The organism is Limimaricola cinnabarinus (assembly GCF_002723615.1).
Classification (GTDB): Bacteria; Pseudomonadota; Alphaproteobacteria; order Rhodobacterales; family Rhodobacteraceae; genus Limimaricola; species Limimaricola cinnabarinus_B.
In genome coordinates this window covers 1-52,387 of record NZ_KZ304971.1, presented here as the reverse complement: position 1 = coordinate 52,387, position 52,387 = coordinate 1, and the positions used below count along the sequence as shown (strand labels likewise).

The following is a 52,387-nucleotide window of genomic DNA, read 5'->3' as shown; positions in this document are numbered from 1 at the left end:
GGGCGCCCCGGTGGTTGCGCCGCGAGATATTGCCCGCAGGCGCGGATCGCGGGCGAGGTTTCGGCTGCCGCGCGCAAGGTGGAGAGCGCCACGAAGAACGCGCCGATGAAGGCCGCCGCGCCCAACCCGGCCATGACCCGCGCGCCCCAGCCCTCGCCCTGCATCCAGAGCGCCAGCGTGACGAGCAGCGCCACCACCACGAAGCCGAGCCGCCGCCCCCGCAGGCGAAGCGCCAGAAGCGCCACCACGAAGGGCACGCACCACGCGGCCCAGAGCCCCGCCCGCGTGCCCGGCGCCCAGTCCTCGAGCGTGACCAGAACCGTCAGCGTCACCAGCGCGGCGCCCAGGAGCGGCTCGGCGGGCGCGGCGGACTTCTCCGCGGGCGCCGGCCCGCGGCGCGACAGGGATCGAAACGGGAATGTCATGAGTCGAGGCCCGGAGGTTGCGTGGCGACCATGCCCGCCCCGGCGGGGGGCCGCAAGCGGGGGTGCCTTGCGGCTGCCACAGGGACATGCGCCACCTTTCCGCCGGGTCAGAGGAACGGGGGGTCTTGCCTGACGCGCCGCGCTGGGACAACCTGCCGGCACAACGCATCGGCCGACCTGCACCTCGCGTGTCGGAAAATGGCCGGGCTGACAGGGAGAACGACATGAAGATGAAGACATGGCTCGCCGCCGGTGCGGCCACCCTCGCGCTCGCGGGCGCCGCTCAGGCGCAGAACCTCGTCTATTGCTCGGAAGGCAGCCCCGAGGGCTTCGACCCGGCGCTCTACACCTCCGGCACCACCTTCGACGCCTCGTCGCACACGGTCTACAACCAGCTCGTCGAGTTCAAGACCGGCACCACCGAGGTGGTCCCCGGCCTCGCCGAGAGCTGGGAAGTGTCCGAGGACGGCACCGAGATCACCTTCAACCTGCGCCAGGGCGTGCAATTCCACTCGAACGACCAGTTCACGCCCTCGCGCGAGTTCAACGCCGATGACGTGCTCTTCAGCTTCGAGCGCCAGGGCAACGAGGATCACCCGTTCCACATGGCCTCGGGCGGCACCTGGGAATACTACCAGGGCATGTCGATGCCCGACCTGATCGAGAGCATCGAGAAGGTCGACGACTACACCGTCAAGTTCAAGCTGACCCGCCCCGAGGCGCCCTTCATCGCCAACATGGCGATGGACTTCGCCTCGATCCTCTCGGCCGAATACGCCGATGCCGTCGCCGACAACCCCGAGATGCTGAACCAGCAGCCGATCGGCACCGGCCCGTTCGAATTCGTGGCCTACCAGAAGGACGCGGTGATCCGCTACGAGCGCTTCGACGACTACTGGGGCGATCCGGCCAAGGTCGAGAACCTGATCTTCGCGATCACGCCCGACGCGAGCGTGCGTTACCAGAAGCTGCAGGCGGGCGAGTGCCACGTCATGCCCTACCCGAACCCGGCCGACATCTCCGCGATGAAGGAGGCCGACGGCATCGAGGTGATGGAGCAGGAGGGCCTCAATGTCGGCTATCTCGCCTACAACACCCAGCAGGCGCCGTTCGACCAGCCCGAGGTGCGTAAGGCACTGAACATGGCGATCGACAAGCAGGCGATCCTCGACGTGGTGTTCCAGGGCTCGGGCAAGATCGCCAAGAACCCGATCCCGCCGACCATGTGGTCCTACAACGAGGAGATCGAGGACGACAATTACGACCCCGAGGCCGCCAGGCAGATGCTCGCGGATGCCGGTGTCGAGGATCTGTCGATGAAGATCTGGGCGATGCCGGTGCAGCGCCCCTACAACCCCAACGCGCGGCGCATGGCCGAGCTGATCCAGGAAGACATGTCCGAGATCGGCGTCGACGTCGAGATCGTCTCCTACGAGTGGGGCGAGTATCTCGAACGCTCGAAGGACGAGGATCGCGACGGCGCGGTGCTTCTGGGCTGGACCGGCGACAATGGCGACCCGGACAACTTCCTCGCCGTGCTGCTGGGCTGTGACGGCGTCGGCGGCTCGAACCGCGCGCAGTGGTGCAACGAGGAGTTCGAGGGGCTGATCCAGGAGGCCAAGACCAAGTCGACCCAGGAAGAGCGGGCCGAGCTCTACAAGGAGGCCCAGAAGGTCTTCAAGGAGCAGGCGCCCTGGGCCACCATCGCCCATTCGGTCGTCTCCATGCCGATGCGCGAAGAGGTCGAGGGCTATGTCGTCCACCCGCTGGGCGGCCACCTCTTCGACAACGTCTCGATCGCCGAATAATCCGCGCGATCGTGAGATGAGGGTCCGGGGCCGTGCAGGCCCCGGACCCTTCGCCTATGAGGCCCGCGCCGCTTGACCGCGGCGCCACGGCGCGCGCAGTCTGGACGAGACCCCGCGTCACGCATCACGAATTGTCGACAGGATCTTGATCCGCGTGATACGAGGCGCGCTCAACGGGTGGCCCGTGCCGGGCCGCCGCCGACCGAGACCCCGACTGCCACCCGATTGCCCCGATTGCCCCGATAGCCAAGCAACAGGAGACCCGTACCGGCATGGTCATCCCCCATTTCACCGGACCCGCCGCGCCCAGGCGCGCGGCCCTCAGCAAGGCGGGCCGCTAGATGCTGCGCTACGTGCTGTCGCGCTTTGCGACCTTCGTGCCGACCTTCATCGGCGTGACCCTCATCTCCTTCGCCTTCATCCGCGTGCTGCCGGGCGATCCGATCATCGTCATGGCGGGCGAGCGCGGCATGACGCAGGAGCGCTATGACGAGCTCGTGGTGCAGTTCGGCTTCGACCGGCCGATCTATGCGCAGTTCTGGGATTACCTGACCGGCGTTCTGCAGGGCGATCTCGGCACCAGCTACGTCACCAAGCGGCCCGTCTGGGACGAGTTCTTCGCGCTCTTTCCCGCAACGCTGGAGCTGTCGATCAGCGCGATGATCTTCGCGGTGGCGCTCGGCCTGCCCGCGGGCGTGATCGCGGCGATGAACCGCGGCAAGTTCTTCGACCGGGCGCTGATGTCCACCGCGCTGGTCGGCTACTCGATGCCGATCTTCTGGTGGGCGCTGCTGCTGATCATCGTGTTTTCGGGCAATCTCGGCTGGACCCCGGTCTCGGGCCGGATCGATCTTCTCTATTTCTTCGACGACGTCACCGGCTTCATGCTGATCGACAGCCTGCTCTCGGGGCAGGACGGCGCCTTCACCTCCGCCGTGCGGCACCTGATCCTGCCGACCATCGTGCTTGGCACCATCCCGCTCGCGGTGATCGCGCGCCAGACCCGCTCGGCCATGCTGGAGGTTCTGGGCGAGGATTACATCCGCACCGCGCGCGCCAAGGGCCTGCCGCCGGGCCGGATCAACGGGCTGCACGCGCTCAGGAACGCGCTCATCCCCGTCATCACCGTGATCGGCCTGTCGGTCGGCACGCTGCTCGCCGGCGCGATCCTGACCGAGACGATCTTCTCTTGGCCGGGCATCGGCAAGTGGATGGTCGATTCGATCTTCCGCCGCGATTACCCGGTCGTGCAGGGCGGCCTGCTGCTCATCGCCGTGATGGTGATGGTGGTGAACCTGACCGTCGACCTGCTCTACGGCCTCATCAACCCCAAGATCAGGAAGCGCTGATGGACCACGCACTCTCAAAAGAGGTGGAAACCCAGGTCGAGAAGCGCCCCGGACGGCTGCGCGAGTTCTGGTTCTACTTCCGTGAAAACCGCGGCGCCGTGTTCGGCTTCTGGGTCTTCGTGGTCTTCGTGATCGTCGCGGCCACCGCGCCGTGGATCGCGCCGCATGATCCGACCCAGCAGTTCCGCGAATTCGCTCTGATCCCGCCCGTCTGGCAGGAGGGCGGCAACTGGACCTTCCCGCTGGGCACCGATCCGCTGGGGCGCGACATGCTCTCGCGGCTTCTGAACGGCGCGCGCTACTCCTTCTTCGTCGGCATCGTCGTGGTGGTGGTCGCGGCCTCGGGCGGCATCATGCTCGGGCTTCTGGCGGGCTTTTCGCCCAAATGGCTCGACGCGCTGATCATGCGGCTGATGGACATCATCCTCGCCTTCCCGTCGCTGCTGCTGGCGCTGGTGCTGGTGGCGATCCTCGGGCCGTCGCTGCTCAATGCGATGATCGCCATCGCGATCGTGCTGCAGCCGCATTACGTGCGGCTGACCCGCGCGAGCGTGATCGGCGAGCTGGGCAAGGACTACGTCACCTCGGCCCGCGTCGCGGGCGCCAGCCTGTGGCGGCTGATGTTCGTCACCGTGCTGCCCAACTGCCTCGCGCCGATTATCGTGCAGGCGGCGCTCAGCTTCTCGACCGCGATCCTCGACGCCGCCGCGCTGGGCTTCCTGGGCATGGGCGCGCAGCCGCCGACGCCGGAATGGGGCACCATGCTGGCCGAGGCGCGCGAATTCATCCTGCGCGCGTGGTGGGTGGTCACCCTGCCCGGCCTCGCGATCCTCGTCACCGTCCTGGCCATCAACCTGATGGGCGACGGGCTGCGCGACGCGCTCGATCCGAAACTGAAGCGGAGCTGATCTCATGAGCCTTCTGAGACTGCGCAACCTCTCGGTCGAATTCTCGACCACCGGCGGCCGCTTCCGCGCCGTCGACCAGGTCGATCTCGACGTGGACAAGGGCGACGTGCTCGCCATCGTCGGCGAAAGCGGATCGGGCAAGTCGGTGTCGATGCTGGCGCTGATGGGGCTTTTGCCCTGGACCGCCAAGGTGACGGCGGACGAGATGGTCTTCGACGGGCACGACCTGTCGAAGATGTCGGCCCGCGCCCGCCGCAGGATCGTCGGCAAGGACCTGGCGATGATCTTCCAGGAGCCGATGTCCTCGCTCAACCCCTGCTTCACCGTGGGCTTCCAGATCCGCGAGGCGCTGCGTATCCATCTCGGGATGGACCGCAAGGCGGCGCAGACGCGGGCGGTGGAGCTGTTCGACCTCGTCGGCATCCCCGACCCCGAGCAGCGGCTGAAAGCCTTTCCGCACCAGATGTCGGGCGGCATGAACCAGCGGGTGATGATCGCCATGGCGATCTCCTGCAACCCCAAGCTGCTGATCGCCGACGAGCCGACCACCGCGCTCGACGTGACGATTCAGGCGCAGATCCTCGACCTGCTGGTCAATCTGCGCGAGGAGACCGGCATGGGGCTCGTCCTGATCACGCATGACATGGGCGTGGTGGCCGAGACGGCGCAGCGCGTCTCGGTGCATTACGCGGGCCAGAAGGTCGAGGAGCAGCCGGTGCGCCCGCTGTTCCGTTCGCCGCACCACCCCTACACCGCCGCCCTGCTCGCCGCCCTGCCCGAGCGGGCGACCGACAAGCGGCTGCCGACCATTCCCGGCGTGGTGCCCGGCCAGTTCGACCGGCCCAAGGGCTGCCTCTTCTCGCCGCGCTGCAAATTCGCGGATGACCACTGCCGCAAGGTGCCGCCGGAACCGCGCGGGCCCGATCTCGGGCTTGCGCGCTGTCACTACCCGCTCAACACCGACGAAAGGCTCGCCTCGTGAGTGCCGTGACCACAGACGCCCCGACCACCACCACCGGCCCCGTCGTCACCGCGAAGGGCCTGACCCGCCACTACGAGGTGGGCGGCGGGCTGTTCGGCAAGCCCAAGACCGTGCGCGCGCTGTCGGATCTCGATTTCGAGCTGACGCCGGGCCGCACGCTGGCGGTGGTGGGCGAAAGCGGCTGCGGCAAGTCCACGCTGGCCCGCGTCGTGACGCTGATCGAGGAGCCGACCCGCGGCGAGCTGGAGATTTCGGGAACCAACGCCACGCCGGATGCGTGGAAGAGCCTGCGCTCCAAGGTGCAGATCGTGTTCCAGGACCCTTACGGCTCGCTCAACCCGCGTCAGCGGATCGGGCAGATCCTGATGGAGCCCTTGCTCATCAACCGCCCCAAGATGCCGCATTCCGAGCGCGAGGAGAAGGCGCGCGAGATGCTGCGTCTGGTGGGGCTCAGGCCAGAGCATTTCGACCGCTACCCGCACATGTTCTCGGGCGGGCAGCGCCAGCGCATCGCCATCGGACGCGCCCTGATGCTGGAGCCCGAGGTCTTGGTGCTCGACGAGCCGGTCTCGGCGCTCGACGTGTCGATCCAGTCCTCGGTGCTGAACCTGCTGATCGACCTGCAGGAGCGGATGCAGCTGGCCTATCTCTTCATCAGCCACGATCTGTCGGTGGTGCGCCACGTCGCCGACGAGGTGAAGGTGATGTATCTGGGCCGGGCGGTCGAGACGGGCCCGAAGGACATGATCTTCGAGAACCCGCAGCACCCCTATACCAAGGCGCTTCTTTCGGCGACGCCGCGCGCCGACCCGGAGGCCGCCAAGGAGCGGATCAAGCTCGAGGGCGAGCTGCCCTCGCCGCTCGCGGTGCCGCCCGGCTGCGCCTTCGCGCCGCGCTGCTGGAAGGCGCAGGAGAAGTGCCGCGCCGCGCGGCCCCTGCTTGATGGCGCTGTGCAGAAATCGGCCTGCTTCTTTCCCGAGGGCGAGGGCAAGCCCTCGGCCGAAGCGCCGGAGAGCTGACACGAAAAAGGGGGGCCTTGCGGCCCCCTTTGCCGTTCATGCGCGCCCCGCGTCACGCCCCGAGATAGGCCTCGCGAATGCGCGGATCGGCGATGAGATCCGAGGCCTTGCCCGCCAGCGTGATCTCGCCCTGCTCCATGACATAGCCGCGATCGGCGATCGACAGCGCGGCATAGGCGTTCTGCTCGACCATCAGAAGCGTCACGCCGCGATCGCGCAGGCTCTTCACCACCGCGAGCACCTGGTCGACCAGCACCGGGGCGAGGCCCATCGACGGCTCGTCGAGCAGCATGAGCTTCGGGCGGCCCATGATGGCGCGGCCGATGGCGAGCATCTGCTGCTGGCCGCCCGAAAGCCCGCCTGCGGGCAGCGCCGCCTTGTCGCGCAAAATGGGAAAGAGGCCGAAGACCTCCTCCATGTCGGGGCCGAGATCATCGCTGCGGTGATAGCCGCCGAGGCTCAGATTCTCGGCCACGCTCAGATCGCCGAAGATCTGCCGCCCTTCCGGCGAATGCGCGATGCCGAGCCCCGCGCGCGCATGGTCGGGGCGACGGGCGATGTCCTCGCCCCCGAAGCGGATGGCCCCCGCCTTCACCGGCTGCACGCCCGAGATGCAGCGCATCAGCGTCGTCTTGCCGGCGCCATTGGCCCCGACGAGCGAGACGATCTCGCCCTCCTGCACGGTGAGATCGACGCCATGCAGCACCTCGATCGGGCCATAGGCGGAGCGCAGGCCCTCGATGGAGAGAAGCGGTTCAGACATGGGCGGCGGCCTCGGCTTCGGCGGCGCCATGCGCGCCGAGATAGGCGGCGATGACGTGGGGGTTGTTGCGGATCTCTTCCGGGCCGCCCTCGGCGATCTTGCGGCCCTGGTCGAGCACCACGATATGCGAGGAGATGCGCATCACCATGCGCATGTCGTGCTCGATCAGCACGACGGTCTTGCCCTCGGCGGCGATGGCATGGATGAGATCGTCGACCTCGCGCGTCTCGACCGCGTTGCAGCCCGCCGCCGGCTCGTCGAGCAGAAGGATGGTGCAGCCGGTGACCAGCGCGCGGGCGATCTCCAGCCGCTTGAGCTGGCCATAGGACATCTCCGAGGCCGGGCGATGCGCCAGCTCGGCAAGGCCCGCGCGCTGCAACGCCGCCATGGCGGCGTCGCGGCTCCTGGCGGTCTCGCGATGCGCCGAAGCCAGGCCCAGCAGGTCGGCCAGAAGGTTCGACTTCTCCTGCATGTGGCAGCCGGTCATGACGTTGTCGAGCGCCGACATCTGCGGAAAGACCTGCAGGTTCTGGAAGGTCCGCGCCATGCCGCGCCGCGCCAGCGCGTGGCCCGGCAGGCCGGTCACGTCCTGCCCGTCGATCCGCACCCGGCCCGCGCTGGCGCGGTAGACGCCCGAGACGAGGTTGAACAGCGTCGTCTTGCCCGCACCGTTGGGGCCGATGATCGAGGTGACCTCGCCCGGCCGCGCGGTGAAGCTGACATCGTCCACCGCCTTGATGCCGCCGAAGGCGATGCCGATGCCGTCGATGTCGAGGCTCATGATTTCCTCCTGTTCCACAGATCGACGATGAAGGGCACGAGGCCGCGACGCATCGCGATCATGGTCAGCACCATGATGCCGCCCAGAACCATGTGCTCGTAATCGGCAAAGACGGTGAGCACCTGCGGCAGCGCGGTCAGGATCAGCGCGCCGACAAGCGCGCCGAACACCGAGGAGGCCCCGCCCAGCACCGCCATGGTCACCATCTCGACCGAATGCATGAAGCCGCCGGTCTCGGGCGTGATGTAGCCATTGGCCAGCGCCAGAAGCGCACCCGCCACGGCGGCATAGAGGGCCGAGATCACGAAGGCGCGCGACTTGGCCTTTGCCACGTCCACGCCGAGCGAGCGGGCCGCCACGTCGCTGTCATGGATCGCGCGCAGCGCCCGGCCCGAGGGGGAGCCTGCGAGGTTCACCGCGATCGCCGCGCCGATGGCGGCGGCAAAGCCCGCGACCCAGTACCACGCCTCGGCGGATTTGAGCTTCAGCCCGACCATCTTGAACAGGTTGCGCGCGTTCATGCCCGAGACGACCATGCCGTCCGGCCCGCCGGTCAGCCACGCTTCCTTGGACAGCACCATCCAGATCAGCATGCCGAGGCCCAGCGTGGCGATGGCGAGGTAGTAGCCCGAGAGCTTCAGGATCGGCCGACCGACCGCCAGCGCCAGCAGCCCCGCCAGCGCCACGCCCGCCAGCATCGCCAGCGGCGATGGAATGCCGTAATTCGGCAGGATCGCCGTGGCATAGGCGCCGATGGCGAAGAAGCCCGCATGGCCCAGGCTGACGAGGCCGACATAGCCCAGCAGTACCACGATGCCGGTGACGGCGAGCGTGTTGATCCACACCAGCGTGCCGACCCGGTAGAAGTAGCTCGACGGGAAGATGAGCGCGCCCAGGCCCACCAGCACGGCGAAGATCAGGAAGGTGCGCAGCCCCGGCCCGATGACGCGGCGCCGCGCGGGTTCGGTCCGTGCCTGCATCTCGCGCCCGCTCTCTTGCGGCGCGGTGGTCGTCCCCTGCCCGGCCATTACACCCGCTCCGTGATGCGCGCGCCGAACAGGCCCTGCGGGCGCAGGAACAGCACGAGAAGAATGACGATGAAGGCGCTGGCGTCCTTGTAGTCCGACGAGATGTAGCCCGCGGTCAGCGCCTCGATCAGCCCGATCAGAAGCCCGCCCGCCAGAGCGCCAAGGGGCGAGCCGACGCCGCCCAGCATGGTGGCCGAAAAGCCCTTGAGCGCCATCAGAACGCCGACATCGTAGCTGGTGAAGGTCACCGGCGTCGCCAGAACGCCCGCCAGCGCGCCGATCGCGGCGGAAAGCGCGAAGGACAGGTTCATCGCCCGGCCGGTGTTGATGCCGACGAGGGCGGCGGCCATGCGGTTCGAGGCGGTGGCCTTGATGCCGCGCCCGGCCCGCGTCCGGTTCAGGAACCAGGCGAGAAAGGCGAAGACCGCGATGCTGCCGCCGACGATCCAGAGGCTTTGGGGCAGGATGGTGGCCCCGCCGACGCGCAGGGGCGCGTCGCCGGAAAAGCCGTCATAACGATGGATCTGCTTGTCGAAGACCGCCTGCATGGCACCGCGCAAGAAGATGCTGGCGCCGATCGTGATGATGATCAGCGAGACCAGCGGCGCCTCGCGCGCGGGCTTGATCGCCAGCCGGTAGAGCAGGACGCCCACCAGCATGCCCGCGATCACCGCCAGCGGCGCGGCGATCCAGACCGGCACGCCCGCGCCGATCAGCGCCGCCGCCGTCATGCCGCCGATCACCACGAACTCGCCTTGCGCGAAGTTCACCACGCCGGAGGCGTTGTAGATCAGGGTGAAGCCCAGGGCGATGGCCGCGTAGATCGCGCCCACCGTGATCCCGGAGACAAGAAATTGCAGAAGCTCCGACAAGTTGCGTTCCTCTATTCTTCGACCGGCTTCCAGCCGCCATCCTCGATCTCGAGGATGCGGAAGGCCGACAGGTCGAGGCCCATGTGGTCCTCGGGCGAGAAGGTATAGACGCCGGTGACGCCCGCGAGCTCCTCGGTCGCCTCGAGCGCATCGCGGATCTCGACCGGGTCGGTGGAGCCCGCCCGCTCGATCGCGTCGACCAGCAGGTGGAAGGCGTCATAGGCATAGCCGCCGAAGGTCGAGGGCTTTTCGCCGTAAGCCTCTTCATAGGCGGCGATGTAGTCCTGCACCGGCTGGCGCTGCACGTCGTCCTCGGCCAGCTGGTCGGGGATCAGGAGCGGCGTCGCCGGCAGGCGGATGCCGTTGGCGGCGTCACCGGCAAGCTTGATGAACTCGTCGGAGGCGACACCGTGGCTCTGGTAGAGCGGCATGTCGAGGCCGAGCTGGGCGTAGTTGCGCGTCACCACCGCCGGGCCCTGGCCGAAGCCGGGATTGACGATCGCCTCGATCCCGTCGGTGGAGGCGATGTTGGTCAGCTGCGGGGTCATGTCGCTGTCGGAGCCGCCATAGCTCTCATCGGCGACGATCTCGACGCCCGAGGATTCGGCCACGTCGAGGCACTGCTCGCGCATCGAGGCGCCGAAGCCGCCGGTGCCCGAGATCAGCCCGACCTTGGTCATCCCGCGCGAGGTGATGTCGGCGAAGATCTTCTCGCAGGCCATGCGGTCGGTGTGCGGCGTCTTGAAGACGAATTCCTGCACCGGGTCGATGATCACCACCGCGCCCGCAAGCGAGATGAAGGGAATCTCGTAATCGGCGAAGAGCGGCGCCATCGCCATCGTGGTGCCGGTGGAGGAGCCGCCGATCACCGCGACCACCTCGTCCTCTTCGATCAGGCGGGTCGCGAAGGTGCGCGCCTTGTTGGGGTCGGCGCCGTCATCATAGAGGACCAGCTCGACCTCCTCGCCATTGATGCCGCCATTGGCGTTGAGCTCTTCGACCAGCATCTCCAGCGTCTTGGCCTCGGGGTCGCCGAGAAAGGCCGCGGGGCCGGTGACGGCGAGCGATGCGCCGATCTTGATCTCGGCCAGCGCGGGGGCGCCTGTCAGCAGGGCCAGCGCCGAGACACCGGCAGCAACGGCTTGTCTTGTCATGTCTTTCCTCCCTTTCGTCACATCTAGGCATATAATTTCGGCATTCCGTGACGCTTTATTCATTGACCAGTCGCCTCCATCATGCAACACATTTTTGCCGAAAGCGCCCCGATTTCGTGCTCCTTTGAGGGGAGGCGCAAGGATGCGGCGCATGATCCGTGGGAGGGACCATGACCGAGCCAGTTCTGCTTGAAGACCTGTCGGAGGGCGTGCTGCGGCTGACGCTGAACCGGCCCGACCGGCTCAACGCCTTCACGCCCGAGCTGCATGCGGGCCTGCGCGCCGCGATCACCCGCGCCGCCGAGGACGAGACGGTGCGGGTGGTGCTGCTGACCGGCGCCGGGCGCGGCTTTTGCGCCGGGCAGGACCTCGGCCAGCGGCACCCCGACGCCGAGGGCGGCGCGCCCGATCTGGGCGAGACCATCGGCACGCTCTGGAACCCGCTGGTGCGCGCCATCCGCGCCCTGCCCAAGCCGGTGATCTGCGCGGTCAACGGCGTCGCCGCCGGCGCGGGCGCGAATCTCGCCATCGCCTGCGACATCGTGATCGCGGGCGAGAGGGCGCGCTTCATCCAGTCCTTCGCCAAGCTCGGCCTGGTGCCGGATTCGGGCGGGACATGGACGCTGACCCGGGCGCTGGGCGAGGCGCGCGCCAAGGCGCTGGCGCTGACCGGCCAGCCGCTTTCCGCCCCGCAGGCGGCCGAATGGGGGCTGATCTGGCGCGCCGTGCCCGATGCGGCGCTCCTGGAAGAGGCCGGGGCGCTGGCCGCCTCGATGGCCAAGGGGCCGACCTATGGCTATGGTCTCACCAAGCAGGCGATCCAGGCCGCCGGCGGACAGGATCTCGACGCCAGCCTCGATCTCGAGCGCGACCTGCAGCGCAAGGCGGGCTTCTCGGCCGACTACGCCGAGGGCGTGCGCGCCTTCACCGAAAAGCGGGAGCCGGTCTTCACCGGGCGCGCGCAATGAGCGGCGCGGTGGAGACCGCGCTCGACCCGCAGGCGCAGGCCGAGAAGCGCACCGCCGAGATGTGGGCCGAGGACACCGCCAGCAAGGCGATGGGGATGGAGCTTCTGGACGTCGGCCCCGGCTTTGCCAGGATGCGGATGCCGGTGCGCGAGGACATGGTGAACGGCCATGGCACGCTGCATGGCGGGTTCACCTTCGCCTTCGCCGACAGCGTCTTCGCCTTTGCCGCCAACAGCTACGACTACCAGGCCGTCGGCGTGCAATGCGACATCACCTACCACGCGCCGGGCCGCCTGGGCGACGTGCTGATCGGCATTGGCCGGGAAGTGACGCGCGCCGGGCGCGCGGGCCTTTACGACGTGGCGGTGCAGCGCGAGGACGGCACGCTGATCGCCAGCTTTCGCGGCAATTCGCGGATCGTGACGCCGCGCGCCAAGTGAACACTTACCGGCGCCACGGACAGGCGCCCGAGGAGGACGACATGCTCACCAGACCCACCGGGGCCCGCGCGCCCCTCGATCCGATCGAAACCGCCTCGCGCGACGAGATCACGGCGCTGCAGCTCAAGCGGATGAAGCAGACCTTGCAGCGCGCCTATGAGGGCTCGCCCTTCTACCGCGCGAAGTTCGACGAATGCGGCGTCCATCCCGACGACCTGAAGTCCCTGTCGGACCTGAAGAAATTCCCCTTCACCGTGAAGCAGGACCTGCGCGACAACTACCCCTTCGGGATGTTCGCGGTGCCGCAGAGCCAGATCTCGCGGCTGCACGCCTCCTCGGGCACGACCGGCAAGCCGACCGTGGTGGCCTATACCAAAAACGACATCGACACATGGGCCGACGTCATGGCCCGCTCGATCCGCGCCGCGGGCGGCGCGCCGGGCGATATCTGCCACGTGGCTTACGGCTACGGCCTCTTCACCGGCGGGCTTGGCGCGCATTACGGGGCCGAGCGGCTGGGCTGCACCGTGGTGCCGATCTCGGGCGGCATGACCGAGCGGCAGATCACGCTGATCGAGGATTTCAAGCCTTCGATCATCATGGTCACGCCCTCCTACATGCTGTCGATCCTCGACGCCTACCGCGCCGCGGGGCTCGACCCGCGCGAAAGCTCGCTCAAGACCGGCATCTTCGGGGCCGAGCCCTGGACCAACGCCATGCGCGGCGAGATCGAGCAGGCCTTCGACATGGACGCGGTCGACATCTTCGGCCTGTCCGAGGTGATGGGCCCGGGCGTCGCGCAGGAATGCGTCGAAACCAAGGACGGGCTGCATATCTGGGAGGATCACTTCTACCCCGAGATCATCGACCCCGAGACCGGCGAGCCGGTCGAGGACGGGCAGGAAGGCGAGCTGGTGTTCACCTCGCTCACCAAGGAAGCCTTCCCGATCATCCGCTACCGCACCCGCGACCTGACGCGCCTTCTGCCCGGCACCGCGCGTTCGATGCGGCGGATGGAGAAGGTGACGGGGCGCAGCGACGACATGATCATCCTGCGCGGCGTCAATGTCTTCCCGACCCAGATCGAGGAGCAGATCCTGAAATGCGCGGCATTGGCCCCGCATTACCAGATTCACCTGTCGCGCAAGGGCCGGATGGACGAGATGTGCATCCATTGCGAATGCAAGGCCGAGATCGACGAGGCCACGCTGCAGGCCGCCGCGCGCGAGCTGATGGGCCATGTCAAGAGCGTGGTCGGCGTGTCGTGCAAGGTCGAGATCAAGCCCTGCGGCGCGATCCAGCGCTCCGAAGGCAAGGCGAAGCGCGTCGTCGACGCCCGGCCCAAGGGCTGAATTGCGCCCTTCGCGCGCGCATCATACACCGATGCGCGCGCACAACCCGGAGCCGACATGTCGCCTGACGCCCTCGATCACGCCCTCGCCGCCCATCAGGTCAGCGCCGGCGCCTTCATCGTGACGCTTTATGGCGACGTGGTGGCCCCGCGCGGCGGCGAGATCTGGATGGGCAACATCATCTCGGCCTGCGCCGCCGTGGGCCTGAGCGAAAGCCGGGTGCGCACCGCCGTGTCGCGGCTGGTGGCCTCCGAGCGGATCGAGGGGATGAAGGACGGGCGCAAGAGCTATTACCGGCTCACGCCCGCGGCGGAAAAGGAATTCCAGCGCGCCGCCCGGCTGATCTATCGCCGCCCGCGCGCCGCCCCGCTCAGGGGCTGGCACCTCGTGGCGCTGCCGCAGGGGCCGGGGCGCGAGGCGCTGGTGAACCGGCTGACGGCTCTGCGCTTCGGCATGGCCGAGCCCTATCTCGCGATCCTGCCCGACCGGGGCGACCCCCTGCCCCCCCTTGGCGCGCCGCATTTCCGCGCCACGACCGAGGACGACCTCACCCAGATGGCCCGCGCCGCCTGGCCGCTCGACGCGCTGGCCGAACGGATGGCGCGTTTCATGCAGGCCTTCGCGCCGCTCGACGGCGTCACCTGCAGCCCCGAGGAGGCGCTGGGCCTGCGGCTCCTGCTCGTGCATGTCTATCGCGACATCGCGCTGTCCGACCCGGCGCTGCCCTTGGGAATGCTGCCCGAGGACTGGCAGGGTCCGGCGGTGCGGGCGCTTTTCGCGCGGCTCTACCTGCATCTCACCCCCCGCGCCGATGCCGCCGTGGCGCGCGATTTCGTCGATCGCGACGGCCCGCTCAGGGCCGACCCGACCCGGATCGCCCGGCGCATCGCGGATCTCTCCTACGACTGACCGGCCGCGCGTGTCGCGGGCCGGAGCCGCGATGCAATACATCACACGCAATCCATCTTGTGACTTGAAATGTGCCGCGTCACGTGTCACATATTTTGCATGAGGCGCAGAATCCCGTGAGGGTATCGCGTCAGCGCCAGCCGCAGGAGATCCGACATGTATGCACAGCTCGTCGAGACCGGGGCCGCCGAGACCTCGGAGAAGGACCGGGAGTTCCAGGAAAAGATCGACCGCGGCGTGCGGATCGAGGCGAATGACTGGATGCCCGAAGGCTACCGCAAGACGCTGATCCGCCAGATCAGCCAGCACGCCCATTCCGAGATCGTGGGCCAGCTGCCCGAGGGCAACTGGATCACCCGCGCGCCCTCGCTGCAGCGCAAAGCGATCCTTCTCGCCAAGGTGCAGGACGAGGCCGGGCACGGGCTCTATCTCTACTGCGCCGCCGAAACACTGGGCATCAGCCGCGACGAGATGACCGAGCAGCTTCTCTCGGGCAAGGCCAAGTATTCCTCGATCTTCAACTACCCGACCCTGACATGGGCCGACATGGGCGCCGTGGGCTGGCTCGTGGATGGCGCGGCGATCATGAACCAGGTGCCGTTGCAGCGCTGCTCCTACGGCCCCTATTCCCGCGCGATGATCCGCGTCTGCAAGGAAGAGAGCTTCCACCAGCGGCAGGGCTTCGACGTGATGCGCCAGCTCTGCGAGGGCACCGAGGAGCAAAAGGCGATGGCGCAGGACGCGCTCAATCGCTGGTGGTGGCCGTCGCTGATGATGTTCGGCCCCTCGGACAAGGATTCGGTCCATTCCGAGCAGTCGATGCGCTGGGGCATCAAGCAGAACACCAATGACGAGCTTCGGCAGAAATTCGTCGACCAGACCGTGCCGCAGGCCGAATGGCTCGGCCTGACCGTCCCCGACCCGGAGCTGAAATGGAACGAGGAGACGGGCTGCTATGATTTCGGCGAGCCGGACTGGTCCGAGTTCTTCGAGGTCATCAAGGGCAACGGGCCCTGCAACAAGGACCGCCTCGCGGCCCGCAACAAGGCCTGGGACGACGGCGCGTGGTATCGCGACGGCCTGACCGCCCATGCCGACAAACAGAACCAACAGATCGCGGCGGAGTGAGCGAGATGAGCAAGGAATGGCCCCTTTGGGAGATCTTCATTCGCGGCCAGCACGGGCTGTCGCACCGGCATGTGGGCTCCCTGCACGCGCCCGACAGCGAGATGGCGCTGAAGAACGCGCGCGACGTCTATACCCGTCGCAATGAGGGCGTGAGCATCTGGGTGGTCGAATCCGCCAAGATCGCGGCCTTCGACCCCGACACCGCGGAGCACAATTTCGCGGCGCCCAAATCCAAGGTCTATCGCCACCCGACCTTCTTCGAGATCCCCGAAGACGTGGGGGCGATGTGATGGACCCGATCGTCACCTTCTGCTTGCGCATGGGCGACACGACGCTGATCCTCGGCCAGCAGACGGCGGCGTGGTGCGGCCACGCGCCGGTGCTGGAAGAGGACATCGCCTTCGCCAACATGGGTCTCGACCTGATCGGCCAGACCCAGCTGTGGTACGAGATCGCGGCAGAGGCCGAGGGCAAGGGCCGCACGCCCGACGACCTCGCCTTCTTTCGCACCGAGCGGCAGTTCCTCAACGCGCAGCTGGTCGAGCGGCCCAACACCGATTTCGCCCATGCGCTGATGCGGCAATATCTGTTCGACGCCTGGCACCTGCCGATGCAGGAGGCGCTGTGCGACAGCAGCCATGAGGCGATCCGCGACCTGGCGCAGAAATCCGTGAAGGAGGTGCGCTATCACATCGACCGCTCGCGCGACCTGATCGTGCGCCTGGGCGACGGCTCGGATGAAAGCCGCGCCAAGATGCAGGGCGCGCTCGATGCGCTGTGGCCCTATGCCGGCGATCTGATGGCGACCGACGAGGTGGAGGAGACGCTCGCGGGGCAAGGCGTTCTGCCGGGGCTCGACCGCGTGCGCCGCGCCTTCGACGCCGAGACCGCCGCGACGCTGAGCCGCGCGACGCTCACCATCCCCGAGAACGGCCACGCCCGCACCGGCGGCCGCACCGGCATCCACACCGAGACGATGGGCTACATCCTAGCCGAGATGCAGTCGGTCCCGCGTACCTTCCCCGACGCCCGCTGGTGAGCGCGATGCGGCCCGACACCGACACCGTGCGCGACTGGCTGGGCGAGGTGCCCGACCCCGAGATCCCGGCGATCTCGGTGGTCGATCTCGGCATCGTCCGCGACGTGGGCTGGGAGAACGACACGCTGGTGGTCGAGGTGACGCCCACCTATGCGGGCTGCCCCGCGACGCTGGTGATCGCGCTCGACATCGAGACGGCGCTGCACGCGCGCGGCATCGAGAAGGTCGACGTCCGCCGCAGGATGTCGCCCGCCTGGTCGACCGACTGGATCAGCCCCGAGGGGCGCCAGAAGCTGCTCGATTACGGCATCGCGCCGCCGCAGCTCAATGCCGCCAACTGCGCCGGCATGCTCTCGGCCCAGACCGCCGCCTGCCCGCAATGCGGCTCGGAGAACACCGAGATGCTGGCCGGGCGCGGCTCCACCCCCTGCAAGGCGCAATTCCGGTGCCGCGACTGCCGCGAGCCCTTCGATTACTTCAAGGCGATCTGATGCAAGAATTCTACCCGCTGACCGTCACCGGCATCGACCACGACACCCGCGACGCCGTGGTCGTCTCACTCGCGCCCGCCAAGGGCGATGGCGAGGCGTTCCGCTTCCGCCCCGGCCAATACCTCACCTTCCGCCGCGATTTCGACGGCGAGGAGCTGCGCCGTTCCTACTCGATCTGCGCCACGCCCGAGGAGGGGCTGCGCGTCGGCATCAAGAAGGTCGATGGCGGGGCGTTCTCCAGCTTTGCCAAGCATGATCTGAAGGTCGGCGACACGCTCGAGGCGCTGCCGCCACAGGGCCGCTTCGCCGCCCCCGAGGAGGCGGGCGAAAAGCATTATCTCGGCTTTGCCGCGGGCTCCGGCATCACGCCGGTCCTGTCGATCGCCAAGAGCATCCTGCAGGGATCAAAGCAGGCGCGCTTCACGCTGGTCTATGGCAACCGGCAGCTCTCCTCGGTGATGTTCAAGACCGAGCTGGGCGATCTCAAGGACCGCTATCTCGACCGGCTGAACGTCGTGCATGTCTTTTCCGGCGAGGCGCAGGAGATCGAGCTGTTCTCGGGCCGGATCGACGCCGAGAAGTGCCGCGCGCTGTTCGGCCCATGGGTCAGCCCCGAGGCCGAGATGGCCTTCATCTGCGGCCCCGAGGCGATGATGAAGGACGTGGCGGGCGCGCTCGAAGAGGCGGGCATGCCCAAGGACAAGATCAAGTTCGAGCTGTTCGGCGCCGCCCAGCCGGGCCGCGCCAAGATGCGCGAGGCCGCGAAGGCCGCGCGCGAGAGCGGCGACATGGTCCGCGCGACCGTGATCCTCGACGGCGTGTCGCGCAGCTTCAAGATGCCGCGCACCGGCCAGTCGGTGCTCGAGGCCGCCCGCGAACACGACATCGACGCGCCCTTCTCCTGCAAGGCGGGGGTCTGTTCGACCTGCATCGGCCGGGTGAAGTCGGGCGAGGTCGAGATGATGCAGAACTACGCTCTCGAGGACAACGAGGTGGCGGACGGGCTGGTGCTGACCTGCCAGTGTCTGCCGCTCTCCGACGAGATCACCATCGAATACGAAGGACACTGAGACATGCTGGACGCCATTCCCACCGAGCCGCGCCGCCTGGAGTCCTATGTTGCGGGCCGCTGGCAGGCCGGCACCGATGAGGGCCAAATCGTCGCCGATGCCGCGACCGGCGATCCGGTCGCCCGCGTCGACGCCACCGGCATCGACATGGGTGAGATGCTGCGCCATGGCCGCGAGGTCGGCGGCCCCGCCTTGCGCGAGATGACGACGCATCAGCGCGCCATGATGATGAAGCGCATCGGCCTTGCCCTGATGGAGCGCAAGGAAGAGCTCTACGCGATCTCCACCGCCACCGGCGCGACCCGCTCGGATGGCTGGATCGACATCGAGGGCGGCATCGGCACGATGCTCTCCTATGCCTCGAAGGGCCGCCGCGAGCTGCCCAACGCCCATGTCATCCCCGACGGCACACCCGAGATCCTGTCGAAGGATGGCAGCTTCATCGGCCAGCACGTGCTGATGCCGCTCGAAGGCGTGGCCATCCACATCAACGCCTTCAACTTCCCGGTCTGGGGGATGCTGGAAAAGCTGGCGCCAACCTGGCTCGCGGGCATGCCCGCCATCGTGAAGCCTGCCAGCCAGACCTCCTATCTCACCGAGGCCTGCGTGCGGCTGATCCTCGAAACCGGCGAGCTGCCCGAGGGCGCGCTGCAGCTGATCTGCGGCCGCACCGGCGACCTGCTGGACCGGGTGACCTGCCAGGACGTGGTGACCTTCACCGGCTCGGCGGCCACCGCGCGCAAGCTGCGCAATACGCCCGCCGTCATCGAGAACGCGGTGCGCTTCACCGCCGAGGCCGACAGCCTCAACGCCTGCATCCTCGGATCGGACGCCACGCCCGACAGCCCTGAATTCGAGCTGTTCGTCAAGGAAGTGCATCGCGAGATGACCGCCAAGGCGGGCCAGAAATGCACCGCGATCCGCCGCGCCATCCTGCCGCGCGCGCTTGTCGAACCGGCCGTCGAGGCGCTGCGCGCCCGCATCGCCAAGACCACCATCGGCCATCCGGGCAAGAAGGAGACCCGCATGGGCGCGCTGGCCTCGACCGATCAGGTCGAGGAAGTGCGTAAGGCCGTTGAGGCGATCGGTGCCGAGGCGCGCGTGGTGATCGAGCCGGGTGCCGTGCCCGAGAAAGGCGCCTTCGTCGCGCCCTGCGTGCTGGTCTGCGACGACCCGCTCAACGCGAAGGCCCCGCACGAGATCGAGGCCTTCGGCCCGGTCTGCACCTTGATGCCCTATGACAGCCTCGACGAGGCGATCGACATCGCCAATCGCGGCGCGGGCTCGCTGGTGGCGTCAGTCTTCACCGACGACACGGAGGTCGCGAAGACCTTGGGTCGCGGCATCGCCAAGCTGCATGGCCGCGTGCTCTTCGGCAACCGCCTCTCGGCCAAGACCTCGACCGGCCATGGCTCCCCCCTGCCCCAGATGGTGCATGGCGGGCCGGGCCGCGCGGGCGGCGGCGAGGAGCTGGGCGGCATGCGCGCCGTGAAGCATTTCATGCAGCGCACCGCGCTGCAGGGCACGCCCGACCAGCTGACCGCCGTCATCGGCCAGTGGATGCCCGGCGCGAGCCGCCGCGAGACCGAGGTGCATCCCTTCCGCAAGTCGCTCGCGGAGCTGGAGATCGGCGACACCATCGTCACCGAGGCGCGCAAGGTGACGCTCGAGGATATCGAGCATTTCGCCGAGTTCACCGGCGACACCTTCTACGCCCACATGGACGAGGACGCGGCGAAGCGGAACCCGTTCTTCGAGGGCCGCGTCGCGCATGGCTACCTGATCGTCTCCTTCGCCGCGGGTCTCTTCGTGCAGCCCGACGAAGGCCCGGTGCTCGCCAATTACGGCGTCGACAGCTTGCGCTTCATGACGCCCGTGAACGCGGGCGACAGCCTGCGCGTCCAGCTCACCGCCAAGCAGATCAACCCGCGCGAAACGGATGATTACGGCGAGGTGCGCTGGGACTGCACCGTGCTGCGCGACGATGCCGAGGTGGTGGCGCAATACGACGTGCTGACGCTGGTGGCCAAAGAGCAGCGCGATCTTTGATGGCCCGCGTCTATGCCTATGACGGCGTCGTGCCGGTGGTGGACCCTTCGGCCTTCGTCCACCCCGAGGCGGTGCTGATCGGCGACACCCATGTCGGCGCGGGGGCCTATATCGGCCCCGGCGCGATCCTGCGCGGCGATTTTGGGCGCGTGGTGGTGGGCGAGAACGCCAACCTGCAGGAAACCTGCGTCATGCACGCCTTTCCCAACAAGGACGCGGTGATCGAGCCGCGCGGCCATGTCGGCCATGGCGCGGTGCTGCATGGCTGCCGCGTCGGCGAGAACGCGATGGTCGGCATGAACGCGGTGATCATGGACGACGTGGTGATCGGGGCCGAGAGCATCGTCGCAGCACTCGCCTTCGTGAAGGCGGGCATGCAGATCCCGCCGCGCTCGATGGTCGTCGGCATGCCCGCCAAGGTGATCCGCGAGCTGACCGAGGACGAGGTCGCGTGGAAGAGCCAGGGCACCGCGATCTACACCCGGCTCGCGGCGGAAGCGGGCGAAAAGCTCGTGGCCTGCGACCCCCTGCCCCGCGCCGAGGAGGGCCGCAGGCGGATCGAGGCCCCGGCCTATGATCCGAAATACCTCGTCACGACAAAGCCCTAGAGCGGCAGCTTGCTGCGCGTCTTGACGGCGCGCAGCACCATGTTGGTCTGGGCGCTGGCCACCGCCGGCTGGCGAAACAGGAATTCCTCCAGAAACGCGTTATAGGCCGCGAGATCGCGGCAGAGCACCCGCAGGTGATAATCCGCCTGCCCGGTGGTGGCGTAGCATTCCTGCACCTCGGGCCGGGCCTGCACCGCGCGGATGAAATCCTCCACGGGCCGCATCTCGTGGCGCACGAGGCTGACATGCACGATCGCCTGAAACCCCAGCCCGCAGGCCTCGGGGTTGAGCCGCACGCCCGGCCGCTCGATCGCGCCCGCCTCCTCCAGCGCCCGCACCCGCCGCCAGCAGGACGAGGCCGACATGCCGACGCGCTCGGCCAGATCGGCATTGGAGAGGCGGCCATCCTCCTGCAGCGCGGTCAGGATGCGGATGTCGGCGGGATCGAGGGAGGTGACCATGGCATTCCGAAATTGGGCGCGCGCCTGAAACGGCATCCCGCAAACTACGGCTGATCGCGCGAAACTGAAAGCAATATCCAGCCTGCGTGGTCCACAGTGAGGCAAGCCAGAGTCGAGGGAGGACTCCGCCATGACAGACCAGTCGCACAGTTTCCGAAGCTACAAGCTGTCGGACCGCTACGAGCGGACCGAGGGCCGGGTGTTTCTCACCGGCACGCAGGCGCTGGTGCGCGTCATGCTCGATCAGGCCCGGCGCGACCGCGCGGCGGGGATGAACACCGCCGGTTTCGTCTCGGGCTATCGCGGCTCGCCCTTGGGCGCGCTCGACATGGAGATGTGGCGCGGCGAGAAACAGCTGAAAGAGCACAAGATCGAGTTTCTCCCCGCGGTGAACGAGGACCTCGGGGCGACGGCGGTGCTCGGTGCCCAGCAGGTCGCGCTCGACCCGCAGCGCGAGGTCGAGGGCGTGTTCTCGATGTGGTACGGCAAGGGGCCGGGCGTGGACCGCTCGGGCGATGCGCTGAAACACGGCAACGCCTATGGCTCTTCCGCGAAGGGCGGCGTGCTGGTGGTGGCGGGCGACGATCATGGCTGCGTCTCGTCGTCCATGTCGCACCAGTCCGACGTCGCCTTCATGTCGTGGTTCATGCCGGTGCTGAACCCGGCCTCGGTCGCCGAATACCTCCCCTTCGGCGAATGGGGCTTCGCGCTGTCGCGCTTTTCGGGCACATGGGTCGGCTTCAAGGCGGTGTCGGAGACGGTCGAGAGCGGCCAGTCGGTGGACCTCCTGCCGCCGCGCGAGTTCAATCAGCCCGACTACACCGCGCCGCAGGGCGGGCTGCATGTCCGCCTGTCAGACCTGCCCTCGCCCGAGATCGAGGCGCGGATGCAGCACAAGCTCGCCGCCGTGCAGGCCTTTGCCGAGGCCAACCCGATCGACCACGCGATCTACGGCATCGCGGAGGCCCGCTTCGGCATCGTCACCACCGGCAAGGGCCATCTCGACCTGATGGAGGCGCTGCGGCTTCTGGGGCTCGACGAGGCCGAATGCCGCCGCCTCGGCATCGACATCTACAAGGTGGGCATGGTCTGGCCGCTGGCCCGCCGCGCCGCGCTCGACTTCGTGCAGGAAAAGCAGGAGGTCTTCGTCGTCGAGGAAAAGCGCGGCATCATCGAGAGCCAGCTCAAGGAATATTTCTACGACTGGCCCGGCCACAAGCCCGAGCGCATGGTCGGCAAGTTCGACGGGCCGGGCAACGCGCTCCTGCCCTGGACCGGCGAGCTGTCGCCCAAGGTGCTGCTCCCCGTCCTGGCCCAGCGCCTCGACAAGCTGTTCCCGGGCGAGGGCTTCCCGGCCAAGGCGAAGGCGCTGACCGAGACCCCGCCGCCGATCCTCACCATCCCCGGCGCAACCCGCACCCCCTATTTCTGCTCGGGCTGCCCGCATAACAGCTCGACCAAGCTGCCCGAGGGCAGCCAGGCCAATTCCGGCATCGGCTGCCACGTCATGGCGTCCTGGATGGACCGCGAAACGCTGGGCTACGCGCAGATGGGCGGCGAAGGCGTGCCCTGGGCCGTGACCTCGAAGTTCAACGGCAACCGCCACATCTTCCAGAACTTGGGCGAAGGCACGTGGTACCACTCAGGCAGCCTCGCCATCCGGCAGGCGGTCGCGGCGAAGACCAACATCACCTACAAGATCCTCTACAACGACGCCGTCGCCATGACCGGTGGCCAGCCGGTCGACGGGCCGGTGAGCGTGCAGGCCATCGCCCAGTCCTGCCGGGCCGAAGGGGTCGAGCGGATCGCTCTGGTCTCTGATCACCCCGAAAAGTTCGACAAGGCCGACCTGCCGCGCGGCACCACCATCGACCACCGCCGCGAGCTCGACCGCATCCAGCGCGAGCTGCGCGAGATCCCCGGCGTCACCGTGCTGATCTACGAGCAGACCTGCGCCACCGAAAAGCGCCGCCGCCGCAAGCGCGGCACGATGGAGGACCCCAAGCGCTTCGCCTATATCAACGAGCTCGTCTGCGAGGGCTGCGGCGATTGCTCGGTCGCGTCGAACTGCCTCTCCGTCGAGCCCAAGGAGACCGAGTTCGGCCGCAAGCGGAAGATCAACCTGTCGAGCTGCAACAAGGATTTCTCCTGCCTCGAAGGCTTCTGCCCGAGCTTCGTCACCGTCGAGGGCGCGACCCGCAAGAAGCGCGAGGGCGCGGGCATCGACGCGCTGGCGCTGGCGCGCGACCTGCCCCTGCCCGACCTGCCCACGCTGTCGAAGCCCTACGAGCTTCTGGTCTCGGGCGTCGGCGGCACCGGCGTCGTCACCGTGGGTGCGCTGATCACCATGGCCGCGCATCTGGAGGGCAAGGGGTCGAGCGTGCTCGACTTCACCGGCTTCGCGCAGAAATTCGGCACGGTGCTGAGCTACATCCGCCTCGCCCGCAGCCCCGAGGAGATCCACCAAGTCCGCATCGAGGCCGGCACGGCGGATGCGGTGATCGCCTGCGACATCGTCGCGTCGTCCTCGCCCAAGGCGAGCGTCTGCTACCGGAAGGGCACGCGCGTGGTCCTCAACCGCGCCGAGATGCCGACGGGCGATCTGGTGCTGCACCGCGACGCCGATCTCAAGGTCGATGCCCGCGAGGCGGCGATCGCGCAGGCCGTGGGGGCGGAAAAGCTCGACGCCTTCGACGCCAATGCCGTGGCCGAGGCGCTTCTGGGCGACGCCGTGTTCTCCAACGTGATGATGCTCGGCCATGCCTGGCAAAGCGGCCTCGTGCCGGTGAGCCTCGCGGCGCTGGAGCAGGCGGTGGAGCTCAACGGCGTGGCGATCGAGAAGAATCGCATGGCGCTGGCTTACGGGCGGCTTCTGGCCGCGAATCCGGCAGCGCTCGACGCCGCGCTGGGCCGCGCGCCCGCCGCGCCGGAAACCATGCAAAGCGTGATCGAGCGGCGCGGCGATTTCCTCGCCGATTACCAGGACGGCGCCTGGGCCCAGCGCTACCACGACACCCTGACCGCGTTCCGCACCGGGCTCGACCTGCCGGCCGAGCAGGTCGAGGAGCTGACCATCCTCGCCGCGAAGTCGCTGTTCAAGCTGATGTCCTACAAGGACGAATACGAGGTCGCGCGGTTGCACGAGGAAACCGGCTTCGAGGAGACGCTGAAGGCCGAGTTCGAGGGCGATTTCACGGTGAAGCATCACCTTGCCCCGCCGCTCCTGCCGCTGGGCCGCGACAGCCGGGGCCGTCCGCGCAAGCGCGCCTTCGGGGCCTGGATCAAGCCGGGCTTCCGCGGGCTGGCCCGGCTCAAGCGCCTGAGGGGCACCGCGCTCGACCCCTTCGGCCATACCGAGGAGCGGCGCATGGAGCGCGCCCTGATCGGCTGGTTCGAGGCGGTCATGTCGGATTGCCGCAAGGCGGCCCAGGCGGGGGATCTCGACAGCTGCCGCGAGATGCTGGCGGCGCCGATGGAGATCCGCGGTTTCGGCCCGGTCAAGGCCGAGGCGGTGGCGCGGGTGAAGCCCCGCGTCGAAGAGCTGCGCGCGGCGCTGCGCTAGGCTTGGAGAGGCGCGGCGGAGCGGCCATTCGGGGCCGCCCCGCCGATCGCGATCAGGCCGCGGCCGAAGCCTTGCCGCCGACGGTCAGGCCGCGCAGCTTGCGGGCCACGGCGCGGAAGACGCCAGCGACATGAGCGGCACGCAACTGGCGGGCCTCGGACATGACGGCTTCGATTTCGGCTTGGGTCGGGCGGGCGTAGAGATCGTTCTGGGTCATCACAAGCTCATCTGGAACATCCGAGAGCTTCATCGCTCTCATGCCTGCCAAATGGGCGTCTTCGCGGCCGAATGCCAGTCAATCCCGCCATGCGGGGAGCGCATGACCCATCGTGGTAACGGCACGGGGCCTGCTTGCATCCCACGAGACGCGCCGGCCGCCCCCGAAGCGCGACGGAAGGAGCGCGACGGAAGATCTGCAAAAAATCCGGACGCGATGCTTGATGCGAAGGCAAGGCCCGGTCTAGACGATTGGGCTTCAACAATTCAGGTGGATTGCCGTGCTAGCCAAACTCTGGATGAACTTCATCGCGCCGCTGCTGAGACGGCCTCCGCGCTTTCAGGTGGCGGCCTTGTGCTACCGCGAGAGCGACCGGGGGCTCGAGGTGCTGCTGGTGACCTCTCTCGAGACCAAGCGCTGGATCCTGCCGAAGGGCTGGCCGAAGAAGGGCTTCGACGCCGAAGGCACCGCGCTCGACGAGGCCTGGGAAGAGGCCGGCATCCGCCCCGTGGGCAGCGGGCGGGGCCTCATCGGGCGCTACCGCTACACCAAGCGCCTGCGCGGCAACGTGCCGGTGGTGACGGATGTGGATGTCTACGCCTTCGAGGGCGCCGAGCTGCAATCCGATTTCCCCGAGGCCGACCGGCGCGAACGGCGCTGGATGACGCCCGAGGAGGCCGCCGAGAAGGTCGACGAGCCGCAGCTCAAGACGCTGCTGCGCGATCTGCCCGCCAGCCTTCGCAGCCTCGAGCGCGCCTGAGCCGATGCGCCCTGCCCGCCCTAGCCTCGCTTCGCCCCGTTCCTTCCCGCCCCGCTCTTTCCAGCTTCGCTCTTTCAAGCCCCGCCCCCGCCCGCAAGGAGCCGACCGTTGACCCAGAACGATCCCTCGCACCAGTGGAAGACGCTCGACCGGGACCTGAACCGGCTGTCGCGCTTCGAAGCCGCCTCGATGTATGCCTCGCGCCCGCTCGTCGGCGTCGGGGCCTCGCTCGTCTTCGTCACCCTCGCCGCGCTCGTCGCGGCGGTGCTGACCGGCGGTGAGCCGCAAAGCCTCGTCGTCGTCGTCGCCGCCGCCTTCGGCGCCTACATGGCGATCAATATCGGCGCCAACGACGTCGCCAACAACATGGGCCCCGCCGTCGGCGCCAAGGCGCTGTCGATGGCCGGCGCGATCGTCATCGCCGCCGTCTGCGAAAGCGCGGGCGCGCTTCTGGCGGGCGGCGACGTGGTCTCGACCATCTCCAAGGGAATCATCGACCCCGCCGGCCTCGCCAATGCGCAGATCTTCATCTGGGCGATGATGGCGGCGCTTTTGTCGGCCGCGATCTGGGTCAACATCGCCACATGGGTCGGCGCGCCGGTCTCGACCACCCATTCGGTGGTCGGCGGCGTGATGGGCGCGGGCATCGCGGCGGCGGGGCTGTCGACCGTCAGCTGGCCCACCATGGGCGCCATCGCGGCAAGCTGGGTCATCTCGCCGGTGCTGGGCGGCGTGATCGCGGCCATGATGCTCGCCTTCATCAAGTGGCGCATCATCTATGTCGAGGACAAGATCGCCGCGGCGCGCACATGGGTGCCGGTGCTGATCGGCCTGATGACCGCCGCCTTCGCCGCCTATCTCGCGCTCAAGGGCCTGAAACGGCTGGTCAAGATCGACATCCTCACCGCGCTGATGATCGGGGCGGCGGCGGGCGTGCTCTTCACCGCCCTGTCGCGGCCGCTGATCCGGCGGCAATCGATCGGGCTGGAGAACCGCAACAAGTCGCTCAAGGTGCTGTTCCGGGTGCCGCTGGTGGTCTCTGCGGCGCTCCTGTCCTTTGCGCATGGCGCCAATGACGTGGCCAACGCGGTCGGGCCGCTGGCGGCGGTGGTCTATGCCCAGCAGGCCTCGGGCGTGGCGGGCGAGGTCGCGATCCCGCTTTGGGTGATGGTGATCGGCGCGGTCGGCATCTCGGTCGGCCTGGTGCTGTTCGGGCCCAAGCTGATCGGCATGGTCGGCAGCCAGATCACCAAGCTCAACCCGATGCGCGCCTATTGCGTGGCGCTCTCGGCGGCGGTGACGGTGATCGCGGCCTCCTGGCTCGGCCTGCCGGTCAGCTCGACCCATATCGCGGTGGGCGGCGTCTTCGGCGTCGGCTTCTTCCGCGAATGGCACGCCGAGCGCCGCGCCCGCAAGATCAACGAGGGCCGCCCGCCCGCGGCGCGGATCGCCAAGCAGGAACGCGCCCGGCGCAAGCTGGTGCGCCGCTCGCATTTCCTGACCATCATCGCGGCCTGGGTCATCACCGTCCCCGCCGCGGCGCTGCTCTCGGCGCTGTGCTTCGTGCTGCTGCGCCAGATCGGCTTTTGAGGCTGAAGGACCGGCCCCCGCCCTTCGACTTTGCAGGTCGGGGGCGACGGCCGGTCGCCCCGGCATGTTCCGTTACCGGAGTTGCTTGAGGCCCCGTTCGCGCTTGCGATCGGGGCCTCATGCATTCGCTGATATGAGTTGGCACGTCCGAATGACGGCGCGCTCCTTCCGCAAGCTCGGCAAATGACAGGCTGCGACGCTGCATCACGAACAGACGGCAGATATTGCTGCGCCTGATCGGTTGCAGGATGAAATCTGGGGGAATGGTGGCGGAGACGAAGGGATTCGAACCCTCGAGACGGTTTCCCGCCTGCACCCTTAGCAGGGGTGTGCCTTCGACCACTCGGCCACGTCTCCGCCGGTGTGTCTATGCGGCGTGTGGGGTGAAAACAAGGGCGAAATCGGCCTTCTCGCAGAAAACTGCCACGTGTTTTCAAACAGCCTGCAGATGCTCCTCCATGAGCCGCGCCTCGCCCCGCCAGCGGTAGATGCAGGGCGTGCCGGGATAGTCGAGACAGGCGACGTTGCGGGCCTCGATGCAGGGCGCGCCGCGCATCTTGTAATGGCCGCAGAGCACGGGCGGCGCGCCTTTGGGGTAGAAGGTCAGGTCGCCGCGCGCGGGCAGCGCGGTGCGCGGCAGCTCCTCGGGGTCAGGCACCGACAGGGCGGCGTCGCGCCAGCTTTTCGCGCCGTGCCGCCACCAGGCCAGCCGGACGCGGCGGCGCAGGCTGCCATGGCTGTCGTGAAAGCCCATCCCCTCCGGCAGGCGCTGCTCCGGCCCCGTCACCAGCAGCTGCACCGCCCGGCCGAAGCGGGTCGAGCGGGCGGCGATCTCGGGCAGGTCCGCCTCGCGCAGTCGCCCGTCGGGCCGGCGCGCGGCCACCGTCTCGATCGCGGGCGCGCTCCAGCAGGCATGGACGAGGCGCAGGCCGTCCTCCTCGCGCCACAGCGGCAGGGTCAGGAACCAGTCCGTCCAGCCCAGCGCCTGCGGCGTCATGATCCCGAAATCGGCCACGAAGCTGCGATGCTGGGCCCGGTTGCGCGGGCTGTGGCGGCGCAGCGCCGCGCCGTCGATGCCGAGCCGGTGAAACAGGATCGCGTTCAGCTCGTGATTGCCCATCACCGCCACGGCGCGATCCGTCTCGACCAGATCGCGCACCCGCTCGAGCACGGCGCGGTCCGAGACCGCCGCCTGCCCCGGCAGCGCGTCGATGAAATCGCCCAGAAAGGCGATCCGCGCGCCGGGTTCGGCCGCATCGAGGCTGCGCGCGAGCCGGTCGGGATCGGCATGGATGTCGGGGATCGCGTGGATGGGCTGCATGCGCCCCGACCTAGCGGGATGGTGCCGCCGGACAAGCTGTCGCAGGCCCCCCCGCTTGTTCGGCAAGGGCAGGAACATTACCTGAATCTCATGACAACGCACAGCCTCGAGCGCAAGCTCGCCATCCTCTCGGACGCCGCTCGATACGACGCCTCCTGCGCGTCGTCGGGCACGTCGAAGCGCAACTCGAAGGACGGAAAGGGTCTCGGTTCGACCGAAGGCTCGGGCATCTGCCACGCCTATGCGCCCGACGGGCGCTGCATCAGCCTTCTGAAGATCCTGATGACGAATTTCTGCATCTTCGATTGCGCCTATTGCGTGAACCGGGTGTCGTCCAACACCGAGCGCGCGCGCTTCTCGGTGGACGAAGTCGTCAAGCTGACGCTGGAGTTCTACCGGCGCAACTACATCGAGGGGCTGTTTCTGTCTTCGGGGATCATCCAGAGCCCGGACAAGACGATGGAGGACATGGTCCGCATCGCCAAGAAGCTGCGGCTGGAGGAGAACTTCCGCGGCTACATCCATCTCAAGACCATTCCCGAGGCGAGCGAAGAGCTGATCGAGCAGGCCGGGCTCTATGCCGACAGGGTCTCGATCAATGTCGAAATGCCGACCGATGCCAGCGTGACGCAATACGCGCCCGAGAAGAAGCCCGACACGATCCGCCGCGCGATGGCCGGGGTGCGGATGCGCAAGGAGGCGGCGAAGGAGAAGAGCCATACCGGCAAGCGCCCGCCCCGCTTCGCGCCAGCCGGGCAATCGACGCAGATGATCATCGGCGCGGACGGCTCGAACGACGCGACGATCCTCGGCCAGTCCACCCGGCTCTATTCCTCCTATGGGCTCAAGCGCGTCTATTACTCGGCCTTCTCGCCCATTCCCGACGCCACGGCCAAGCTGCCGCTGATCAAGCCGCCGCTCATGCGCGAGCACCGGCTCTATCAGGCCGACTGGCTGATGCGGTTCTACGGCTTCGACGCCACCGAGATCACCGCGGGCACCGATGGCAATCTCGATCTTTCGATCGACCCCAAGCTGGCCTGGGCGCTCAGGAACCGCCATGCCTTCCCGGTCGATCCGATGCGGGCCGACCGCGAGACGCTGCTGCGGGTGCCGGGCTTTGGCGAGCGGACGGTGCAGCGGATCATCGCGGCGCGGCGGCACCGGCGGCTGCGCTGGGACGATCTGGCGCGGATGGGGGCCAACATGAAGAACGCCCGGCCCTTCGTGTCGCTGCTCGACTGGACGCCGGGCGCGCTGCTCGACAGCCCCGACCTCGCCGCGCGTTTCGCGCCCAAGCCGGAACAGCTGTCGCTGTTCTGAGGTTTGGTGCCCATGCCCCATGTCGCCCTGCCCCATATCGGAACCGACACCGCCTGGCGCGACGCCGCGCGCGGGCTGGTGTCGCGCGGGGTGCCGCCTTCGGAGGTGACCTGGAGCCGGGGTGCGGCGGAGGCCGATCTCTTCGCCACCCCGCCGGAGGAGATCGCGCCCGCGAGCAAGACCATCTCGGTGCCGCGCAGCTTCGTGGAGCTGGCCAATACCGTGATCTGGCACAGCGACCCCGAGCGTTTCGCCCGGCTCTACGCGCTGCTGTGGCGGCTCGGCTCCGAGAAGGGGCTTATGGAGGATCGCGGCGATGCGGATCTCGCCAAGCTCAGGGCGATGGAAAAGGCGGTGCGGCGCGACAGGCACAAGATGACCGCCTTCGTGCGGTTTCGCGAGATCGGCGCACCCGACCAGCCCCGCCGCCGCTTTGCCGCGTGGTTCGAGCCCACGCATCACACGCTGGAGCCGACCGCGCCCTTCTTTGCGCGCCGTTTCGCGGACATGGACTGGATGATCGCCACGCCGGACCTGACGGCGGTGTTCGAGGATGGCGCGCTCGGCTTTGCCGAGGGCCAGCCCAAGCCCGAGATTCCCGACGATGCGACCGAGGAGCTTTGGGGCACCTATTTCCGCAACATCTTCAACCCCGCGCGGCTCAAGGTCGGGGCGATGATGTCGGAGATGCCCAAGAAATACTGGAAGAACCTGCCCGAGGCGCGGCATATCCCCGAGATGATCGCAAGCGCCGAGAGCCGCGCCCGCGCCATGCAGGAGGCCGCGCCGACCCTGCCGCCGCTGCGCGCGGCCAAGATCACGGAACGGCTTGCCGCCCCGCGCGTTCTGCGCCCGATGGCCGATGATCTCGATCAGCTCAAGGCGGAAGAGAACGCCTGCACCCGCTGCCCGCTTTACGAGAACGCGACACAGGCGGTGCCCGGCGAGGGGCCGCGCGACGCCGATCTCATGGTGGTGGGCGAGCAGCCGGGCGATCAGGAGGATCTGGCGGGGCGGCCCTTCGTCGGCCCCGCGGGCCAGATGTTCGACCGCATCGCCAGGGAGGCCGGGATCGAGCGCGACCGCGCCTTCGTCACCAATGCGGTGAAGCATTTCAAGTTCACGCCGAAGGGCAAGCGGCGCATCCACCAGAACCCGAACACCTCCGAGATCAAGGCCTGCCGCTTCTGGGTGAAATCCGAGATCGAGCTGATCAGGCCGAAGCTGATCCTGTCGATGGGCGGCACGGCGGCCGAGAGCCTGACCGGATCGCGCAAGGGCATCCTGTCGCGGCGCGGTTCGATCGAGGCGACGGAGGGCGGCGTGCCGGTGTTCCTGACGGTGCACCCCTCCTACCTGCTGCGCCTGCCCGATCCGGCGCTCAGGGAGGACGAGACCGAGAAATTCCGCGCCGATCTGAAATCGGCGCAGGCGCATCTGGAAGAGCTGCGCGCCCAGTGATCCTGCCATGAAAAACGCGCCGCATCGGGGGATGCGGCGCGTTTTCGTCGGCATGGGGTCTCGAAGCCCCCTGCCCTCAGGTGTTGAACAGGAAGTGCATCACGTCGCCATCCTTGACGGTGTAGCCCTTGCCCTCGGCGCGCATCTTGCCCGCCTCCTTGGCGGCGCTCTCGCCGCCCAGCGCGACGAAATCATCATAGGCGATGGTCTCGGCGCGGATGAAGCCGCGCTCGAAATCGCCATGGATGACGCCCGCCGCCTGCGGCGCGAGCGTGCCCTGACGAATCGTCCAGGCGCGCGCCTCCTTGGGGCCGACGGTGAAATAGGTCTCAAGGTGCAGCAGGTCGTAGCCCGCGCGGATGAGCCGGTCGAGACCGGCCTCCTCGAGCCCCATCTCGGAGAGGAACATCTCGGCCTCGTCGGCGTCGAGCTGGCTGATCTCCTCCTCGATCTGGGCGGAGATCACGACATGGGCGTTGCCCTCGGCGGCGGCCATCTCGGCGACCTTGGCGGAATGCTCGTTGCCGGTGGAGGCCGAGGCCTCCTCGACGTTGCAGACATAGAGCACCGGCTTGGCGGTGATCAGCTGCAGCATCTTCCACGCCTTGGCGTCGTCGTCGGACACCTCGACCATGCGGGCGGGCTTGCCGTCCGACAGCATGGCATGGGCGGCCTTCAGCAGGCGCTCCTGATCGACCGCCTCCTTGTCGCCGCCGCGCACCTTGCGGCCGATGTTCTGCAGCCGCTTCTCGACCGATTCCAGATCGGCGAGCATCAGCTCGGTCTCGATCACCTGTGCGTCGGCCACCGGATCGACCCGGCCATCGACATGCACCACGTCGCCATCCTCGAAGCAGCGCAGCACATGGGCGATGGCGTCGGTCTCGCGGATGTTGGCGAGAAACTGGTTGCCCAGGCCCTCGCCCTTGGACGCGCCCTTCACGAGGCCCGCGATGTCGACGAAGGTCATCCGCGTGGGGATCACCTGCTTGGATTTGGCGATCTCGGCCAGCTTGTCGAGCCGGGGATCGGGCACGGCGACGTCGCCGACATTCGGCTCGATCGTGCAGAACGGGAAATTGGCGGCCTGGGCCGCGGCGGTGCGCGTCAGCGCGTTGAACAGGGTGGACTTGCCGACGTTCGGCAGCCCCACGATCCCCATGCGAAAGCCCATGTCACGCCTCCTAGCAGCACATCGCGGCGGTCCTATCCGCAGGCGCGCCCGCGCGCAAGCCAAGCTTGGCAACGGGCCTTGGCAACGGCTCTTGGTAACGGGCCTTGGTGCCTTGGGCGCCTGCATGCCATGCTCACCCCGAGCAACAAGGAGCGCGCGCGATGATCCCGATTCCCTATGTCACCTTCCATGGCAACTGCGCCGATGCGCTGGCCGAATATGCAAGGATCTTCGATGCGCCCCCCGCCAATGTCATGACCTTTTCCGAAGCGCCGCAGGAGATGCGCGACAGCATCCCCGAGGCCAGCCCGCAGGCGGTGATGCATGCCGCGCTGAAGATCGGCGAGGGCTGGATCTATGCCAGCGACGACATCATGGGCGGCAGCCCCGAGATGGCGGGCTGCTCGATCACCATCGACCTGCCCGATGTGCCGCGCGCCCGCGCGGTGTTCGACGCGCTGGCCGAGGGCGGGCAGATCCACATGGAGTTCACCAAGACCTTCTGGTCGGAGGGCTTCGGCACGCTGACCGACCGCTTCGGCACGCGCTGGATGATCGGGGTCGAGGCGCCCATTCCGGACTGAGGCCCCCATTGATTTCCGCCCCCCTTTGGCCCAAACCGCATGAGGATCGGGCCAGAGGGGACGGGCATGACACGGATCGACGACACTTTCGCGCGGCTGAAATCCGAAGGGCGCAAGGCCTTCGTGGCCTATGTCATGGCGGGCGACCCGGATTTCGAGACCTCCAAGGAGATCGTGCGCGGCCTGCCCGGCGCGGGCGTCGACATCATCGAGCTGGGCCTGCCCTTTACCGATCCGATGGCCGATGGCGCGACGATCCAGCTTGCGGGCCAGCGGGCGCTGGCGCAGGGCATGACGCTCGACCGCACGCTCGATATCGCGCGCGACCTGCGCAAGACCGACGACAAGACGCCGATCGTGATGATGGGCTATTACAACCCGATCCATTCGCGCGGCGTGAACCGGTTCCTCGAACAGGCGCGCGAGGCCGGAATCGACGGGCTGATCGTGGTCGACCTGCCGCCAGAGGAGGATGCCGAGCTGTGCATCCCCGCCCAGCAGGCCGGGCTGAACTTCATCCGCCTCGCCACGCCCACCACCGACGACGCACGCCTGCCCAAGGTGCTGCAGAACACCTCCGGCTTCGTCTATTACGTCTCGATCACCGGCATCACGGGTGCGGCCGAGGCGCAGGCCGACGCGGTGGCCCCCGAAGTCGCGCGGATCAAGTCGCAGACCGACCTGCCGATCATCGTGGGCTTCGGCGTGCGAACGCCCGAGACCGCGAAATCCATCGCCGGCATCGCCGACGGCACGGTGGTCGGCTCGGCCATCGTCAGCCAGATCGCCGAGGGCAAGCCGGTGGCGGAGGTGCTGTCCTTCGTGAAAACGCTGGCCGACGGCGCGCATTCGGCCTGACCCTCGTTCATCTTTCCGAAAATACGCAATTCCGACGGCGCCCCCTCGCGGGCGCCGTTTTCATTGCGGTGCCCGGCGGCGGCTGGTAAATCATCCTTACCAATCGGGGGGAATGCCATGCCAATCGTCACCTGCATCGAGGATCTCAAACGGCTGCACAAGCGCCGCGCGCCGAAGATGTTCTTCGACTATGCCGAATCCGGCAGCTGGACCGAGCAGACCTTCCGCGAGAACACCACCGATTTCGAGAAGATCCGCCTGCGCCAGAAGGTGGCGGTGGACATGTCCGACCGTTCGACCGCGGGCCGGATGCTGGGCGAAAAGGTGGCGATGCCGGTGGCGCTCGCCCCCGTCGGCATGACCGGCATGCAGAACGCCGATGGCGAGATCAAGGCGGCGCGGGCGGCGGAGAAGTTCGGCGTGCCCTTCACGCTGTCGACGATGTCGATCTGCTCGATCGAGGACGTGGCCGAGCATACCTCCGCCCCCTTCTGGTTCCAGCTCTACGTGATGCGCGACGAGGATTTCGTCGACCGGATCATCGAGCGGGCCAAGCGGGCGGGCTGCTCGGCGCTGGTGCTGACGCTGGATCTTCAGCTTCTGGGCCAGCGGCACAAGGATCTCAAGAACGGGCTCTCGGCCCCGCCCAAGCTCACCCCCGCCACGATGCTCGACCTTTCGACCAAGTGGACATGGGGGCTGGAGATGCTGCGCACGAAGCGGCGGCAGTTCGGCAATATCGTCGGCCATGCCTCGAATGTGGAGGACGCCCGCAGCCTGATGAAATGGACCGCCGAGCAGTTCGACCTCAAGCTCGACTGGGAAAAGGTGCGCAAGATCGCGGCCAAATGGGACGGCAAGCTGATCCTCAAGGGCATCTTCGACGCCGATGACGCGCGCAAGGCGGTCGAATGCGGCGCCGATGCGATCGTAGTGTCGAACCATGGTGGGCGGCAGCTCGACGGGGCGCTCTCCTCGATTCGCATCCTGCCGTCGATCGTGCGCGAGGTGAAGGGCGAGACGGAGATCTGGCTCGACAGCGGCATTCGCTCTGGCCAGGACGTGCTGAAGGCGCTGGCCTTGGGCGCGGATGCGACGATGATCGGCCGGGCCTGGCTCTACGGCCTCGGCGCGATGGGCGAAAAGGGCGTGACCGCGGCGCTGGAGGTGATCCGCAAGGAGCTCGACCTCACCATGGCGCTGTGCGGCGAGCGCGACGTGGCCGATCTCGGCCCGCACAACCTTCTGGTGCCGCGCGACTTCGAGGGCGAATGGCAGGAAAGCGGCGCGCGCTCTTCCGACCGGGCGACATCGCTGCCCGCCTGATATCGGCCGGGGGCGGCATGTCCGCCCCTGCCCGCTCGTCTATCTGGATGGGGATTGGAGCGGGCGGCGGGAATCGAACCCGCACGTTCAGCTTGGAAGGCTGACAGGCTACCACTACATCACGCCCGCTTCGGGGCCTTGATAGCGGCTCGCGCGGGGGGCTTCAAGACGGCTCAGGCGTCAATCGGCTCGATCAGTTCGGGGCCCCGCGCGCGGTTGGAGTTCACCTTCGGATCGACCCGGTGAAAGGCCAGCGGATCGGGGTTCGCGCGCATCAGAACCGCCGCGCCATGCCCCGCCTCGCCAAGCCAGAGCGGCCAGTCGTCGGCTTCGAGGATCACCGGCATCCGGCTGTGGATGTCGCGCATCGCGCCATCGGCGGCGGTGGTGACGACGGCGCAGGTGACGAGGCTTTCGCCGTCCCGCTCCCAATCCTGCCACAGCCCCGCGAAGGCGAGCGGCGCGCCGTCCTCGCGGTGGATGAACCAGGGCAGCTTGTTGCCCTCCGCATCCACCGTCCATTCGTAGAAGCCCGATGCCGGGATCAGGCAGCGGCGCTCGCGCACGGCCTGCTTGAAGGCGGGCTTCTCGGCCACCGTCTCGGCGCGGGCGTTGATCAGCAGCGGCCCGCCATTGGGGGCCTTGTACCAATGCGGGATGAAGCCCCAGCGCATGGGCCGCAGGCGGCGCGCGCCCTCAAGGGAGGTGACCGTGTGCACCTGCACGGTCGGGCAGACGTTGTAGTTGGGCACTTCTGGCAAATCGTTGGCCGGGGCGGCTTCGAACATCTGCGCCATGGCGTCATGGGGCAGCGTGATGGCCATGCGTCCGCACATGGGCGCCTCCTGTGGTTCGGGACAGGCATAGCATCTTCGACACGCTGCGCGATTGCCAGCCTGCCGGGCGGCTTCGCGCTTTCTTCCGCGCACCGCGCCTGACAGAACCGCACCAGACAGGACAAGAACGAGGCCCGCCCATGCATCGCCCCTTCATCGCCGCGCTCACGGCCGCCGCGCTTCTCGCCGGCTGCGCCGCCTCCGGCAGCCGGACCGTCGTCGACGGGGCCGGCCCGGACGAGCTTTTGAAGCTGCGGGCGGGGCCCGGTCTGGGATACAAGGTGATCCTCGGCCTGCCCGACGGCACGCGACTGACGCGGCGCGACTGCGTGACCGAGAGCGGCCAGCTGTGGTGCCGCGTCACGCTCGCCGACGCGCCGGCTCTGGGCGGCTACGTCTCGGCCGATTACCTGTCGGACATCTAAGAAGGACGGCTTGATGCGAAAGGGCGCGCGCCGGTCCCCCGGCGCGCGCCCTCCCCGACCCCGAGGGGGCCTTACTTCATCGTGATGCGGCCGTCCGTGTAGGGCTCGTAATCGCCCTGCGCGGCCATGTATTCGGCGGTGACATCGGCGAGATCGGGGCCGAAATCATAGGCGTTCTCGGTGTCGATGAACATCTTGTAGCCGTCGCCGCCATTGCGGACATAGTTGTTCGACACGGCGCCATAGGTGGCCTCGGGGTCGAGCGGCTCGCCATCGATCATCACGTCCGAAATGCGGCTGCCCGGCTCGGCCGCCGCATCGACCGCGAAGGTCATGCCCGCGACCTGCGGAAAGCGGCCGCCGCCTTCCTCGATCTGGCTCACCCCGTTCTCCAGCGCCTCGAGCAGCGCCGCGCCCGAAACCTGGAAGGTCGAGAGCGTGTTCTGGAAGGGCAGCACGGTCAGCACCTCGCCCATCGTCACCTCGCCCTCGTCGATGCTGGCGCGCAGCCCGCCCGAGTTGGTGATGGCGACCTGGATGCCCTGATCGGCGACGCGGTCGAGCATGGCATCGGCCACGAGGTTGCCCATTTCGCATTCCTGCGCGCGGCAGACGTCGCGGTTGCCCTCGATCGGGGCGGTGGTGTTGGCGACGACGCGGTTGCGGATCTCGTCGAGCGGCTTGGCGAGCTCCGCCACGCGGTCCACCGCCGTCTGGTCCTCGACCACCTGGCCGTCGATCAGCACCGGCTCGCCGGAGGCTTCGGTGATCACGCCCTCATCGTCGAAGGTCACGTTCAGCTCGCCCAGGAACTTGCCATAGGCATAGGCCTGCACGATCGCCGTATCGCCGACCATCACCGGATAGACGTCGACCGCGTCCTCCTGCTCGTTCGACAAAAGCGTGTTGGAATGCCCGCCCACGATCACGTCGACGCCCGTCGTCGCCTCGGCCACGCGCTTGTCGGTCTCGAAGCCCGAATGGCTCAGCACGACGATCTTGTTGACGCCCTCTTCGGTGAGCCGGTCGACCTCGGCCTGCACCGCATCGACGGGATCGGTGAAGATGACGTTGGGGCCGGGGCTCGCCAGCTCGTCGGTGTCCTGCGGGGTGAGGCCGATCAGGCCGATCTTCTCGCCGCCGCGCTCGATCACGGTCGACTTCTGGATCGCATCGGCGAGCTTTTCCTCGCCCGAGACGTCGGCGTTCGACATCAGCACCGGGAAATCGACATTGTCGATGAAGGCGCGCAGCACCTCGGGGCCGTCGTCGAACTCGTGGTTGCCCACGGTCATCGCGTCATAGCCGAGCTGGTTCATGAACTCGGCCGTCATCTCGCCCTTGTAATAGGTGTAGAACAGCGTGCCCTGGAACTGGTCGCCGCCATCGACGAGCAGCAGGTTGTCGCCGGCGCGCGCGCGGGCCTCGTTCACCGCGGTGACGAGACGCGCGACGCCGCCGAAGCAGTCGCCGGCCTCGTTGTCCTCGGTCGAGCAGGTCGAATCATATTTCGAGATCGGCTCGTAGCGGTCGTGGAAATCATTGGTGTGCAGGAGGGTCAGGCTGTATTCCGCCTGCGCGGCACCGGCCACGAGAGCGAGCGCGGCGGTGGTGCCGAAAAGTCCGAGTTTCATTGTGGCGTCCCTGTCGGTTACGTTACGGGCTTGAGCCTGCGCCAAGGGCGCGGCGTCTGTCAAAGCCGCCGTTGTCCTGCCCTAGCGGCATGACAGACGCATGACGGCGATGCTTGACGTCGCGGCGGGGCGCGGCCATGAGGCGGTCATGCTGATCTACAAGATATTCCGCGCGCCCGAATGGGCCGAGCTGGAGCTGGCGGGCGAGACCCGCGGCGCTCCCGTCGATCTGGCCGATGGCTTCATCCATTTCTCGACCGCCGAGCAGGCGCGCGAGACGGCCGCGAAGCATTTCGCGGGCGAGGACGGGCTGCTTCTCGCCGCGGTCGAGGCCGAGCCCTTGGGCGATGCGCTGAAATGGGAGCCCTCGCGCGGGGGGCAGCTTTTCCCGCATCTCTACCGGCCGCTGAAACGCTCCGAAGTCGCCTGGTCGAAAAAGCTGCCGCTGGCGGGCGGGCGGCACGAGTTCCCGAAGGACATGGCATGAGCGCGCTCGAAAGGCTCGGCCTCGCCGCGCTGCACCGGATCGACCCCGAGACCGGTCACGGGCTGGCGCTCAGGGCGCTCAAGGCGGGGCTCGGCCCCAAGGGCGGGCCGGTGACGAGCGACAGGCTGCGGGCCCGCGTCGCGGGGCTCGACCTGCCCAACCCGGTCGGGCTGGCGGCGGGCTTCGACAAGAACGCCGTGGCGCTCGACGCGCTGGCGCGCACGGGCTTCGGCTTTGTCGAGGTGGGCGCGGCGACGCCCCGCCCGCAGGAGGGCAACCCGCGCCCGCGGCTGTGGCGGCTCAGCGCCGACCGCGCCGCGATCAACCGCTTCGGCTTCAACAACGAGGGCATGGAGAGGATCGCCGCGCGGCTGGAGCGCCGCCCCGCGGGCATCCTCGGCCTCAATCTCGGGGCCAACAAGGACAGCGCGGATCGCGCGGCGGATTTCGCAACCGTGCTGACCCGCTGCGGCGCGCATCTCGATTTCGCGACCGTCAACGTCTCCTCGCCCAACACCGAACGCCTGCGCGATCTGCAAGGGCGCGCGGCGCTCACCGCCCTCCTGTCGGGCGTCATGGAGGCCAATGCCGGGCTCGCCCGCCCCCTGCCCGTCTTTCTCAAGATCGCGCCCGACCTGTCGGAGCCCGAGATCGAGGACGTGGCGCGCGTGGCCGGGGAAACGGGCGTGTCGGCCATCGTGGCGACCAACACCACGCTGTCGCGCGAGGGGCTGACCGACAGCCAGAAGGAGCAGATGGGCGGCCTGTCGGGCCAGCCGCTGTTCGAGCGTTCGACCCGGGTGCTGGCGCGGCTGTCCGCGCTGACCGATCTGCCGCTGATCGGCGTCGGCGGCGTCGGCTCGGCCGAGCAGGCCTATCAGAAGATCCGCGCCGGGGCGAGCGCGGTGCAGCTCTATACCGCGCTGGTCTATGGCGGCGTCAGCCTCGCGGGCGAAATCGCGCGCGGGCTCGATGCGCTCTTGGCGCGCGACGGCTTCGACAACGTGGCGCAGGCGGTGGGCACGGGCCGGGCCGACTGGCTCTAGGCCGCGGCGCGCTCCAGCGCCGGGTAGCGCGCGCCCAGCGTCGCGCCGCGCGCGACGTAGCTCACCAGCATCGCGGCCCAGAGCCCGTGATTGCCGAACAGGTGGGTGAGCGGGATCGCGGCGGCAAAGTAGATCGCCGCCGCGACCAGCATCATGTTGCGCATGTCGCGGCTGCGGGTGGCGCCGATGAAGATGCCGTCGAGCATCCAGGGGATCAGCCCGAAGATCGGCGTCGCCACCATCCATGGCAGGTAGGCGCGCGCCGCCTCGCGGACCTCGGGCGCGGTGGTCATCAGGTCGATCACCCTCGGCCCGAAGATCCAGAAGCCCAGCGCGAGGCCGAGGCTCACCACCCCGCCATGGATCGAGGGCAGGATCGCCGCGCGCCGCAGGCGCAGCGCCGCGCGCGCGCCCATCGCCTGCCCCACCAGCGCCTCGGCGGCAAAGGCGAAGCCGTCGAGCGCGAAGGCGGTGATGTTGAGGAATTGCAGGAGCACCTGATTGGCGGCGAGCGGCACGTCGCCGAAGCCCGCGCCCCAGAACAGGAAGCTGATGACGATGGATTGCAGGAGCACCGAGCGGATCAGGATGTCGGTGTTGACCGCCGCCATGTGCCTGAGCCGCTCCGGGTCGAAGACCCTGAGCCTGTCGCGCCAGGCGGGGGTGGCGAAGGCGTCGCGGCACAGCCACAGCCCGAGCGCGAGGCCGGACCATTCGGCGATGAAGGTGGCCGTGGCGACGCCGGGCACGCCCCAGCCGAGGCCGAGGACGAACCACAGGTCGAGCGCGATGTTCGCGCCGTTCATCCACAGCTGCAGCACCAGCACGGCGGCGGTGCGCTCCTGCGCGATGAGCCAGCCGGTCAGCCCGTAGATCGCGATGGCGGCGGGGGCCGACCAGATGCGGATGGCGAGGTAATCGCGCGCCAGCGTCTCGACCTCCGCACTTGCCGGGGCGACGGTGAAGGCGGCGGCGAAGACCGCGCCCTGCAGAACGATCAGCGCCGCGCCTGCGGCAAATGCGATCATCAGCGCGCGGGTGAGCAGCGCCGAGACCTCGGCCCTGTCCTCGCGGCCCAGCGCCTGCGCCGCGAGCCCGGTGGTGCCCATGCGCAGAAAGCCGAAGATCCAGTAGATGCCCGAGATGATCACCGCGCCGATGCCCACCGCGCCAATCGGGGCCGCCGCCCCCATCTGCCCCACCACGCCGGTGTCGACCGCGCCGAGGATCGGCACGGTGGCGTTCGACAGCACGATCGGCAGCGCGATCTTCAGGACGCGGGCATGGGTGAGCGGTCGTCCCGGCGGCAGCGCGGCCTCAGCCATCCCGCCCCGGCATCAGGAAATGCCCGGTCGCCTGCGCAAAAAGCCGCGAGCGGTTGTCCTGCCAGGCCTCGACATGGACGCTCGCGTAGCGCCGCCCCGAGCGGTTGATCCGGGCGCGGGCATAGGCGTCGCGCGGCAGGCCCGAGCGCAGGTAATCGACGGTGATGTCGATGGTGCGCGGCCAGTTGGGCCGGGCCTCGGCCTCGGCCTGCGCCTCTGGCGTGCCCGCCTCGATCAGCCCCCACATGCGCGACCAGGCCAGTTCGACGATGGCGGTGGTCTCCAGAAAGGCCGCCGTCGCGCCGCCATGCAGGGCGGGCAGCATCGGGTTGCCGATCAGCCTGTCGGCATAGGGCAGCACGGCGGTCAGCTCGTCGCCATGCCGCTCGAAGCGGATGCCGAGAAAGGCGATGTAGGGCACGCCGCCCACCAGCCGCTCGAGCGCCGCGTCGCGCCGTGTCTTGATGACCTGCACCGGTTCGGGGCGTTGGCGGCTCATGGCTTGTCCTTCGGCTTTTCGACCGTGAAGGCGCCGGTGGCGGTCGCCACGGGGCGCGTCTCGTCCTCGTCGCAGGCCACGGCGCGCACGAAGGCGACGGAGCGCGTGACATGCCAGCATTCGGCCTTGGCGGTGATGGTCTGGCCGGGCGTGGCGGGGCGCATGTAGTCGATCCGCAGATCGAGCGTCGCGGTGCTCGTGGGGGCCGATGGGTGCGACATCACCGCCGCCCCCGCGCAGGTGTCCATCAGGGCCGAGACGGCGCCGCCATGGATCACGCCGGTTTCCGGGTCGCCGACCAGCTGCGCGGCCCATGGCATGCGGATCACCGCATGTCCGTCAGCCAGCGCGGTCAGCTGCAGCGCCAGCGCCTGCGCATGCGGCAGGGCGTCGATGAACTGCTGCGCGCGGGCCAGTTCGGGAGAGGAATTCTCTGTCATGAGGACAACTTCGCGATCCTCGTGGTTCCCGCAAGCGCAAACTTGAACAAAGCGCGACGAAGGCGTGTTGTCGTCAGGGGGCGCCGCTCCTAATGTCTGCCCGAAGGAGCCCGAGAGATGTCCGATACCCCTATGACTTTCAAAGAAATGTGCGAGCATTTCGAGGTAACCCCCCGCACCTTGCGCTATTACGAATACATCGAGTTGCTGGCGCCCGAGAAACAGGGCCGCGCGCGGTTCTATGGCAAGCGCGAGGTGGCGCGGATGACGCTGATCCTGCGCGGGCGCCGCTTCGGTTTCAGCCTGGAGGAGATTCGCCAGTTCCTGATCCTCTACGAGACCGAGGGCACGAAGGCGCAGATGGAGGTCTGGGTCGACATGGCGCAAAGGCAGATCGACGTGTTGGAGGCGCAGCGCCGCGAGCTTGAGGAAACCATCTCGGAGCTGCGCAAGCTGCGCGACGAATCCATTGCATCCTCCAAGTGATCCCTGTCTGAGACGACAACCCAAACGCGCATGACGTTTTTTGACCAAGAGAACAAAATTTCTCGGCAACAGGCGGATTTTTCTTGACCTTTCGTCATGTCGCTGGTGACGTCGGGTCATGTTTACGTTCGCGTCACCTTTGCTTGTAAGGTCTATTCAGAACCCGCAGGTGAATCGTCTGACCGGACACCAAGGGTTTAAGAAAAAAATGACCGACCAGACCATGACCATCCGCCAGATGTGCGACAGCTTCGACGTGACGCCCCGCACATTGCGCTTCTACGAGGCAAAGGAGCTTCTGTTTCCCATTCGCGAAGGCACCAAGCGGCTCTTCACCCGGCGTGACCGGGCCCGGCTCAAGCTGATCCTGCGCGGCAAGCGCTTCGGCTTCAGCCTCGAGGAAATCCGCCAGCTGCTCGATCTCTACGAGACCGACGACCAGCAGGAGGTGCAGCTTGCGCGCACCTTCGAGGTGGCCGAGCGGCATCTCAAGGAGATGCAGGAGCAGCGCGCCGCTCTCGACGAGGCGATCCGGGAACTGGAGGCGCAGATGAGCTGGGGCGCGGAGCGGCTGAACCAGCTGCGCGCGCGGGCAGCGGCGGCCTGACCGCCCTCTCCGTCATCTGGTCGAGATGAGATTGCGCGGCCCGGGGGAGGAGCCCGGGCCGCGCGCATCGGACCAGACCGGGCCCCGTGCGGCCCGCCGGAGGAGAGACAGGGAATGCCAAGCTACACCGCACCGATCCGCGACATCCAGTTCGTGCTGCATGAGATGTTGCGCGTCTCCGAGCAGGAGACGCCGGGCTATGCCGATCTCGATGCCGATTTCACCGCCGCGATCCTCGAAGAGGCGGGCAAGCTTTCCTCCGCCGTTCTCGCGCCGCTGAACCTTTCGGGCGACCGCGAGGGCTGCCAGCTCGACAATGGCGTGGTCCGCACGCCCAAGGGCTTCAAGGCCGCCTTCGACCAGATCCGCGAGGGCGGCTGGACCGCCATCGACGTCGCCGAGGAGTTCGGCGGACAGGGCCTGCCCTATCTCATGCACACCGCCGCCAACGAGCCGATGGTCTCGGCCAACATGGCGCTCAACATGTATCAGGGCCTGACCCACGGCGCCTACACGGCCATCAACATCCACGGCACGAACGAGCAGAAGGCGCGCTGGCTGCCGAAGCTCGGTTCCTGCGAATGGACCGGCACGATGAACCTGACCGAGCCGCATTGCGGCACGGATCTCGGGCTGATGCGCACCAAGGCGGTGCCGCAGGAGGACGGGACCTACCGGATCTCGGGCCAGAAGATCTTCATCTCCGCCGGTGAGCACGACATGGCCGAGAACATCGTCCACCTCGTGCTGGCCAAGATCCCCGGCGGCCCCGAGGGCATCAAGGGCGTGTCGCTCTTCGTGGTGCCGAAGTTTCTCGTGAACGAGGATGGCAGCCTTGGCGCGCGCAACGGCGTCGCCTGCGGCGCGCTCGAGGAAAAGATGGGCATCCACGGCAACGCCACCTGCGTCATGAACTACGACGAGGCCGAGGGCTATCTCCTGGGCGAGGCGCATAAGGGCATGCGCGCCATGTTCACCATGATGAACGAGGCCCGTCTCGGCGTCGGCCTGCAGGGCTGGGCGCAATCCGAGGCGGCCTACCAGAACGCGCTGGCCTATGCCAAGGACCGGCTGCAGGGCCGCGCCGTCACCGGCGCCAAGAACCCCGACGGCCCCGCCGATCCGCTGATCGTGCATCCCGACATCCGCCGCAGCCTGATGGATCAGAAGAGCTTCAACGAGGCGGCGCGCGCCTTCACCTATTGGGGCGCGATGCTGATCGACCGCAGCCACAAGACCGGCGACGCGCAGGCCGAGGCGATGATTTCGCTGCTCACCCCGATCATCAAGGGTTTCCTGACCGACAAGGGCTTCGAGATGTGCGTGCAGGCGCAGCAGGTCTTCGGCGGGCATGGCTACATCGAGGAATGGGGCATGTCGCAATTCGTGCGCGACGCCCGGATCGCGATGATCTACGAGGGCGCGAACGGCGTTCAGGCGCTCGACCTCGTGGGCCGCAAGCTCGCCGCGCAGGGCGGCAAGCCGATGATGACGCTGATCGAGGAGATCAAGGTCTTCTGCCGCGAGAATGCCGATGACGCCGATTTCGCGCGCGACTTCGTCGAGCCGCTGAAATCCGCGTCGAAGGACATGCAGCAGGCGGCGATGTTCTTCATGCAAAGCGGCATGAAGGAGCCCGACGCGGCGCTTTCGGGCAGCACCGACTTCATGCATCTGATGGGACATGTCTGCCTTGGCTGGACCTGGGCCAGGATGGCCCGCGCGGCGCAGGCCGGGCTCGCGGCAGGCACCGGCGACCGCGCCTTCTACGAGACCAAGCTCGCCACCGGGCGCTATTACATGGCGCGCCAGCTTCCGGCGACGAAGATGCATCTCGCGCGGATCGAGAGCGGCGCCGCCCCGGTGATGGCGCTGGACGCCGACGCTTTCTGATGGACGCGCGGTGCGTCCGGGGCGAGGCTCGCCCCGGATGACCCGGACCGGAGGACGAGATGCCAAAGCGCCTGAGACTGACCCGCAGATTTCCCGTCGCGATGAGCGAGGATGGCTATCGCCGGCTGAAGCGCTTCGCGCGCGAGGCCGGGCTCGACGAGGGCGAGGCGCTCTCCTTCCTGTTCGAGAATTTCGACAGCATCCTCGACGAGGAAACCTTCGGCCACAGGCTGAGGCTGTTCAATTCGGAGCTGGAGGCGCGCAAGCGGTGAGACCTGCGCGGGAGGCAGATGGAGGAGTTGCGTATTTTTAGAAAGATGAACGGGCCGGCGATCCCCCCGCGGCACCCGGCATCCGAACGAAGCGCCGGGCGCCGCGGGGTTCATCTTCCACGGTCATCGGCTCGCCAGCCTGTACCGCGGCTGCGAGTTTGGCCGCCGAGTGTTGACGATGGGTTAAAGCGCGCCCTCCCCTTCATCTTTCTTCAAATACGCAAAGGCCCGGCTCTGGCGGGGCGCCACGATCCAAGGAGACGAGATGATCCGACTGCATTGCTTCGGCGAAAGCGGCAACGCCTACAAGGCGGCCCTGCCGCTGACCCTCGCCGGGCTCGACTGGGAACCGGTCAAGGTCGATTTCTTCGCGGGCGCGGCCCGTTCGGACGCGTTTCGCGCGCTCAACGAGATGGGCGAGGTGCCGGTGCTCGAAACCGATGACGGGACGCGGCTCAGCCAGTCCGGCGCGATCCAGGACTGGATCAGCGAACGCACCGGCAGGTTCGGCGGCACCACCCCCGAAGAGCGCCGCGAGGTGCTGCGCTGGGTGCTGTGGGACAATCACAAGCTTTCGGGGCAGGCCGGGACCTTGCGCTTCCTGATGAACTTCCTGCCGCCCGAAAAGCGCCCCGAGCAGGTGATCAAGTGGCTCAAGGGCCGCCTCGCCCCCACCTATGCCACGCTCGACCGGGCGCTCGCCTCGCGCGACTGGCTGGTGGGCGACGGGCCGACCAATGCCGATTTCTCCTGCTGCGGCTATCTCTACTACCCCGAGCCCTTCGGCTTCGAGCGCGCAGACCATCCCAATATCGACCGCTGGCTCGACCGCATCGCGGCGCTGCCCGGCTGGAAACACCCCTACGAGCTGATGCCCGGCTCCCCCGCCGACCGGGTTCGAAAGGAGACGACATGACCGACGCCTTCATCTACGACGCGATCCGCACCCCGCGCGGCAAGGGCCGCAAGGACGGCGCGCTGCACGAGGTCACGAGCCTGCGGCTCTCCGCGGGCGTGCTCGACGCGCTCGCTGAGCGCAACGGCATCGAGGGCCATGTGCTCGAGGACGTGATCTGGGGCAACGCCACGCAGGTCGGCGAACAGGGCGGCTGCCTCGCCCGCTCCGCCGTTCTGGCCTCGGGCCTCGACGAGCGCATCCCGGGCCTGTCGATCAACCGCTTCTGCGCGAGCGGCATGGAGGCGGTGAACCTCGCCGCCAACCAGGTCCGCGCCGGGGCGGGCCGCGCCTATATCGCGGGCGGGGTCGAGGCGATGAGCCGCGTGCCCATGGGCTCCGACGGTGCGGCGATCGCGGTCGATCCCTCGCTCGCCATGAAGAGCTACTTCGTGCCGCAGGGCATTTCCGCCGACATCATCGCGACCCAGTACGGCTTCTCGCGCGACGATGTCGACGCCTTCGCCGTCGAGAGCCAGCGCCGTGCCAAGGCCGCCTGGGACGACCGCCGCTTCGACCGCTCGATCGTGCCGGTGCGCGACGTCAACGGGCTGACCATCCTCGATCACGACGAATACATGCGCCCGGGCACCGACATGCAGGCGCTGGGCGCGCTCGAGCCGTCCTTCAAGGCGATGGGCGAGGTCATGCCCGGCTTCGACAAGGTCGCGCTGATGAAATACCCGCACCTGGAGCGGATCCGCCACGTGCACCACGCGGGCAACTCCTCGGGCATCGTCGATGGCGCCGCCGGCATCCTGATCGGCGATGAGGCGTTCGGAAAGGCGCATGGGCTCAAGCCCCGCGCCCGCATCCGCGCCACCGCCAAGATCGGCACCGACCCGACCATCATGCTCACCGGCCCGGTGCCGGTGACCGAGAAGATCCTCGCCGACAGCGGCATGGCGATCTCGGATATCGACCTGTTCGAGGTCAACGAGGCCTTCTCGGCGATCCCGCTGCGCTTCCAGCAGGCCTTCGACATCGACCCCGAGCGGCTCAACCCCAATGGCGGCGCGATCGCCATGGGCCATCCGCTCGGCGCCACCGGCGCGATCATCCTCGGCATCCTGCTCGACGAGCTGGAGCGCACGGGCCGCGAGACCGGCCTCGCCACGCTCTGCGTCGCCTCGGGCATGGGTGCCGCGACGATCATCGAACGGGTTTGAAAATGATGCATGGCGCCATCCTGTCCCGGCACGACACACGGCGACGCATGGACATCCCGCCCTCGCAAATTAGTGTTTTCGGTGTCGCGCCGTTCATGATCCGGGGGGGGCACCGACATGTCCTGTCCCATGTCGCAGTTCATCGAACGCCATGCCCGGCTGTTTCGGGAGGGGCGGATCGAGGAGATGCTCGACGATTGCGACTATCCCCTGCCGGTGCAGGGGATGAGCGGGATTTCGGTCCTGGCCACGCGCGAGACATATCGCAGCTGGCTGCTGAGCTGGCAGCGCGATCTCGGCGCCCTGCGGATGCAGGAGAGCGAACTGCGCGTCCACACGCTGGAGCTGCCGCGCAAGGGCCGGTTCCGGGTCTGGATCGAGCGCAGCTTCGAGAGCGCCTGCGGCGCCGAGCGCATCGAGATCAACGTGATCTACTACTGTCGCTTCGACGCGCCGCGCCCGGTGATCGAGATGATCGAGTTCGGTGCGCCGCCAGAGCCGGACGGCTGACGCCGCCGGTCCGCCCCTTTTCCACATATCCTGCCAACAGGAGGTCGACATGACCGATTTCACCATCGCGCGCGATGCCGACGGCGTGGCCGTCATCACCTGGGACGTGCCCGGCCGCTCCATGAACGTCATGTCGATGCAGGGCTTCGAAGAGCTGGAAGCGCTGTTCGACGAGGCCATGGCCGACGAGAGCGTCAAGGGCATCGTCATCACCTCCGCCAAGAAGGACTTCGCCGGCGGCATGGATCTCGGCGTGATCGCCGGGATGAAGCAGGCCGGCGGCGACGAGCCCGCGAAGGCCGTGTTCGAGGGCGTGATGCGCATGCATGGCGTGCTGCGCAAGATCGAGCGCGCGGGCCTCGACCCCAAGACCAACAAGGGCGGCAAGCCCGTCGCCGCCGCCCTGCCCGGCACCGCGCTCGGCATCGGGCTCGAGATCCCGCTGGCCTGCCACCGGATCTTTGCCGCCGACAACCCCAAGGCCAAGATCGGCCTGCCCGAGATCATGGTCGGCATCTTTCCCGGCGCCGGCGGCACCACCCGGCTCGCGCGCAAGCTCGGCGCAATGGGGGCTTCGCCGCTGCTGCTCGAGGGCAAGCTGAACGACCCCAGGAAGGCCAAGGCGCTGGGCGTGATCGACGAGGTGGTCGAAGACCCGCTCGCCGCCGCCAAGGCCTGGGTGCTCGGGGCCAAGGACGCCGACATCGTGAAGCCCTGGGATGCCAAGGGCTACAAGATGCCCGGCGGCGCGCCCTACCACCCGGCGGGCTTCATGACCTTCGTCGGCGCCTCCGCGATGGTCCATGGCAAGACGCAAGGCGTCTATCCGGCGGCCAAGGCGCTTCTCTCGGCGGTCTATGAGGGCGCGCTGGTGCCCTTCGACACCGCGCTCAAGATCGAGGCGCGCTGGTTCACACGCGTGCTGATGGACCCCTCCTCCACCGCGATGATCCGCTCGCTCTTTCTCAACAAGGAGGCGCTGGAAAAGGGCGCGAACCGGCCCGACGCCCCCGATCAGAGCGTGAAGAAGGTCGGTATCCTCGGCGCGGGCATGATGGGCGCGGGCATCGCCTATGTCTCGGCCAATGCCGGGATCGAGGTGGTGCTGATCGACCGCGAACAGGCCGCCGCCGACAAGGGCAAATCCTACTCCGAGGCGCTGCTCGACAAGGGCATCAAGCGCAAGAAGGTCAGCCCCGAGAAGAAGGAGCAGGTGCTGGGCCGGATCAACGCCACCACCGAGATCGAGGCGCTGAAGGGCTGCGACCTGATCGTCGAGGCGGTGTTCGAGGATGTCGGCGTGAAGGCCGAGATGACGAAAAAGGTCGAGGAAGTGATCGGCGAGGATTGCATCTTCGCCACCAACACCTCGACCCTGCCGATCACCGAGTTGGCCAAGGCCAGCGCGCGGCCCGAGCGGTTCATCGGCATCCACTTCTTCTCGCCCGTCGACAAGATGATGCTTGTGGAGATCATCAAGGGCGAAAAGACCGGCGACGTGGCGGTGGCCAAGGCGCTCGACTTCACCCGGCAGATCCGCAAGACGCCGATCGTCGTCAACGACGCGCGCTTCTTCTACGCCAACCGCTGCATCATCCCCTACATCAACGAGGGCATCCGCATGGTGGCCGAGGGGGTGGAACCGGCGCTGATCGAGAACGCGGCGCGCATGGTCGGCATGCCGCTGGGGCCGCTGCAACTCGTCGACGAGACCTCGATCGATCTCGGCGTGAAGATCGCCAAGGCGACGAAGGCCGCGATGGGCGACGCCTACCCCGACGAGGCGGTGGACGAGGTGCTGTTCTGGATGGCCGATCAGGGCCGGATGGGCCGCAAGTCGAACTCGGGCTTCTATGCCTATGACGAAAAGGGCCAGCGCACCGGGCTCTGGGAGGGGCTCTCGGAGCGTTTCGCGGTGGCCGAGGATCAGCCCGACCTCATCGAGGTGCAGCAGCGGCTCCTCTTCGCGCAGGTGCTCGAAGCGGTGCGCGCCTTCGAGGACGGGGTGCTGACCGACATCCGCGAGGGCGACGTGGCGGCGATCCTCGGCTGGGGCTTCGCCCCGTGGTCGGGCGGGCCGTTCTCGTGGCTCGACATGATCGGCGCGGGCTTCGCCGCCGAGCGCTGCGACGCGCTGGCCGAGACGCACGGGCCCCGCTTCGCCTGCCCCGACCTGCTGCGCGAGATGGCATCGCAGGGCGCGGGCTTCTACGACCGCTACGGCGACGGGCGGGCCGCCAAGGCGGCCTGACCGGGCGGCGTGTGGCGGCCCTTGCGCCGCCACACGCGCCCCCTGTTCCTCGGCCACACCCGCGGCTATGTTCATCGAAACGGCAAGCCGGGACGTCGGGCCCGCGAAAGGAACGATGACCGCACTCAAGGAATTCGCCCGGCTGGAAACGGATGGGATCTGGTTCTGCGAACCGGGGGCGGAGCCGCGCCCGGTGACGATCTCCTTTGGCGAGGCGACCTTGGTGCTTTCCGACGAAAGCGGCCTTCCGGTCACGCATTGGTCGCTGCCCGCGCTGCACCGGCTCAACCCCGGCGAACGCCCGGCGCTCTATGCCCCCGATGCCGAGGCGAGCGAGACGCTCGAGATCGAAGACGACACCATGATCGGCGCGCTGGAACGGGTGAGCCGCGCCGTCGCCGCGCGCCAGCCTCGACCGGGGCGCTTGCGGCAGGGGATGATCGCGGGCGGGCTGGTGCTCGGCCTCGGGCTCGCGCTGTTCTGGCTGCCCGGCGCGCTGATGCAGCAGACGCTGGGCGTGGTGCCGCCCGGCAAGCGTTCGGAGATCGGCGCGACATTGCTCGGCATGATCCAGAAGACCACCGGCCCCAGCTGCCGCGATCCCTTGGGCAGCGAGGCGCTGGGCCGCCTGCGCGACCGGCTCCTGGGCCGCGATGGCGGGCAGATCGTGGTGCTGCCCGAGGGGCTGGCCGGGCCGCTCTACCTGCCCGGCAGCATCCTCGTTCTGCCGCAGGAGCTGATCGAAAGCACCGAGGACCCCGCCGTCATCGCGGGCCACGTGCTGGCCACGCAGGCAAGCCGCCTGGAACACGACCCGCTCGACGCGCTGCTGCGCGAGGCGGGCTTTGCCACCGTGCTCAAGCTGCTGACCACGGGCGACATCCCGACCGAAAAGCTGCAGGAGCGGGCCGAGCAGCTGATCACCACCCCCGCACCGCGCGCCGAGGACGATCTGCTGCTCGACAGCTTCGCCGAGGCCGGCGTGCCGATCGGTCCATGGGCCCGCGCCACCGACCCGCGCGGCGATGTCTCGGCGGTTCTCGTGGCCGCCGAGCCCGCCGGTGCGGCGGGGCCGGTCATCTCCGATGGCGACTGGGTCAGCCTGCAGGGCATCTGCCGCGACTGAGCCCGAAAGGGCGGGATTCGGCGCCGGGGCACCGAACCGCCGGTCATTTGCGCGCGAAGGCGTCCACGTAGCCTGCCGCCCGCACGCGGGCCAAGGCCTGCGCCAGCGGCGCGCCAGCGGCATAGGGGCCGGTCGCCACGATCTGCAGCCCCCCGCTCCGGCCACGCGCGACCTGCAGCCCCATCGCCCGGAGCCGCGCCGCGGCGCGCTCGGCATTGGCGGCGACGCCGTAGCTGCCCACCTGCACGAAGCGCCCGGCAGACGCCGCCTGTGGCATGGCGGCGGGCGCCGAGCGGGTCGAAACCCGGCCCAGAAGCGCCGTGGGCACCGTCACCGGCGCGGCCGTGACCGGCGCACGCACCTGCCCCGCGCCCGCGCGCTCGACGATGCGCACCCCGCGATTGGGGTTGAGCCGCCCGTCTTCCCAGGCGCGGCGGTATCCGCGCGGCGGCGCTGCGGGATCGGGGAGCGCCACCGCCGATGCGGCGACGTCCAGCGCCCCGGCGCGCGGGTCGAGGAAGGCCATCACCCCCGTCGGCGCCGGTGGCGCGAGGCGGGCGGCGTTGGCGAGGCCCGAGGGCGATTGCGCCTGCGGCCCGCAGCGGCGCGCATGGCGGCCCGGCCCGATCAGCGCATGGCCCGAGCC

Annotated in this window: 51 protein-coding genes, 2 tRNA genes and 1 pseudogene; 36 read left to right on the top strand and 18 right to left on the bottom strand. The window is 68.2% G+C overall.

The genetic code is table 11. The features are described from left to right. Positions 1 to 425: pseudogene (locus tag CJ301_RS15460) on the bottom strand (hypothetical protein); the annotation flags it as partial. A gap of 224 nt (positions 426 to 649) precedes the next feature. Between CJ301_RS15460 and CJ301_RS15455 the strand changes: the two are divergent. The 5 genes from CJ301_RS15455 (at position 650) to CJ301_RS15435 (ending at position 6,491) form a co-directional block, all read left to right on the top strand. Next, entirely contained in the window at positions 650 to 2,233 is a 1,584-nt protein-coding gene (locus CJ301_RS15455) for an ABC transporter substrate-binding protein (protein ID WP_099278269.1), read from the top strand. A gap of 341 nt (positions 2,234 to 2,574) precedes the next feature. After that, entirely contained in the window at positions 2,575 to 3,582 is a 1,008-nt protein-coding gene (locus tag CJ301_RS15450; RefSeq protein ID WP_099278268.1) for an ABC transporter permease subunit, read from the top strand. After that, positions 3,582 to 4,490, top strand: coding sequence for an ABC transporter permease subunit (locus tag CJ301_RS15445; protein ID WP_099278267.1), 909 nt, complete (start codon positions 3,582 to 3,584; stop codon positions 4,488 to 4,490). The genes CJ301_RS15450 and CJ301_RS15445 overlap by 1 nt, the downstream gene beginning before the upstream one ends. A 4-nt stretch (positions 4,491 to 4,494) precedes the next feature. Next, positions 4,495 to 5,472 carry an ABC transporter ATP-binding protein gene (locus CJ301_RS15440; RefSeq protein ID WP_099278266.1) on the top strand — a complete coding sequence of 326 codons (978 nt, stop codon included), beginning with the start codon at positions 4,495 to 4,497 and terminating at the stop codon, positions 5,470 to 5,472. Then, positions 5,469 to 6,491 carry an ABC transporter ATP-binding protein gene (locus CJ301_RS15435; RefSeq protein ID WP_099278265.1) on the top strand — a complete coding sequence of 341 codons (1,023 nt, stop codon included), beginning with the start codon at positions 5,469 to 5,471 and terminating at the stop codon, positions 6,489 to 6,491. The genes CJ301_RS15440 and CJ301_RS15435 overlap by 4 nt, the downstream gene beginning before the upstream one ends. Positions 6,492 to 6,543: 52 nt before the next feature. On the opposite strand, the gene CJ301_RS15430 is transcribed toward CJ301_RS15435, so the two are convergent. The 5 genes from CJ301_RS15430 to CJ301_RS15410 are packed head-to-tail and all read right to left on the bottom strand — an operon-like array spanning position 6,544 to position 11,089. Beyond that, entirely contained in the window at positions 6,544 to 7,254 is a 711-nt protein-coding gene (locus tag CJ301_RS15430) for an ABC transporter ATP-binding protein (RefSeq protein ID WP_099278264.1), read from the bottom strand. Then, the gene (locus tag CJ301_RS15425) at positions 7,247 to 8,035 is read right to left on the bottom strand and encodes an ABC transporter ATP-binding protein (RefSeq protein ID WP_099278263.1); all 789 of its coding nucleotides are present in this window, start codon (positions 8,033 to 8,035) and stop codon (positions 7,247 to 7,249) included. The genes CJ301_RS15430 and CJ301_RS15425 overlap by 8 nt, the downstream gene beginning before the upstream one ends. Then, positions 8,032 to 9,015, bottom strand: a complete 984-nt coding sequence (locus CJ301_RS15420) for a branched-chain amino acid ABC transporter permease (protein ID WP_334062236.1) — start codon at positions 9,013 to 9,015, stop codon at positions 8,032 to 8,034. Before CJ301_RS15420 ends, CJ301_RS15425 begins: the two co-directional genes overlap by 4 nt. A gap of 47 nt (positions 9,016 to 9,062) precedes the next feature. Then, positions 9,063 to 9,935, bottom strand: a complete 873-nt coding sequence (locus tag CJ301_RS15415) for a branched-chain amino acid ABC transporter permease (RefSeq protein WP_099278261.1) — start codon at positions 9,933 to 9,935, stop codon at positions 9,063 to 9,065. A gap of 11 nt (positions 9,936 to 9,946) precedes the next feature. Beyond that, positions 9,947 to 11,089: an ABC transporter substrate-binding protein gene (locus CJ301_RS15410; protein WP_099278260.1), complete on the bottom strand. Its 1,143-nt coding sequence runs from the start codon at positions 11,087 to 11,089 to the stop codon at positions 9,947 to 9,949. Positions 11,090 to 11,259: 170 nt separating this feature from the next. Here CJ301_RS15410 and paaG point away from each other — a divergent pair, with 170 nt between their 5' ends. The 11 genes from paaG (at position 11,260) to CJ301_RS15355 (ending at position 21,143) form a co-directional block, all read left to right on the top strand. Then, a complete protein-coding gene (paaG, locus tag CJ301_RS15405; RefSeq protein WP_099278259.1) occupies positions 11,260 to 12,057 on the top strand; it encodes a 2-(1,2-epoxy-1,2-dihydrophenyl)acetyl-CoA isomerase PaaG in 798 nt (265 codons plus the stop codon). After that, positions 12,054 to 12,497 (top strand): hydroxyphenylacetyl-CoA thioesterase PaaI, encoded by a 444-nt coding sequence (gene paaI / locus CJ301_RS15400; RefSeq protein WP_099278258.1) that lies wholly within the window; start codon positions 12,054 to 12,056, stop codon positions 12,495 to 12,497. Before paaG ends, paaI begins: the two co-directional genes overlap by 4 nt. Positions 12,498 to 12,538: 41 nt before the next feature. Further along, positions 12,539 to 13,849, top strand: coding sequence for a phenylacetate--CoA ligase PaaK (gene paaK, locus CJ301_RS15395; RefSeq protein ID WP_099278257.1), 1,311 nt, complete (start codon positions 12,539 to 12,541; stop codon positions 13,847 to 13,849). Positions 13,850 to 13,906: 57 nt separating this feature from the next. Next, positions 13,907 to 14,758, top strand: coding sequence for a PaaX family transcriptional regulator (locus CJ301_RS15390; RefSeq protein ID WP_099278256.1), 852 nt, complete (start codon positions 13,907 to 13,909; stop codon positions 14,756 to 14,758). A gap of 156 nt (positions 14,759 to 14,914) precedes the next feature. Further along, positions 14,915 to 15,886: a 1,2-phenylacetyl-CoA epoxidase subunit PaaA gene (paaA, locus tag CJ301_RS15385; protein WP_099278255.1), complete on the top strand. Its 972-nt coding sequence runs from the start codon at positions 14,915 to 14,917 to the stop codon at positions 15,884 to 15,886. Between the two features lie 5 nt (positions 15,887 to 15,891). Next, a complete protein-coding gene (paaB, locus tag CJ301_RS15380; RefSeq protein ID WP_099278254.1) occupies positions 15,892 to 16,176 on the top strand; it encodes a 1,2-phenylacetyl-CoA epoxidase subunit PaaB in 285 nt (94 codons plus the stop codon). Beyond that, entirely contained in the window at positions 16,176 to 16,925 is a 750-nt protein-coding gene (gene paaC / locus CJ301_RS15375) for a 1,2-phenylacetyl-CoA epoxidase subunit PaaC (protein ID WP_099278253.1), read from the top strand. The genes paaB and paaC overlap by 1 nt, the downstream gene beginning before the upstream one ends. A gap of 5 nt (positions 16,926 to 16,930) precedes the next feature. Next, positions 16,931 to 17,416 carry a 1,2-phenylacetyl-CoA epoxidase subunit PaaD gene (gene paaD, locus CJ301_RS15370; protein ID WP_173812376.1) on the top strand — a complete coding sequence of 162 codons (486 nt, stop codon included), beginning with the start codon at positions 16,931 to 16,933 and terminating at the stop codon, positions 17,414 to 17,416. Further along, a complete protein-coding gene (locus CJ301_RS15365) occupies positions 17,416 to 18,486 on the top strand; it encodes a ferredoxin--NADP reductase (RefSeq protein WP_099278251.1) in 1,071 nt (356 codons plus the stop codon). The genes paaD and CJ301_RS15365 overlap by 1 nt, the downstream gene beginning before the upstream one ends. Before the next feature lie 3 nt (positions 18,487 to 18,489). Next, positions 18,490 to 20,535, top strand: coding sequence for a phenylacetic acid degradation bifunctional protein PaaZ (gene paaZ / locus CJ301_RS15360; protein WP_099278250.1), 2,046 nt, complete (start codon positions 18,490 to 18,492; stop codon positions 20,533 to 20,535). Beyond that, a complete protein-coding gene (locus CJ301_RS15355) occupies positions 20,535 to 21,143 on the top strand; it encodes a transferase hexapeptide repeat family protein (protein WP_099278249.1) in 609 nt (202 codons plus the stop codon). The genes paaZ and CJ301_RS15355 overlap by 1 nt, the downstream gene beginning before the upstream one ends. Here CJ301_RS15355 and CJ301_RS15350 read toward each other — a convergent pair. Then, the gene (locus CJ301_RS15350) at positions 21,140 to 21,604 is read right to left on the bottom strand and encodes an Lrp/AsnC family transcriptional regulator (protein ID WP_099278248.1); all 465 of its coding nucleotides are present in this window, start codon (positions 21,602 to 21,604) and stop codon (positions 21,140 to 21,142) included. The two genes, CJ301_RS15355 and CJ301_RS15350, sit on opposite strands and share 4 nt — an antisense overlap. 130 nt (positions 21,605 to 21,734) lie before the next feature. Between CJ301_RS15350 and CJ301_RS15345 the strand changes: the two genes are divergently transcribed. Further along, positions 21,735 to 25,166, top strand: coding sequence for an indolepyruvate ferredoxin oxidoreductase family protein (locus CJ301_RS15345; RefSeq protein ID WP_099278247.1), 3,432 nt, complete (start codon positions 21,735 to 21,737; stop codon positions 25,164 to 25,166). 52 nt (positions 25,167 to 25,218) lie between these two features. On the opposite strand, the gene CJ301_RS15340 is transcribed toward CJ301_RS15345, so the two are convergent. Continuing rightward, positions 25,219 to 25,383 (bottom strand): RSP_7527 family protein, encoded by a 165-nt coding sequence (locus CJ301_RS15340; protein WP_162620563.1) that lies wholly within the window; start codon positions 25,381 to 25,383, stop codon positions 25,219 to 25,221. 280 nt (positions 25,384 to 25,663) lie between these two features. On the opposite strand from CJ301_RS15340, the gene CJ301_RS15335 reads away from it, so the two are divergent. Together CJ301_RS15335 and CJ301_RS15330 are read left to right on the top strand one after the other, a co-directional pair. Beyond that, a complete protein-coding gene (locus CJ301_RS15335) occupies positions 25,664 to 26,143 on the top strand; it encodes an NUDIX hydrolase (RefSeq protein WP_099278245.1) in 480 nt (159 codons plus the stop codon). 108 nt (positions 26,144 to 26,251) lie between these two features. Next, the gene (locus tag CJ301_RS15330) at positions 26,252 to 27,733 is read left to right on the top strand and encodes an inorganic phosphate transporter (RefSeq protein ID WP_099278244.1); all 1,482 of its coding nucleotides are present in this window, start codon (positions 26,252 to 26,254) and stop codon (positions 27,731 to 27,733) included. A gap of 267 nt (positions 27,734 to 28,000) precedes the next feature. Here CJ301_RS15330 and CJ301_RS15325 read toward each other — a convergent pair. Together CJ301_RS15325 and CJ301_RS15320 are read right to left on the bottom strand one after the other, a co-directional pair. Beyond that, positions 28,001 to 28,090 (bottom strand) — tRNA-Ser (locus CJ301_RS15325). A gap of 76 nt (positions 28,091 to 28,166) precedes the next feature. Beyond that, positions 28,167 to 29,054, bottom strand: coding sequence for a metallophosphoesterase (locus CJ301_RS15320; RefSeq protein WP_099278243.1), 888 nt, complete (start codon positions 29,052 to 29,054; stop codon positions 28,167 to 28,169). Between the two features lie 90 nt (positions 29,055 to 29,144). Here CJ301_RS15320 and CJ301_RS15315 point away from each other — a divergent pair, with 90 nt between their 5' ends. Together CJ301_RS15315 and CJ301_RS15310 are read left to right on the top strand one after the other, a co-directional pair. Next, positions 29,145 to 30,377 carry a putative DNA modification/repair radical SAM protein gene (locus CJ301_RS15315; RefSeq protein ID WP_099278271.1) on the top strand — a complete coding sequence of 411 codons (1,233 nt, stop codon included), beginning with the start codon at positions 29,145 to 29,147 and terminating at the stop codon, positions 30,375 to 30,377. 12 nt (positions 30,378 to 30,389) lie between these two features. Further along, positions 30,390 to 31,838 (top strand): UdgX family uracil-DNA binding protein, encoded by a 1,449-nt coding sequence (locus tag CJ301_RS15310; protein WP_099278242.1) that lies wholly within the window; start codon positions 30,390 to 30,392, stop codon positions 31,836 to 31,838. Positions 31,839 to 31,914: 76 nt separating this feature from the next. Here CJ301_RS15310 and ychF read toward each other — a convergent pair whose 3' ends face one another. Next, the gene (gene ychF / locus CJ301_RS15305) at positions 31,915 to 33,012 is read right to left on the bottom strand and encodes a redox-regulated ATPase YchF (protein WP_099278241.1); all 1,098 of its coding nucleotides are present in this window, start codon (positions 33,010 to 33,012) and stop codon (positions 31,915 to 31,917) included. Between the two features lie 161 nt (positions 33,013 to 33,173). On the opposite strand from ychF, the gene CJ301_RS15300 reads away from it, so the two are divergent. The 3 genes from CJ301_RS15300 to CJ301_RS15290 all read left to right on the top strand — a co-directional run bounded on the left by CJ301_RS15300 (position 33,174) and on the right by CJ301_RS15290 (position 35,780). Then, positions 33,174 to 33,596 (top strand): VOC family protein, encoded by a 423-nt coding sequence (locus tag CJ301_RS15300; RefSeq protein ID WP_099278240.1) that lies wholly within the window; start codon positions 33,174 to 33,176, stop codon positions 33,594 to 33,596. Between the two features lie 66 nt (positions 33,597 to 33,662). After that, a complete protein-coding gene (trpA, locus tag CJ301_RS15295) occupies positions 33,663 to 34,454 on the top strand; it encodes a tryptophan synthase subunit alpha (RefSeq protein WP_099278239.1) in 792 nt (263 codons plus the stop codon). A gap of 117 nt (positions 34,455 to 34,571) precedes the next feature. After that, on the top strand, positions 34,572 to 35,780 hold the full coding sequence (locus CJ301_RS15290; protein WP_099278238.1) for an alpha-hydroxy acid oxidase: 1,209 nt from the start codon (positions 34,572 to 34,574) through the stop codon (positions 35,778 to 35,780). 55 nt (positions 35,781 to 35,835) lie between these two features. On the opposite strand, the gene CJ301_RS15285 is transcribed toward CJ301_RS15290, so the two are convergent. Both CJ301_RS15285 and CJ301_RS15280 read right to left on the bottom strand, forming a co-directional pair. Further along, positions 35,836 to 35,909, bottom strand: a tRNA-Gly gene (locus CJ301_RS15285). A gap of 44 nt (positions 35,910 to 35,953) precedes the next feature. Then, positions 35,954 to 36,616 (bottom strand): SOS response-associated peptidase, encoded by a 663-nt coding sequence (locus CJ301_RS15280; protein WP_099278237.1) that lies wholly within the window; start codon positions 36,614 to 36,616, stop codon positions 35,954 to 35,956. A gap of 140 nt (positions 36,617 to 36,756) precedes the next feature. Between CJ301_RS15280 and CJ301_RS15275 the strand changes: the two genes are divergently transcribed. Then, entirely contained in the window at positions 36,757 to 37,041 is a 285-nt protein-coding gene (locus tag CJ301_RS15275) for an SH3 domain-containing protein (protein WP_099278236.1), read from the top strand. Between the two features lie 71 nt (positions 37,042 to 37,112). Here CJ301_RS15275 and CJ301_RS15270 read toward each other — a convergent pair whose 3' ends face one another. Continuing rightward, positions 37,113 to 38,675, bottom strand: a complete 1,563-nt coding sequence (locus CJ301_RS15270) for a bifunctional metallophosphatase/5'-nucleotidase (RefSeq protein WP_099278235.1) — start codon at positions 38,673 to 38,675, stop codon at positions 37,113 to 37,115. Positions 38,676 to 38,823: 148 nt separating this feature from the next. Here CJ301_RS15270 and CJ301_RS15265 point away from each other — a divergent pair, with 148 nt between their 5' ends. Both CJ301_RS15265 and CJ301_RS15260 read left to right on the top strand, forming a co-directional pair. Next, positions 38,824 to 39,162: a DUF952 domain-containing protein gene (locus CJ301_RS15265; protein ID WP_099278270.1), complete on the top strand. Its 339-nt coding sequence runs from the start codon at positions 38,824 to 38,826 to the stop codon at positions 39,160 to 39,162. Next, positions 39,159 to 40,208: a quinone-dependent dihydroorotate dehydrogenase gene (locus tag CJ301_RS15260; RefSeq protein ID WP_099278234.1), complete on the top strand. Its 1,050-nt coding sequence runs from the start codon at positions 39,159 to 39,161 to the stop codon at positions 40,206 to 40,208. The genes CJ301_RS15265 and CJ301_RS15260 overlap by 4 nt, the downstream gene beginning before the upstream one ends. Here the strand turns inward: CJ301_RS15260 and CJ301_RS15255 are convergent. The 3 genes from CJ301_RS15255 to CJ301_RS15245 are packed head-to-tail and all read right to left on the bottom strand — an operon-like array spanning position 40,205 to position 42,472. Further along, complete coding sequence (locus tag CJ301_RS15255; protein WP_099278233.1) at positions 40,205 to 41,533, bottom strand: MATE family efflux transporter; 1,329 nt, start codon at positions 41,531 to 41,533, stop codon at positions 40,205 to 40,207. The genes CJ301_RS15260 and CJ301_RS15255 overlap by 4 nt on opposite strands. Further along, positions 41,526 to 42,032 carry a PaaI family thioesterase gene (locus CJ301_RS15250; protein ID WP_099278232.1) on the bottom strand — a complete coding sequence of 169 codons (507 nt, stop codon included), beginning with the start codon at positions 42,030 to 42,032 and terminating at the stop codon, positions 41,526 to 41,528. Before CJ301_RS15250 ends, CJ301_RS15255 begins: the two co-directional genes overlap by 8 nt. Further along, positions 42,029 to 42,472 (bottom strand): PaaI family thioesterase, encoded by a 444-nt coding sequence (locus CJ301_RS15245; protein WP_099278231.1) that lies wholly within the window; start codon positions 42,470 to 42,472, stop codon positions 42,029 to 42,031. Before CJ301_RS15245 ends, CJ301_RS15250 begins: the two co-directional genes overlap by 4 nt. A 117-nt stretch (positions 42,473 to 42,589) precedes the next feature. On the opposite strand from CJ301_RS15245, the gene CJ301_RS15240 reads away from it, so the two are divergent. The 9 genes from CJ301_RS15240 to CJ301_RS15200 all read left to right on the top strand — a co-directional run bounded on the left by CJ301_RS15240 (position 42,590) and on the right by CJ301_RS15200 (position 51,741). Beyond that, complete coding sequence (locus tag CJ301_RS15240; RefSeq protein WP_099278230.1) at positions 42,590 to 42,958, top strand: MerR family transcriptional regulator; 369 nt, start codon at positions 42,590 to 42,592, stop codon at positions 42,956 to 42,958. 208 nt (positions 42,959 to 43,166) lie between these two features. Beyond that, entirely contained in the window at positions 43,167 to 43,565 is a 399-nt protein-coding gene (locus CJ301_RS15235) for a MerR family transcriptional regulator (protein ID WP_099278229.1), read from the top strand. Between the two features lie 114 nt (positions 43,566 to 43,679). Continuing rightward, entirely contained in the window at positions 43,680 to 45,458 is a 1,779-nt protein-coding gene (locus tag CJ301_RS15230; RefSeq protein ID WP_099278228.1) for an acyl-CoA dehydrogenase C-terminal domain-containing protein, read from the top strand. A 59-nt stretch (positions 45,459 to 45,517) separates the two neighbouring features. Next, complete coding sequence (locus CJ301_RS15225) at positions 45,518 to 45,730, top strand: hypothetical protein (protein ID WP_099278227.1); 213 nt, start codon at positions 45,518 to 45,520, stop codon at positions 45,728 to 45,730. Between the two features lie 265 nt (positions 45,731 to 45,995). After that, entirely contained in the window at positions 45,996 to 46,646 is a 651-nt protein-coding gene (locus CJ301_RS15220; RefSeq protein ID WP_099278226.1) for a glutathione S-transferase family protein, read from the top strand. Continuing rightward, positions 46,643 to 47,854: an acetyl-CoA C-acetyltransferase gene (locus CJ301_RS15215; protein WP_099278225.1), complete on the top strand. Its 1,212-nt coding sequence runs from the start codon at positions 46,643 to 46,645 to the stop codon at positions 47,852 to 47,854. Before CJ301_RS15220 ends, CJ301_RS15215 begins: the two co-directional genes overlap by 4 nt. A gap of 129 nt (positions 47,855 to 47,983) precedes the next feature. Beyond that, complete coding sequence (locus tag CJ301_RS15210; protein WP_099278224.1) at positions 47,984 to 48,364, top strand: hypothetical protein; 381 nt, start codon at positions 47,984 to 47,986, stop codon at positions 48,362 to 48,364. A 49-nt stretch (positions 48,365 to 48,413) separates the two neighbouring features. Beyond that, positions 48,414 to 50,615, top strand: a complete 2,202-nt coding sequence (locus CJ301_RS15205; protein ID WP_099278223.1) for a 3-hydroxyacyl-CoA dehydrogenase NAD-binding domain-containing protein — start codon at positions 48,414 to 48,416, stop codon at positions 50,613 to 50,615. Between the two features lie 115 nt (positions 50,616 to 50,730). After that, complete coding sequence (locus CJ301_RS15200; protein WP_099278222.1) at positions 50,731 to 51,741, top strand: hypothetical protein; 1,011 nt, start codon at positions 50,731 to 50,733, stop codon at positions 51,739 to 51,741. 43 nt (positions 51,742 to 51,784) lie between these two features. Here CJ301_RS15200 and CJ301_RS15195 read toward each other — a convergent pair. Further along, positions 51,785 to 52,387, bottom strand: a 603-nt coding sequence (locus CJ301_RS15195; protein ID WP_173812375.1) for an SPOR domain-containing protein, incomplete at its 5' end; no start/stop codon positions are given.

Bases quoted from the DNA above. Each gene is read 5' to 3' on its own strand.
- CJ301_RS15455 (WP_099278269.1), top strand. From the start codon at position 650: ATGAAGATGAAGACATGGCTCGCCGCCGGTGCGGCCACCCTCGCGCTC.
- CJ301_RS15450 (WP_099278268.1), top strand. From the start codon at position 2,575: ATGCTGCGCTACGTGCTGTCGCGCTTTGCGACCTTCGTGCCGACCTTC.
- CJ301_RS15445 (WP_099278267.1), top strand. From the start codon at position 3,582: ATGGACCACGCACTCTCAAAAGAGGTGGAAACCCAGGTCGAGAAGCGC.
- CJ301_RS15440 (WP_099278266.1), top strand. From the start codon at position 4,495: ATGAGCCTTCTGAGACTGCGCAACCTCTCGGTCGAATTCTCGACCACC.
- CJ301_RS15430 (WP_099278264.1), bottom strand. From the start codon at position 7,254: ATGTCTGAACCGCTTCTCTCCATCGAGGGCCTGCGCTCCGCCTATGGC.
- CJ301_RS15425 (WP_099278263.1), bottom strand. From the start codon at position 8,035: ATGAGCCTCGACATCGACGGCATCGGCATCGCCTTCGGCGGCATCAAG.
- CJ301_RS15420 (WP_334062236.1), bottom strand. From the start codon at position 9,015: ATGCAGGCACGGACCGAACCCGCGCGGCGCCGCGTCATCGGGCCGGGG.
- CJ301_RS15410 (WP_099278260.1), bottom strand. From the start codon at position 11,089: ATGACAAGACAAGCCGTTGCTGCCGGTGTCTCGGCGCTGGCCCTGCTG.
- paaG (WP_099278259.1), top strand. From the start codon at position 11,260: ATGACCGAGCCAGTTCTGCTTGAAGACCTGTCGGAGGGCGTGCTGCGG.
- paaI (WP_099278258.1), top strand. From the start codon at position 12,054: ATGAGCGGCGCGGTGGAGACCGCGCTCGACCCGCAGGCGCAGGCCGAG.
- paaK (WP_099278257.1), top strand. From the start codon at position 12,539: ATGCTCACCAGACCCACCGGGGCCCGCGCGCCCCTCGATCCGATCGAA.
- CJ301_RS15390 (WP_099278256.1), top strand. From the start codon at position 13,907: ATGTCGCCTGACGCCCTCGATCACGCCCTCGCCGCCCATCAGGTCAGC.
- paaA (WP_099278255.1), top strand. From the start codon at position 14,915: ATGTATGCACAGCTCGTCGAGACCGGGGCCGCCGAGACCTCGGAGAAG.
- paaB (WP_099278254.1), top strand. From the start codon at position 15,892: ATGAGCAAGGAATGGCCCCTTTGGGAGATCTTCATTCGCGGCCAGCAC.
- paaC (WP_099278253.1), top strand. From the start codon at position 16,176: ATGGACCCGATCGTCACCTTCTGCTTGCGCATGGGCGACACGACGCTG.
- paaD (WP_173812376.1), top strand. From the start codon at position 16,931: ATGCGGCCCGACACCGACACCGTGCGCGACTGGCTGGGCGAGGTGCCC.
- CJ301_RS15365 (WP_099278251.1), top strand. From the start codon at position 17,416: ATGCAAGAATTCTACCCGCTGACCGTCACCGGCATCGACCACGACACC.
- paaZ (WP_099278250.1), top strand. From the start codon at position 18,490: ATGCTGGACGCCATTCCCACCGAGCCGCGCCGCCTGGAGTCCTATGTT.
- CJ301_RS15355 (WP_099278249.1), top strand. From the start codon at position 20,535: ATGGCCCGCGTCTATGCCTATGACGGCGTCGTGCCGGTGGTGGACCCT.
- CJ301_RS15350 (WP_099278248.1), bottom strand. From the start codon at position 21,604: ATGGTCACCTCCCTCGATCCCGCCGACATCCGCATCCTGACCGCGCTG.
- CJ301_RS15345 (WP_099278247.1), top strand. From the start codon at position 21,735: ATGACAGACCAGTCGCACAGTTTCCGAAGCTACAAGCTGTCGGACCGC.
- CJ301_RS15340 (WP_162620563.1), bottom strand. From the start codon at position 25,383: ATGACCCAGAACGATCTCTACGCCCGCCCGACCCAAGCCGAAATCGAA.
- CJ301_RS15320 (WP_099278243.1), bottom strand. From the start codon at position 29,054: ATGCAGCCCATCCACGCGATCCCCGACATCCATGCCGATCCCGACCGG.
- CJ301_RS15315 (WP_099278271.1), top strand. From the start codon at position 29,145: ATGACAACGCACAGCCTCGAGCGCAAGCTCGCCATCCTCTCGGACGCC.
- CJ301_RS15310 (WP_099278242.1), top strand. From the start codon at position 30,390: ATGCCCCATGTCGCCCTGCCCCATATCGGAACCGACACCGCCTGGCGC.
- ychF (WP_099278241.1), bottom strand. From the start codon at position 33,012: ATGGGCTTTCGCATGGGGATCGTGGGGCTGCCGAACGTCGGCAAGTCC.
- CJ301_RS15300 (WP_099278240.1), top strand. From the start codon at position 33,174: ATGATCCCGATTCCCTATGTCACCTTCCATGGCAACTGCGCCGATGCG.
- trpA (WP_099278239.1), top strand. From the start codon at position 33,663: ATGACACGGATCGACGACACTTTCGCGCGGCTGAAATCCGAAGGGCGC.
- CJ301_RS15290 (WP_099278238.1), top strand. From the start codon at position 34,572: ATGCCAATCGTCACCTGCATCGAGGATCTCAAACGGCTGCACAAGCGC.
- CJ301_RS15280 (WP_099278237.1), bottom strand. From the start codon at position 36,616: ATGTGCGGACGCATGGCCATCACGCTGCCCCATGACGCCATGGCGCAG.
- CJ301_RS15275 (WP_099278236.1), top strand. From the start codon at position 36,757: ATGCATCGCCCCTTCATCGCCGCGCTCACGGCCGCCGCGCTTCTCGCC.
- CJ301_RS15270 (WP_099278235.1), bottom strand. From the start codon at position 38,675: ATGAAACTCGGACTTTTCGGCACCACCGCCGCGCTCGCTCTCGTGGCC.
- CJ301_RS15265 (WP_099278270.1), top strand. From the start codon at position 38,824: ATGCTGATCTACAAGATATTCCGCGCGCCCGAATGGGCCGAGCTGGAG.
- CJ301_RS15260 (WP_099278234.1), top strand. From the start codon at position 39,159: ATGAGCGCGCTCGAAAGGCTCGGCCTCGCCGCGCTGCACCGGATCGAC.
- CJ301_RS15255 (WP_099278233.1), bottom strand. From the start codon at position 41,533: ATGGCTGAGGCCGCGCTGCCGCCGGGACGACCGCTCACCCATGCCCGC.
- CJ301_RS15250 (WP_099278232.1), bottom strand. From the start codon at position 42,032: ATGAGCCGCCAACGCCCCGAACCGGTGCAGGTCATCAAGACACGGCGC.
- CJ301_RS15245 (WP_099278231.1), bottom strand. From the start codon at position 42,472: ATGACAGAGAATTCCTCTCCCGAACTGGCCCGCGCGCAGCAGTTCATC.
- CJ301_RS15240 (WP_099278230.1), top strand. From the start codon at position 42,590: ATGTCCGATACCCCTATGACTTTCAAAGAAATGTGCGAGCATTTCGAG.
- CJ301_RS15235 (WP_099278229.1), top strand. From the start codon at position 43,167: ATGACCGACCAGACCATGACCATCCGCCAGATGTGCGACAGCTTCGAC.
- CJ301_RS15230 (WP_099278228.1), top strand. From the start codon at position 43,680: ATGCCAAGCTACACCGCACCGATCCGCGACATCCAGTTCGTGCTGCAT.
- CJ301_RS15225 (WP_099278227.1), top strand. From the start codon at position 45,518: ATGCCAAAGCGCCTGAGACTGACCCGCAGATTTCCCGTCGCGATGAGC.
- CJ301_RS15220 (WP_099278226.1), top strand. From the start codon at position 45,996: ATGATCCGACTGCATTGCTTCGGCGAAAGCGGCAACGCCTACAAGGCG.
- CJ301_RS15215 (WP_099278225.1), top strand. From the start codon at position 46,643: ATGACCGACGCCTTCATCTACGACGCGATCCGCACCCCGCGCGGCAAG.
- CJ301_RS15210 (WP_099278224.1), top strand. From the start codon at position 47,984: ATGTCGCAGTTCATCGAACGCCATGCCCGGCTGTTTCGGGAGGGGCGG.
- CJ301_RS15205 (WP_099278223.1), top strand. From the start codon at position 48,414: ATGACCGATTTCACCATCGCGCGCGATGCCGACGGCGTGGCCGTCATC.
- CJ301_RS15200 (WP_099278222.1), top strand. From the start codon at position 50,731: ATGACCGCACTCAAGGAATTCGCCCGGCTGGAAACGGATGGGATCTGG.